General features: G+C 62.5%; 62 protein-coding genes, 4 tRNA genes and 1 rRNA gene. 64 read left to right on the forward strand and 3 right to left on the reverse strand.

What is annotated here, in order from left to right:
* The first annotated feature begins 2 nt into the window (after nt 1–2).
* The 4 genes from rrf (at nt 3) to ACYCTF_RS03125 (ending at nt 2,569) form a co-directional block, all read left to right on the forward strand.
* Nucleotides 3–118, forward strand: a 5S ribosomal RNA gene (gene rrf, locus ACYCTF_RS03110).
* A 77-nt stretch (nt 119–195) separates the two neighbouring features.
* Nucleotides 196–1,143, forward strand: a complete 948-nt coding sequence (locus tag ACYCTF_RS03115; protein WP_461284346.1) for a biotin--[acetyl-CoA-carboxylase] ligase — start codon at nt 196–198, stop codon at nt 1,141–1,143.
* A complete protein-coding gene (locus ACYCTF_RS03120; protein ID WP_461284347.1) occupies nt 1,140–1,868 on the forward strand; it encodes a type III pantothenate kinase in 729 nt (242 codons plus the stop codon). Before ACYCTF_RS03115 ends, ACYCTF_RS03120 begins: the two co-directional genes overlap by 4 nt.
* A complete protein-coding gene (locus ACYCTF_RS03125; RefSeq protein WP_461284348.1) occupies nt 1,865–2,569 on the forward strand; it encodes a hypothetical protein in 705 nt (234 codons plus the stop codon). The genes ACYCTF_RS03120 and ACYCTF_RS03125 overlap by 4 nt, the downstream gene beginning before the upstream one ends.
* Before the next feature lie 182 nt (nt 2,570–2,751).
* Here ACYCTF_RS03125 and ACYCTF_RS03130 read toward each other — a convergent pair whose 3' ends face one another.
* Nucleotides 2,752–3,579, reverse strand: a complete 828-nt coding sequence (locus ACYCTF_RS03130) for a glycosyltransferase family 2 protein (RefSeq protein ID WP_461284349.1) — start codon at nt 3,577–3,579, stop codon at nt 2,752–2,754.
* A gap of 874 nt (nt 3,580–4,453) precedes the next feature.
* On the opposite strand from ACYCTF_RS03130, the gene ACYCTF_RS03135 reads away from it, so the two are divergent.
* From ACYCTF_RS03135 to ACYCTF_RS03365, 47 genes are all read left to right on the forward strand, one after another.
* Nucleotides 4,454–6,724 (forward strand): aconitate hydratase, encoded by a 2,271-nt coding sequence (locus ACYCTF_RS03135; protein WP_461284350.1) that lies wholly within the window; start codon nt 4,454–4,456, stop codon nt 6,722–6,724.
* A 58-nt stretch (nt 6,725–6,782) separates the two neighbouring features.
* Nucleotides 6,783–6,867: transfer RNA gene (locus ACYCTF_RS03140), tRNA-Tyr, on the forward strand.
* Nucleotides 6,868–6,907: 40 nt separating this feature from the next.
* Nucleotides 6,908–6,981, forward strand: a tRNA-Gly gene (locus tag ACYCTF_RS03145).
* Nucleotides 6,982–7,007: 26 nt separating this feature from the next.
* A tRNA-Thr gene (locus ACYCTF_RS03150) sits at nt 7,008–7,083 on the forward strand.
* Nucleotides 7,084–7,149: 66 nt separating this feature from the next.
* The gene (gene tuf / locus ACYCTF_RS03155) at nt 7,150–8,340 is read left to right on the forward strand and encodes an elongation factor Tu (protein ID WP_461284159.1); all 1,191 of its coding nucleotides are present in this window, start codon (nt 7,150–7,152) and stop codon (nt 8,338–8,340) included.
* Between the two features lie 30 nt (nt 8,341–8,370).
* Nucleotides 8,371–8,446 (forward strand) — tRNA-Trp (locus ACYCTF_RS03160).
* A gap of 27 nt (nt 8,447–8,473) precedes the next feature.
* The gene (gene secE, locus ACYCTF_RS03165) at nt 8,474–8,818 is read left to right on the forward strand and encodes a preprotein translocase subunit SecE (RefSeq protein ID WP_461284160.1); all 345 of its coding nucleotides are present in this window, start codon (nt 8,474–8,476) and stop codon (nt 8,816–8,818) included.
* 4 nt (nt 8,819–8,822) lie between these two features.
* Nucleotides 8,823–9,356: a transcription termination/antitermination protein NusG gene (gene nusG / locus ACYCTF_RS03170; RefSeq protein ID WP_461284161.1), complete on the forward strand. Its 534-nt coding sequence runs from the start codon at nt 8,823–8,825 to the stop codon at nt 9,354–9,356.
* Between the two features lie 63 nt (nt 9,357–9,419).
* Nucleotides 9,420–9,851 (forward strand): 50S ribosomal protein L11, encoded by a 432-nt coding sequence (rplK, locus tag ACYCTF_RS03175; protein ID WP_461284162.1) that lies wholly within the window; start codon nt 9,420–9,422, stop codon nt 9,849–9,851.
* An 8-nt stretch (nt 9,852–9,859) separates the two neighbouring features.
* Nucleotides 9,860–10,555, forward strand: a complete 696-nt coding sequence (gene rplA / locus ACYCTF_RS03180) for a 50S ribosomal protein L1 (RefSeq protein ID WP_461284168.1) — start codon at nt 9,860–9,862, stop codon at nt 10,553–10,555.
* 150 nt (nt 10,556–10,705) lie between these two features.
* Nucleotides 10,706–11,224: a 50S ribosomal protein L10 gene (gene rplJ, locus ACYCTF_RS03185; RefSeq protein ID WP_461284163.1), complete on the forward strand. Its 519-nt coding sequence runs from the start codon at nt 10,706–10,708 to the stop codon at nt 11,222–11,224.
* A 52-nt stretch (nt 11,225–11,276) separates the two neighbouring features.
* Complete coding sequence (rplL, locus tag ACYCTF_RS03190) at nt 11,277–11,657, forward strand: 50S ribosomal protein L7/L12 (RefSeq protein ID WP_461284164.1); 381 nt, start codon at nt 11,277–11,279, stop codon at nt 11,655–11,657.
* Nucleotides 11,658–11,784: 127 nt separating this feature from the next.
* On the forward strand, nt 11,785–15,876 hold the full coding sequence (gene rpoB / locus ACYCTF_RS03195; protein WP_461284165.1) for a DNA-directed RNA polymerase subunit beta: 4,092 nt from the start codon (nt 11,785–11,787) through the stop codon (nt 15,874–15,876).
* Between the two features lie 64 nt (nt 15,877–15,940).
* Nucleotides 15,941–20,146, forward strand: coding sequence for a DNA-directed RNA polymerase subunit beta' (rpoC, locus tag ACYCTF_RS03200; RefSeq protein ID WP_461284552.1), 4,206 nt, complete (start codon nt 15,941–15,943; stop codon nt 20,144–20,146).
* Between the two features lie 121 nt (nt 20,147–20,267).
* Complete coding sequence (gene rpsL / locus ACYCTF_RS03205; RefSeq protein ID WP_298134556.1) at nt 20,268–20,642, forward strand: 30S ribosomal protein S12; 375 nt, start codon at nt 20,268–20,270, stop codon at nt 20,640–20,642.
* 75 nt (nt 20,643–20,717) lie between these two features.
* Nucleotides 20,718–21,188, forward strand: coding sequence for a 30S ribosomal protein S7 (gene rpsG / locus ACYCTF_RS03210; RefSeq protein ID WP_461284166.1), 471 nt, complete (start codon nt 20,718–20,720; stop codon nt 21,186–21,188).
* 39 nt (nt 21,189–21,227) lie between these two features.
* Nucleotides 21,228–23,327, forward strand: coding sequence for an elongation factor G (gene fusA / locus ACYCTF_RS03215; RefSeq protein ID WP_461284167.1), 2,100 nt, complete (start codon nt 21,228–21,230; stop codon nt 23,325–23,327).
* A 34-nt stretch (nt 23,328–23,361) separates the two neighbouring features.
* Nucleotides 23,362–24,552 (forward strand): elongation factor Tu, encoded by a 1,191-nt coding sequence (tuf, locus tag ACYCTF_RS03220; protein ID WP_461284159.1) that lies wholly within the window; start codon nt 23,362–23,364, stop codon nt 24,550–24,552.
* Nucleotides 24,553–24,557: 5 nt separating this feature from the next.
* A complete protein-coding gene (gene rpsJ / locus ACYCTF_RS03225) occupies nt 24,558–24,869 on the forward strand; it encodes a 30S ribosomal protein S10 (protein WP_065972132.1) in 312 nt (103 codons plus the stop codon).
* Nucleotides 24,870–24,877: 8 nt separating this feature from the next.
* Nucleotides 24,878–25,540: a 50S ribosomal protein L3 gene (rplC, locus tag ACYCTF_RS03230; protein ID WP_461283369.1), complete on the forward strand. Its 663-nt coding sequence runs from the start codon at nt 24,878–24,880 to the stop codon at nt 25,538–25,540.
* Nucleotides 25,537–26,160, forward strand: coding sequence for a 50S ribosomal protein L4 (gene rplD, locus ACYCTF_RS03235; RefSeq protein ID WP_461283370.1), 624 nt, complete (start codon nt 25,537–25,539; stop codon nt 26,158–26,160). Before rplC ends, rplD begins: the two co-directional genes overlap by 4 nt.
* Nucleotides 26,157–26,447, forward strand: coding sequence for a 50S ribosomal protein L23 (rplW, locus tag ACYCTF_RS03240; protein WP_461283371.1), 291 nt, complete (start codon nt 26,157–26,159; stop codon nt 26,445–26,447). The genes rplD and rplW overlap by 4 nt, the downstream gene beginning before the upstream one ends.
* Nucleotides 26,448–26,455: 8 nt before the next feature.
* Nucleotides 26,456–27,283: a 50S ribosomal protein L2 gene (rplB, locus tag ACYCTF_RS03245; RefSeq protein ID WP_461284553.1), complete on the forward strand. Its 828-nt coding sequence runs from the start codon at nt 26,456–26,458 to the stop codon at nt 27,281–27,283.
* A 23-nt stretch (nt 27,284–27,306) separates the two neighbouring features.
* Nucleotides 27,307–27,585, forward strand: coding sequence for a 30S ribosomal protein S19 (gene rpsS / locus ACYCTF_RS03250; protein ID WP_461283372.1), 279 nt, complete (start codon nt 27,307–27,309; stop codon nt 27,583–27,585).
* A 2-nt stretch (nt 27,586–27,587) separates the two neighbouring features.
* Entirely contained in the window at nt 27,588–27,929 is a 342-nt protein-coding gene (gene rplV, locus ACYCTF_RS03255) for a 50S ribosomal protein L22 (RefSeq protein ID WP_461283430.1), read from the forward strand.
* A gap of 1 nt (nt 27,930) precedes the next feature.
* Entirely contained in the window at nt 27,931–28,608 is a 678-nt protein-coding gene (gene rpsC / locus ACYCTF_RS03260; protein WP_461283373.1) for a 30S ribosomal protein S3, read from the forward strand.
* Nucleotides 28,609–28,621: 13 nt separating this feature from the next.
* Entirely contained in the window at nt 28,622–29,035 is a 414-nt protein-coding gene (gene rplP, locus ACYCTF_RS03265) for a 50S ribosomal protein L16 (RefSeq protein ID WP_461283374.1), read from the forward strand.
* A gap of 11 nt (nt 29,036–29,046) precedes the next feature.
* On the forward strand, nt 29,047–29,244 hold the full coding sequence (gene rpmC, locus ACYCTF_RS03270) for a 50S ribosomal protein L29 (protein ID WP_461283375.1): 198 nt from the start codon (nt 29,047–29,049) through the stop codon (nt 29,242–29,244).
* Complete coding sequence (rpsQ, locus tag ACYCTF_RS03275; protein WP_461283376.1) at nt 29,241–29,513, forward strand: 30S ribosomal protein S17; 273 nt, start codon at nt 29,241–29,243, stop codon at nt 29,511–29,513. The genes rpmC and rpsQ overlap by 4 nt, the downstream gene beginning before the upstream one ends.
* A gap of 72 nt (nt 29,514–29,585) precedes the next feature.
* Nucleotides 29,586–29,954, forward strand: a complete 369-nt coding sequence (gene rplN / locus ACYCTF_RS03280) for a 50S ribosomal protein L14 (RefSeq protein WP_461283377.1) — start codon at nt 29,586–29,588, stop codon at nt 29,952–29,954.
* A 7-nt stretch (nt 29,955–29,961) separates the two neighbouring features.
* A complete protein-coding gene (gene rplX, locus ACYCTF_RS03285) occupies nt 29,962–30,279 on the forward strand; it encodes a 50S ribosomal protein L24 (RefSeq protein ID WP_461283378.1) in 318 nt (105 codons plus the stop codon).
* Between the two features lie 9 nt (nt 30,280–30,288).
* Nucleotides 30,289–30,831, forward strand: coding sequence for a 50S ribosomal protein L5 (gene rplE / locus ACYCTF_RS03290; RefSeq protein ID WP_461283379.1), 543 nt, complete (start codon nt 30,289–30,291; stop codon nt 30,829–30,831).
* A 9-nt stretch (nt 30,832–30,840) separates the two neighbouring features.
* On the forward strand, nt 30,841–31,146 hold the full coding sequence (gene rpsN / locus ACYCTF_RS03295) for a 30S ribosomal protein S14 (RefSeq protein WP_461283380.1): 306 nt from the start codon (nt 30,841–30,843) through the stop codon (nt 31,144–31,146).
* Between the two features lie 9 nt (nt 31,147–31,155).
* Nucleotides 31,156–31,545, forward strand: a complete 390-nt coding sequence (rpsH, locus tag ACYCTF_RS03300; protein WP_461283381.1) for a 30S ribosomal protein S8 — start codon at nt 31,156–31,158, stop codon at nt 31,543–31,545.
* A gap of 10 nt (nt 31,546–31,555) precedes the next feature.
* Nucleotides 31,556–32,089 (forward strand): 50S ribosomal protein L6, encoded by a 534-nt coding sequence (gene rplF, locus ACYCTF_RS03305; RefSeq protein WP_461283382.1) that lies wholly within the window; start codon nt 31,556–31,558, stop codon nt 32,087–32,089.
* Between the two features lie 9 nt (nt 32,090–32,098).
* The gene (rplR, locus tag ACYCTF_RS03310) at nt 32,099–32,452 is read left to right on the forward strand and encodes a 50S ribosomal protein L18 (protein ID WP_461283383.1); all 354 of its coding nucleotides are present in this window, start codon (nt 32,099–32,101) and stop codon (nt 32,450–32,452) included.
* 9 nt (nt 32,453–32,461) lie between these two features.
* Nucleotides 32,462–32,977, forward strand: coding sequence for a 30S ribosomal protein S5 (rpsE, locus tag ACYCTF_RS03315; protein ID WP_461283384.1), 516 nt, complete (start codon nt 32,462–32,464; stop codon nt 32,975–32,977).
* Nucleotides 32,978–32,985: 8 nt separating this feature from the next.
* Entirely contained in the window at nt 32,986–33,174 is a 189-nt protein-coding gene (gene rpmD / locus ACYCTF_RS03320; RefSeq protein ID WP_461283385.1) for a 50S ribosomal protein L30, read from the forward strand.
* Nucleotides 33,174–33,602, forward strand: coding sequence for a 50S ribosomal protein L15 (rplO, locus tag ACYCTF_RS03325; protein ID WP_461283386.1), 429 nt, complete (start codon nt 33,174–33,176; stop codon nt 33,600–33,602). Before rpmD ends, rplO begins: the two co-directional genes overlap by 1 nt.
* Nucleotides 33,602–34,963, forward strand: coding sequence for a preprotein translocase subunit SecY (gene secY, locus ACYCTF_RS03330; RefSeq protein WP_461283387.1), 1,362 nt, complete (start codon nt 33,602–33,604; stop codon nt 34,961–34,963). Before rplO ends, secY begins: the two co-directional genes overlap by 1 nt.
* Before the next feature lie 8 nt (nt 34,964–34,971).
* Nucleotides 34,972–35,085 carry a 50S ribosomal protein L36 gene (rpmJ, locus tag ACYCTF_RS03335; RefSeq protein ID WP_461283388.1) on the forward strand — a complete coding sequence of 38 codons (114 nt, stop codon included), beginning with the start codon at nt 34,972–34,974 and terminating at the stop codon, nt 35,083–35,085.
* Nucleotides 35,086–35,162: 77 nt separating this feature from the next.
* A complete protein-coding gene (gene rpsM, locus ACYCTF_RS03340; protein ID WP_461283389.1) occupies nt 35,163–35,519 on the forward strand; it encodes a 30S ribosomal protein S13 in 357 nt (118 codons plus the stop codon).
* A 16-nt stretch (nt 35,520–35,535) separates the two neighbouring features.
* Nucleotides 35,536–35,934 (forward strand): 30S ribosomal protein S11, encoded by a 399-nt coding sequence (rpsK, locus tag ACYCTF_RS03345; protein WP_461283390.1) that lies wholly within the window; start codon nt 35,536–35,538, stop codon nt 35,932–35,934.
* Nucleotides 35,935–35,953: 19 nt separating this feature from the next.
* Nucleotides 35,954–36,583, forward strand: a complete 630-nt coding sequence (gene rpsD / locus ACYCTF_RS03350) for a 30S ribosomal protein S4 (protein WP_461283391.1) — start codon at nt 35,954–35,956, stop codon at nt 36,581–36,583.
* A gap of 16 nt (nt 36,584–36,599) precedes the next feature.
* Nucleotides 36,600–37,604 carry a DNA-directed RNA polymerase subunit alpha gene (locus tag ACYCTF_RS03355; protein ID WP_461283392.1) on the forward strand — a complete coding sequence of 335 codons (1,005 nt, stop codon included), beginning with the start codon at nt 36,600–36,602 and terminating at the stop codon, nt 37,602–37,604.
* Between the two features lie 13 nt (nt 37,605–37,617).
* Complete coding sequence (rplQ, locus tag ACYCTF_RS03360) at nt 37,618–38,007, forward strand: 50S ribosomal protein L17 (RefSeq protein WP_461283393.1); 390 nt, start codon at nt 37,618–37,620, stop codon at nt 38,005–38,007.
* A gap of 208 nt (nt 38,008–38,215) precedes the next feature.
* Nucleotides 38,216–39,295: a glycosyltransferase family 9 protein gene (locus ACYCTF_RS03365; RefSeq protein ID WP_461283394.1), complete on the forward strand. Its 1,080-nt coding sequence runs from the start codon at nt 38,216–38,218 to the stop codon at nt 39,293–39,295.
* Between the two features lie 156 nt (nt 39,296–39,451).
* Here ACYCTF_RS03365 and ACYCTF_RS03370 read toward each other — a convergent pair whose 3' ends face one another.
* Nucleotides 39,452–39,679, reverse strand: a complete 228-nt coding sequence (locus ACYCTF_RS03370) for a hypothetical protein (protein WP_461283395.1) — start codon at nt 39,677–39,679, stop codon at nt 39,452–39,454.
* 216 nt (nt 39,680–39,895) lie between these two features.
* On the opposite strand from ACYCTF_RS03370, the gene ACYCTF_RS03375 reads away from it, so the two are divergent.
* Nucleotides 39,896–40,609, forward strand: coding sequence for an SAM hydrolase/SAM-dependent halogenase family protein (locus tag ACYCTF_RS03375; protein ID WP_461284554.1), 714 nt, complete (start codon nt 39,896–39,898; stop codon nt 40,607–40,609).
* Here ACYCTF_RS03375 and uvrA read toward each other — a convergent pair.
* The gene (gene uvrA, locus ACYCTF_RS03380) at nt 40,574–43,453 is read right to left on the reverse strand and encodes an excinuclease ABC subunit UvrA (protein ID WP_461283397.1); all 2,880 of its coding nucleotides are present in this window, start codon (nt 43,451–43,453) and stop codon (nt 40,574–40,576) included. The two genes, ACYCTF_RS03375 and uvrA, sit on opposite strands and share 36 nt — an antisense overlap.
* A gap of 325 nt (nt 43,454–43,778) precedes the next feature.
* Between uvrA and ssb the strand changes: the two genes are divergently transcribed.
* From ssb to ACYCTF_RS03440, 12 genes are all read left to right on the forward strand, one after another.
* Nucleotides 43,779–44,255: a single-stranded DNA-binding protein gene (ssb, locus tag ACYCTF_RS03385; RefSeq protein WP_461283398.1), complete on the forward strand. Its 477-nt coding sequence runs from the start codon at nt 43,779–43,781 to the stop codon at nt 44,253–44,255.
* A gap of 382 nt (nt 44,256–44,637) precedes the next feature.
* Nucleotides 44,638–44,874, forward strand: a complete 237-nt coding sequence (gene vapB / locus ACYCTF_RS03390; protein ID WP_461283399.1) for a type II toxin-antitoxin system VapB family antitoxin — start codon at nt 44,638–44,640, stop codon at nt 44,872–44,874.
* Complete coding sequence (locus ACYCTF_RS03395) at nt 44,871–45,281, forward strand: PIN domain-containing protein (RefSeq protein WP_461283400.1); 411 nt, start codon at nt 44,871–44,873, stop codon at nt 45,279–45,281. Before vapB ends, ACYCTF_RS03395 begins: the two co-directional genes overlap by 4 nt.
* A gap of 93 nt (nt 45,282–45,374) precedes the next feature.
* Nucleotides 45,375–45,617 (forward strand): nucleotidyl transferase AbiEii/AbiGii toxin family protein, encoded by a 243-nt coding sequence (locus tag ACYCTF_RS03400; protein ID WP_461283431.1) that lies wholly within the window; start codon nt 45,375–45,377, stop codon nt 45,615–45,617.
* 354 nt (nt 45,618–45,971) lie between these two features.
* On the forward strand, nt 45,972–46,550 hold the full coding sequence (locus ACYCTF_RS03405; RefSeq protein WP_461283401.1) for a cupredoxin domain-containing protein: 579 nt from the start codon (nt 45,972–45,974) through the stop codon (nt 46,548–46,550).
* Between the two features lie 1,236 nt (nt 46,551–47,786).
* Nucleotides 47,787–49,490, forward strand: coding sequence for a 2-isopropylmalate synthase (gene leuA / locus ACYCTF_RS03410; RefSeq protein ID WP_461283402.1), 1,704 nt, complete (start codon nt 47,787–47,789; stop codon nt 49,488–49,490).
* Between the two features lie 73 nt (nt 49,491–49,563).
* Nucleotides 49,564–49,875 carry a hypothetical protein gene (locus tag ACYCTF_RS03415; protein WP_461283403.1) on the forward strand — a complete coding sequence of 104 codons (312 nt, stop codon included), beginning with the start codon at nt 49,564–49,566 and terminating at the stop codon, nt 49,873–49,875.
* 365 nt (nt 49,876–50,240) lie between these two features.
* Entirely contained in the window at nt 50,241–50,870 is a 630-nt protein-coding gene (locus tag ACYCTF_RS03420) for a YIP1 family protein (RefSeq protein WP_461284555.1), read from the forward strand.
* Nucleotides 50,871–51,350: 480 nt separating this feature from the next.
* Nucleotides 51,351–51,491, forward strand: coding sequence for a DUF3096 domain-containing protein (locus ACYCTF_RS03425; RefSeq protein ID WP_461283405.1), 141 nt, complete (start codon nt 51,351–51,353; stop codon nt 51,489–51,491).
* Nucleotides 51,488–52,852 carry a c-type cytochrome gene (locus tag ACYCTF_RS03430; protein ID WP_461283406.1) on the forward strand — a complete coding sequence of 455 codons (1,365 nt, stop codon included), beginning with the start codon at nt 51,488–51,490 and terminating at the stop codon, nt 52,850–52,852. The genes ACYCTF_RS03425 and ACYCTF_RS03430 overlap by 4 nt, the downstream gene beginning before the upstream one ends.
* Before the next feature lie 526 nt (nt 52,853–53,378).
* Complete coding sequence (locus tag ACYCTF_RS03435; RefSeq protein WP_461284556.1) at nt 53,379–53,579, forward strand: DUF2905 family protein; 201 nt, start codon at nt 53,379–53,381, stop codon at nt 53,577–53,579.
* Nucleotides 53,561–54,640: a glycerate kinase family protein gene (locus ACYCTF_RS03440; protein WP_461283408.1), complete on the forward strand. Its 1,080-nt coding sequence runs from the start codon at nt 53,561–53,563 to the stop codon at nt 54,638–54,640. Before ACYCTF_RS03435 ends, ACYCTF_RS03440 begins: the two co-directional genes overlap by 19 nt.
* Nucleotides 54,641–54,773: the final 133 nt, after the last annotated feature.

Here is a 54,773-nt window from a genome sequence, read left to right on the forward strand (position 1 = left end):
TGCCTGGTGGCCATAGCGAGCGGGAACCACCCGATCCCATTCCGAACTCGGAAGTGAAAACGCTTAGCGCCGATGATAGTATGGGGTCTCCCTATGCGAAAGTAGGACACTGCCAGGCTTTTAATGCTAAACCCCGATCAGTTTTCTGGTCGGGGTTTTTTTTCGTCCACGGCCACTCTTTGCTAGACTCCCGCAATGAGCTTGATCCATCAAATCCTCCAGCTGCTGGGCGACGGTGAGCGACACTCGGGCGTGGCGCTCGCGCGCCGTCTCGGCGTAAGTCGCGCGGCGGTATCGAAGGCGGTGGCGCTGTGTCCCGAAGTGCCGATCGAGGTGAGCCGTCAGGGCTATAGCCTGCCGGCTTCCTTTCGCCCGCTGGACGAGGGACGTATCCGCGCCTTGCTGCAAGAGGCAGGCTGCCGCTTGGATGGTTTGGCCATTCACGAGGAGGTGGGGTCCACGAACCAGGTGCTGCTCGCGGCGGCCGGGGACGGGGTATTCGCCTGTCTTGCGGAACGCCAAAGCGCCGGGCGCGGCCGGCGTGGCCGCGTCTGGCAGGCCACTCCGTATGGCAGCCTGCTGTTGTCGGTGGCGTGGACTATCTCCGGCACCGGGAGGCCGCTTGGGGTTTTGAGCCTAGCGGCTGGGGTCGCGGTGCTCAGGGCCTTGGAGCGCGTGGGCGTTCAGGATGCCGCACTTAAGTGGCCGAATGATGTGCTCTGGCAGGCCCGCAAGCTCGCAGGGATTTTGATCGAGATGCGCGGCGAGGCCGATGCCATGCGTGTGGTGATCGGGGTGGGCGTGAATGCCGCGCTTTGCGCAGACACTGCGGCGGCTATCGACCAGGATTGGGTGGATCTCCGGAGCATCATTCCGCTCGTGGACCGTGATCGGGTCGCGGCGCTTTTGATTGCGGAGCTCGACATCGTCATGCGGGATTACCAGGAAGGGCGCGAGGCGGCGCTGCTTGATGCGTGGCGGGCGCGGCATGCCTTCACGGGCATGCGTGTGCGCATCCATGAAGGGCAAGCCGTGTGCGAGGCGCGGGTGATCGATGTCGACGCCGACGGGGCGCTGCTCGTGGAAACGGGCGAGGGGCGCCGACGCGTGCAGTCCGGGGAAGTGAGTATGCGCCCGCTATGAAGCTACTCTGCGACCTCGGCCACACCCGCGTCAAATGGGCGTGGGCCGACGGGCAGGTTTTATCAGGCTGGGGATCGGCCCCTTATGAGGGCGAGGAAGGATATGCCGCGCGGCTTCCTGTCGCCAACGCGCCATCCGCGGTGTTCGCGATCTCGGTGGCGCGTGATCGCAATGCGGCCTTCGCGGGGTTCTGTCAGGGGCGTTGGGGTCTCACGCCGCTGTGGCACGGATCGCGGCGGGAAGGCTTCGGGGTGTCAAGCCGGTATGCGCCCGCCGAGAGTCTCGGCGCGGATCGTTTCGCCGCTCTTGTGGGGGTTCGCGTCCGCCATCCGGGCGCGCCTGCATGCGTGGTGGATTGCGGTACGGCGATCACCGTGGATGCGCTCGACGCCCGGGGCGTCTTTCGTGGGGGCGCCATCCTCCCTGGGCTTACGATCGCTGCGCGGGCCCTGCAGGCGGTAGCACCCGCCCTTGTGGCCCCGGTATGCGAGGGGCGTTTTGGGCCTTGTGGCGGCACGACGGGGGAGGCGGTCGGCGCGGGTCTCGTATTGGGCGCGGTGGGCGCTATTGAACGGATAGTCCATGACCAGGAGGCGATAGTGGGCGCGGGTGCTTTAGTGATATTGACTGGCGGGGATGCGCCGCGCATCAGCTCCTATTTGACTTGCCCCCATGAGCACTGGCCGCATCTCACGCTCGAGGGCCTTGCGGTGATGGCGAGATGAGGATACTGGCGGCGCTCTTGCTGTTTGCGAATCTCGCGCTCGGCCTTTGGAACTACACCCATCGCCCCGTGCCGCCGGCTGTTCCGCGACCCGTCCACCCCGAACGACTGCAGGTGGTGTCGGCGGAATCCTTGCAAGCCACGCCCGCGCCACGACTTATAAAGCCGGTCCCCGAGGCCCCGTCAGCCAAGGTGGCGCCCGCGCCGCCGGCCCCCCAGAAGCCCGCCCCCGCGCCCTTCAAGAAAACCGCATTCACAGCGGCCGTGGCCGCGGCCCCCGGGTCGCGCGGGCAGTGTTGGAATTTGGGACCCATGGGGCGGCAGGCCGCCGCTGCGCTTCTTAAGCGGCTGCATCGGCCGGGGCGCATCGTGCGCCATCCCGGACCGCCCGCCTATCGCCTCTACCTGCCCGCCGGCGCGCCCTGGCCCTCGGCGGCGACCCTGCATAAGCTTGGGATCGTGGGGGCCTATGTTACGCACGGGCCTTCGGGTGGCGCGGTTTTGTCCCTGGGCGTCTTTCTGCGCAAGACGGCTGCTTTGCGCGAGCGCCAGGTCCTGTACGCCCATCATGTGGATGCCCACCTAGGGCCCTTTGGTGCACCTGCCCGCTATGACGTCGAGATGAATCTGTCGTCCGTGTCCCCGGCCTTCTGGAGGCAATTGGGATCTGTTGGGCATACGCCCTGCGGAGCGGGGCATTAGACGGGGCAGTGCTGGAGTTTTGGGTGGCGGCTATTGAATATTCTGTCTGTGGCTCAAGCTGCAGTTCCTGCGGCCAGATCCTCCGGGGGCGCGGGTCTTTCAGTCGTTTCACGTCTTCCGAGACCGCGTCTCGCGCTGCGTCCATAGGAATCGATCCGTCGCGGGCTGTGCGCGGGTTCCCCTCACGCGTGCGTCCTGTGCTGCGTTTCGAAGCCTTGGAAGTCGCCAAGCCCGCTCTCGATGAACGCTCGGTTTGTGTTCCGCCGTTTCTCGAAAATGGCAATCGCCCGCTCGATGAGTTGGGGTGGGAAAAACAGAGAATCTCCCTCACGTAGTCGCGCCAGGATCCACGTATAAGCCTGTTCTGCGCGATCGGCGGAAGCGGCGGAGCGGGACAGGGAGCCCGATCGTATCCAGTATTCATGAAGTGATTGGGCGCATAAGTACGCGCCCTTGTTGCGGGCAATCAAGGAAAGGTTGAAAACCGCCTCTTCGGCGAAGCGCAACGGCTCCTGAAAGCGCGTACCGCCAACGAGATCGCGTCGATAAACGGGCCACAGGCTTTCGCTTACCCGCCCATAGAAATCGAGATCGTGCCAGCCCTCGGCGGGGTCCTTCCAGTAGGTCCCGCAGGGATGCTTTTCGTGGCGATAGCAGAACCGGACGTTATCGAGGGCCATGCCCCGCTCGCGCGCAAGAGGGACAAGCCGAGAGAGCTTGTCCCTATGCCAGGCATCGTCGCTGTCGAGAAAGGTGACGAGCGGCCGGTGCGCGGAGTCGAGTCCCACGTTGCGCGCAACCGAGGGCCCGGCTCCGTGCCTGCCTGTGCGGAGAAAGAGGATGCGGGGGTCGGCCGGGAGGAGGGGGGCGTAGTCGATTCTATCGTCGGCGACCACGAGCAATTCCCACTGCGGGGCGCTTTGCGCTATGACTGAGGCGACTGTCTCGCGAATCGTATCGGCGGCCTCGTAGGCCGGCATGATGACGCTGACGCCTGGTGATTCCTCCATAAACCGGCCGTTCCGCCCCTTTCTTATTGTCGCCATGGTCGCGCCCCGCCATGTCCAGCCTGGTTCGGTCGCGCGAACTGTCCCGAGAGGGCCGATCACCGCGTGCCGGGGCAGTCGATAGATAATCCGCGCGAGGCGTGCCGCGCCCCATTGTAATCCGTTTCTCAGGGCTAGGATCGTTCCCGTTCAAGCGGGAACAAGGCGGCTGTCGGTTCGGGGGCGGGTCGCATGTAGCTCAAGCGACGTGGCGCCAGAACCGCCCTTCTTCAAATCCGTCGAAGGGATAGCCAGGGGCTGCGATGCGGGGGTTCCCCGCTCGGGATGAAGGGTGCGCCCCGCGTTGTGGCCCTGGGCGTGGGCCGAGAGACGTCGAGGCCCCAGGAGATCGCTCAAGTCTGGGGCCCGCATCATCCCGGATGGGGTGGTGTAAGGCGAAATCGTCGAGTGCAAGGGGAATTTTGGTGCAGGCGAGACGGGAGCCTTGCCGCGCCCCGCGCGTTTCCCTAAAATACTACCCCACTTCCAGTGCCCGCATAGCTCAGCTGGTAGAGCATCTGATTTGTAAAATTGCACCTGCGTTCGGAAACGGGCGCAGTGGAGATGGCTAAAACGGGGAAACCTTGGGGCACCAGGCTCGTGGCAATCCCGTGCTAGCCGCGATAAGCGGCGAGTGTAGAGACTTTACACCATCCACCTAAACCACGCTTACGCGCGGCACGGTGAAGAGAAAGTCCAGACCCCAAACCATTCGTGGGCTGCGAAAGCAGTAGTGGGTATGAATCAGAGGGTCGGGGGTTCGAATCCCTCTGCGGGCTTACACCTTTTTTCGGGTCTTTCATCAGAGTAGGGCGGCGGTCGCCCCGAGTATACGTTCATGGAAAAACTTCCCACCGACGCCGAGAACGGCGCGCTTGCCTACTATGCGGATCTCGAGGCGCGGCTTGCCAGAATCCGGGAGCGCGTGCGGCGCCCGCTGAGCCTTGCCGAGAAGATTCTGTTTGCCCATTGGGTGGACCGTGGGGAGCTGCCGGTGCCTGGGTCCAGCACCGAGGCCTTTCATCCCGATCGTGTGGCTATGCAGGATGCCACGGCCCAGATGGCCTTGCTGCAGTTCATGAGCGCGGGGCGCGCGCACGTGGCGGTGCCGACCACGGTCCATTGCGATCACTTGATTCGCGCCAAGGTGGGCGCGCGCGAGGATCTCGCGATCGCCGAGAGCACAAACGAAGAGGTCTATGCCTTTTTGGCCTCGGTATCTGCCAAATACGGTATCGGCTTTTGGGAGCCGGGGTCCGGCATCATTCATCAGGTGGTGTTGGAACACTATGCGTTCCCGGGCGGCCTGATGATAGGCACCGATTCGCATACCCCGAATGCGGGTGGGCTCGGCATGCTCGCCATCGGGGTGGGGGGTGCCGACGCCGTGGATGTGCTGGTGGGCATGCCCTGGGAGTTGCAGTGGCCGAAACGGATCGGTGTGCAGCTGGTCGGCGCCCTCTCGGGCTGGTCGAGCGGCAAGGACGTGATCCTGAAGCTCGCGGGTCTTTTGACCACAAGCGGTGGGACCGGCCATATTATCGAGTACTTTGGGCCGGGCACTGCGTCCTTGAGCGCGACCGCCAAGGCCACGATCACGAACATGGGCGCGGAACTGGGGGCGACGACCTCGGTGTTTCCCTTTGACGAGCGCATGGCGGCCTATCTCGATAAGACCGGCCGCAGCCGGCTTGCGGCCCGCGCCCGCGCCCTCGCGGCTCACCTGACAGCCGACCCCGAGGTGGCGGCCCACCCGGAGGACTCTTTCGACCGGGTGGTGACCATCGATCTGGCCACGCTTGAGCCGCATGTGGTGGGCCCTCACACGCCGGACCTGGCGCGGCCGATCTCGGCCTTGGGCGACGAGGTTCGTTCCCATGGCTATCCGGAGGCCTTGCAGGCCGCCCTTATCGGCAGCTGCACGAACTCGTCCTACGAGGATATCGGGCGGGCGGCCCATGTGGCGCGCCAGGCACGCGCCTTAGGGATCAAGGCCAAGGTCCCGTTTCTCGTGACGCCAGGCTCCGAACAGGTGCGTGCCACGATAGAGCGCGACGGGCTGCTGGCCGATCTCACCGCCATAGGCGCCACCGTGCTTGCCAACGCCTGTGGCCCCTGTATAGGGCAGTGGCAGCGCGAGGACGTGGCGCCAGGCACGCCGAATAGCATATTGACGTCCTACAACCGCAATTTTCCGCGGCGCAACGACGGCAATCCGGGTACCCACGCCTTCATCGCGAGCCCCGAGGTCGTGACCGCCTATGCCTTGACGGGCAGCCTCGCCGCCAATCCGCTCGCCGGGATCGAGGTGGACGGCAAGCGCGTGTCCCTGACCCCGCCTGCCGCCGCAGAGCTCCCGAGCGCGGGTTTCGTGGGCGGGACCGAGGGCTATAGGCCGCCCGAGGAGGGAGGCGCGGGCGTGGCCGTGCGGATCCGTGAGGACAGCGAGCGCCTGAGCCTGCTTGCGCCGTTTCCGGCCCCGCGGCCCGAGGACTTCCTGGGGCTGCCGATCTTGTTGAAGGCAGTCGGCAAGTGCACGACCGACCACATATCGGCCGCCGGGCCCTGGCTCAAGTACCGCGGCCACCTCGATCGCATCAGCGACAACCTGTTCCTGGGGGCCACCAACGCCTTCAGTCCGGTCGTCGGTACGGGTTTCGATGTCATGACAGGCAAGGCCGATGTTCCGCTCGCGGCGCTCGCCCGCTCCTATAAGGCCCAGGGTCTGGGCTGGGTGGCGGTGGGCGACAGTAACTACGGGGAGGGCAGTTCGCGTGAGCATGCGGCCATGTCGCCACGCTATCTGGGCGGACGCGTGATCCTGGTGCGCAGTTTCGCGCGCATTCACGAGACCAATCTGAAGAAGCAGGGCGTTCTGCCGCTCACCTTCGCCGATCCGGCCGATTACGATAGGCTGGCCCGTGAGGACCGCGTGAGCCTGCCTGGCATAGGAGAGATCGAGCCGAATGTGCCCATGCGTCTCGTGATCACGGGCGCGGACGGCCGGACCTGGGAGATGATGGCGCGCCACACCCTCACTGCGGAGCAGATCAACTGGTTCTGGGCGGGCTCTGCCTTGAATCTCATGGGGGCGCGATCACGCGCATAAATCGCGCCAGGTGTTGACAAGGGCTCATCCCTTAATCACAATTCGCGGCTTACTGTTTGGAGGGGTACCCAAGCGGCCAAAGGGATCAGACTGTAAATCTGACGGCTCTGCCTTCGGAGGTTCGAATCCTCCCCCCTCCACCATGGTTATGGCGGGCATAAGCCCATCAAGTGGGCGTGTTAGGCGGGTGTAGTTCAATGGTAGAACTTCAGCCTTCCAAGCTGATAGCGTGGGTTCGATTCCCATCACCCGCTCCAGTTTGAGGCATGTGTGAGAACATTTAGCCCATATAGCTCAGTCGGTAGAGCACTTCCTTGGTAAGGAAGAGGTCATCGGTTCGATTCCGATTATGGGCTCCAGATGCATTAACCGGGTGGCTTTGAGGCGACCCGCGAAGAACGGTTCATAAAACTGAGGTACCCACGGTGTCCAAGGGAAAATTTGAACGCACGAAGCCCCATCTGAATGTGGGCACGATTGGCCACGTCGACCATGGCAAGACCACGCTCACGGCGGCCCTGACCAAGGTCTTGGCGACGAAGTTCGGGGGCGAGTTCAAGGCCTACGACCAGATCGACAACGCCCCCGAGGAGCGCGCCCGTGGTATCACGATCGCGACGGCGCATGTGGAGTATCAGACCACGCAGCGCCATTATGCGCACGTCGACTGCCCCGGGCACGCCGACTACATCAAGAACATGATCACAGGCGCCGCCCAGATGGACGGCGCCATCCTGGTGGTATCGGCCGCCGACGGCCCCATGCCCCAGACCCGCGAGCACATCCTGTTGGCCCGCCAGGTGGGCGTGCCCTACATCGTGGTGTTCCTGAACAAGGCCGACATGGTCGACGACAAGGAGCTCCTGGAACTGGTCGAGATGGAGGTGCGTGAGCTCCTCGACCGCTATGAGTTCCCAGGGGACAAGACCCCGATCATCATAGGCTCGGCCCTGAAGGCCCTCGAGGGCGATAGCTCGGAGATCGGCGAGCCCGCCATCCTGAAACTCGCCGAGGCCCTGGACGCCTATATCCCGCAGCCCGAGCGCGCCATCGACGGCGCCTACCTCATGCCCGTCGAGGACGTGTTCTCGATCTCCGGACGCGGCACCGTGGTCACCGGGCGCGTCGAGCGCGGCATCGTGAAAGTCGGCGATGAAGTCGAGATCGTGGGCCTGCGCGACACCGTGAAGACCATCGTCACCGGCGTCGAGATGTTCCGTAAGCTCCTCGACCAGGGTCAGGCTGGCGACAACATCGGTGTCTTGCTGCGCGGCACCAAGCGCGAAGAAGTCGAGCGCGGCCAGGTGCTCTGCAAGCCCGGCTCCATCAAGCCGCACACCCGTTTCGAGGCCGAGGTCTACGTCCTGAGCAAGGACGAAGGCGGGCGTCACACGGCGTTCTTCCAGGGTTATCGCCCGCAGTTCTATTTCCGTACCACCGACGTCACCGGTTCCTGCGATCTGCCTGCCGGCACCGAGATGGTGATGCCCGGGGATAACGTTAAGCTCACGATCACCCTCATCAATCCGATCGCCATGGAGGAAGGCCTGCGTTTCGCCATCCGCGAAGGCGGCCGGACGGTGGGTGCGGGCGTGGTGTCGAAGATACTTGAGTAGTGATTTCAGGGTCTTCGGCGATCCGAGTTTAGGCCAGTAGCTCAATTGGCAGAGCGTCGGTCTCCAAAACCGAAGGTTGGGGGTTCGATTCCCTCCTGGCCTGCCATCCGTTCTTTAGGGTATATGGGCAGTAATGGTGGATAAGCTAAAACTGACCGCGGCCATGATGTTGTTGGCGTCGGGCGTTGTCGGTTACTACGTTCTATCGAACGAGCCTGAGCTTTGGCGTGTCGTGGCGCTATTGGCGGGGGCCACCCTCGCGGTGGCGACCGTGATGCAGACCCCCACGGGACGGTCAGCCTGGACGTTTGTCAAAGAGGCGCGGGTCGAGTTGAGCAAGGTCATTTGGCCTACTCGCAAGGAGACTGTCCAGACGACGCTTGTGGTGATCGTGCTCGTGGTATTGGTTGCGATGTTCTTGTGGATCGTGGACCTGGGCTTGATCAAGGGCGTCAGTATATTGACCGGGAGGTCGTGATCCGATGGCGATGCGTTGGTACGTGGTGCATGCCTTCTCAGGCTTCGAGAAGAATGTCGAGAAGACGCTGAAGGAGCATATTGCGCGCGCCGGGATGCAGGATCTGTTCGGCGAGGTTCTGGTGCCGACGGAAGAAGTCGTGGAGATGAAGAGCGGGCAGCGCCGCACCAGCGAGCGCAAGTTTTTCCCCGGTTATGTCTTGGTGCGCATGGAGATGACCGACGAGTCCTGGCATCTCGTGAAATCTGTGCCCAAGGTGAGCGGTTTCATCGGCGGCTCGGGCACGAAGCCTACGCCGATCAGCGACAAGGAAGCCGAGACGATCCTGCGCCAGGTGCAAGACGGCGTGGAGAAGCCGAGGCCGAAGTTCTCGTTTACGAGCGGTGAGCAGGTTCGCGTCATTGACGGCCCCTTCCTCGACTTCAACGGTATGGTCGAGGACGTCAACTACGAAAAGAGCAAACTGAAGGTGTCGGTATCCATTTTTGGGCGCCAGACCCCGGTGGAGCTGGATTTTAGTCAAGTAGAGAAGGCGTAGTTCGCCGGATCTCGTCAACACGCGGGGGAGCCGCAAGGCGCTTGCACCCCATAGGAGCCCATAATGGCAAAGAAGATCGACGCCTACATCAAACTGCAGGTGCCGGCGACGAAGGCGACCCCCGGGCCGCCGATCGGACCCGCACTCGGTCAGCGCGGATTGAACATCATGGAGTTCTGCAAAGCCTTCAACGCCCGCACTCAGGGCATGGAGGAGGGCCTGCCGATTCCCGTGGTCATCACCGCCTACAGTGACAAGAGCTTCACGTTCGTCACCAAGACCCCGCCTGCGAGCATTCTCTTGAAGAAGGCGGCGGGCATTACAAGCGGCAGCAAGACCCCGCATACCAACAAGGTGGGTAAAGTCTCGCGTGCGCAGCTCGAAGACATCGCGCGACTGAAGATGCCGGATCTCAACACCACGGACCTGGAGGCGGCGGTGCGCTTGATCGCAGGCAGCGCGCGCAGCATGGGTCTCGAGACGGAGGGCGTCTGATGGCCGAGGTGATGAAGGGCGGCAAGCGGCTGCGTACCTTGCGTCCGAGCGTGGATCGGACGCGGCTGTATGGGATCGACGAGGCCTTCGCGCTCGTCAAGAAGACCGCGAATGCGAAATTCGACGAATCGGTCGAGGTGGCTGTGAACCTTGGCATCGATCCCCGCAAGTCCGAGCAGAATGTGCGTGGCTCCGCGGTGATGCCGCGGGGGACGGGCAAGACGGTACGGGTCGCGGTGTTCGCCGAGGGCGAGGCGGCTGCCGCATCGCGCAAGGCCGGCGCCGACGTGGTGGGTTTTCAGGATTTGGCCGACCAGGTAAAGGCGGGCAACCTCAACTTCGACGTTGTCATTGCGACGCCGGAGGCGATGCGCATTGTAGGTCAATTGGGTCAGATCCTGGGACCGCGCGGCCTTATGCCGAACCCCAAGGTTGGCACTGTGACGCCTAATCCCGCCCGGGCCGTGGAGAATGCCAAGGCAGGCCAGGTGCAGTATCGCGCCGATAAGGCCGGCATCGTGCATTGCGCGATCGGCAAGGTGTCGTTTACGGAAGAGGCGCTGAAGGAGAATTTCCTCGCGTTGGTGGCGGCCTTGCAGAAGGCCAAGCCCAGCGCCGCTAAGGGGATCTACGTCAAGCGCGTCACGATATCCGCGACCATGGGACCAGGCATACGTCTGGACCAGGGGTCGCTACCGCAGTAGCAAGAAGGGCTGGGACTGTCCGTCGTCTGGGCAGATGTCGAAGACCGCCGGCGCGGAAACGCTTAATCTTGCCGGCGTAGATGGTGTCCGGGGCCTTTAAAGCCGCGGATCACCGTCCCCCGTGACGGGGGGAGTGAAGGAGGTGATTCGTTGAGTCTCAATCTAGAGCAGAAGAAGACGGTCGTAGCTGAAGTCTCCGCCGCCATCAAGGGCGCGGAGGCGGCGGCGGTGGCCGAGTACCGGGGGCTCACCGTGGCGCAGATGACGACTTTACGTGCCGAGGCGCGTAAGGCCGGGGTCTACATCAGGGTAGTCAAGAACACGCTGGTACGTCGGGCACTCGCCGATACACCGTTTGCGTGCCTGGATCACCACCTGAAAGGACCGCTCGCGTTTGCGGCGTCGTCGGATCCGGTGGCGGTCGCGAAGGTCTTGAGCGATTTTGCGCGCGCCAATGACAAGCTCGTGATCAAGGTCGGCGCCATGGATGGGGCGCTCATGACGGGTGCGCAGCTGCAGGCGCTCGCCTTGTTGCCGAGTCGTGAGGTTCTCTTGGCGACCTTGATGCGGACCATGCAGGCGCCGGTGGCGCAGTTCGTGCGGACGTTGAACGAGGTGCCCGCGCGTTTCGTGCGGACGCTCGCTGCGATTCGCGACAAGGCTCAGTAAGGGCGTTTTTTAGGCTTTAAAGGTCAAGTCACTTTTTCTAGGAGATAGCACCATGGCGGTATCTAAGGAAGAAATCCTGAACACGATTGCGAACATGTCGGTCCTCGACCTGTCGACGTTGATCAAGGAAATGGAAGAGAAGTTCGGCGTCTCGGCGGCTGCTGCCGCGGTCGCGGTCGCCGCCCCGGGCGCGGCCGCTGGCGCCGCTGCTGCGGTCGAGAAGGATAGCTTCGACGTCGTGTTGGCGGCGATCGGCGACAACAAGGTGGGCGTGATCAAGGCGGTGCGCGCCATCACCAACTTGGGCCTGAAGGAAGCGAAGGACCTGGTTGAGTCGGCCCCGGCCACCGTGAAGGAAGCGGTCGCCAAAGCGGATGCGGAAAGCATGAAGAAGCAGCTTGAAGAGGCCGGCGCCAAGGTCGACCTGAAGTAAGGATAGCTGATTGGCCGTTGAACACGCGGTGACGAGAGGGTGATCGTCGGGACAGGCTGGTGCGAACCGGCCTGTCCGTCGTTGTCTGTCGTTCGGGATCGTCCGGACATCAAGAGCTGAGGAACCTATGAGCTATTCATTCACTGAGAAAAAGCGCATCCGCAAGAGTTTCGGCAAACGGCCGAGCCTTTTGCAAGTTCCGTATCTGCTCGCGACGCAGAAAGAATCCTACCAGAACTTTTTGCAAGCCGATGTCGAGCGCACCCAGCGGGTCGATCAGGGCCTGCAGGCCGCGTTCAAGTCCGTGTTTCCGATCGAGTCCTATAACGGGGCCGCGGCCCTCGAGTTCGTGAGTTATAAGCTCGGGACGCCCTTGTTCGACGTGAAGGAATGCCAACAGCGGGGATTGATCTACGCCGCGCCGCTGCGCGTCTTGTTGCGGCTCGTCGTGTTCTCGAAGGACGAGACCACAGGGGCCAAGTCGGTGCGAGACATCAAGGAGCAGGAGGTCTACTTGGGTGAGATCCCGCTCATGACCGAGAACGGGACCTTCATCATCAACGGGACCGAGCGTGTCATCGTCTCGCAGCTCCATCGGTCGCCCGGCGTGTTTTTCGATCACGACTACGGTAAGACGCACTCGTCCGGGAAGCTTTTGTTCTCGGCGCGCATCATCCCTTACCGCGGCTCGTGGCTCGATTTCGAGTTTGACCCCAAGGATTTCCTGTATGTGCGCATCGACCGGCGCCGGAAGCTGCCGGCGACCACGCTTTTGCGCGCGCTCGGCATGAGCGCTCAGGACATCCTCCAGACATTCTTTGAGATGGACACCTTCCTGCTGTCCGACGGCAATGTGCGCCTGAAGCTGATTCCGCAGCGCTTGCGTGGCGAGCAGGCCGATTTCGACATCGCGTCGCCCGCGGGCGAGGTGATTGTCAAGAAAGACCAGCGTATTACCGCGCGTCATGTCCGCGAGATCGAAAAGGCCAAGATGACCGAGCTTTCGGTGCCCCCGGAGAACGTGGTGGCATTCCTGGCGGGTCGACCCCTGGGTGAGGACGTGATCGACGCTGCGACCGGCGAACTGATCGCGCAGGCCAATGAGGTCGTGACCGCCGACCTGATACAAAAGCTCATGAAGGCTGGGATCGCCGAGATCCGGACGCTCTACACGAACGAGCTGGATCGGGGATCCTATATCTCCGACACCCTGCGCATCGATTCGACGCGCGATGCTATGGAGGCGCAGATCGAGATCTACCGGATGATGCGCCCCGGCGAGCCGCCGACGAAGGAGGCTGCGCAGAATCTCTTCTCGAGTCTGTTCTTCAGCCTCGACCGCTATGATCTGTCGGCCGTCGGGCGGATGAAATTCAACCGTAGGCTTGGACGCAGCACCGACGAGGGCCCGGGCATCCTGAGCCGCGAAGACATCATCGACGTGATGCGGATCCTGATCGGCCTGAAAAATGGTCAGGGCGAGATCGACGATATTGATCACCTGGGCAATCGCCGGGTGCGTTCGGTGGGAGAGCTTGCGGAGAACCAGTTCCGTATCGGGCTTGTGCGCGTCGAGCGCGCGGTCAAGGAGCGGCTGAGTCTCGCCGAGTCCGAGAATCTGATGCCGCAGGAGTTGATCAACGCCAAGCCGGTGTCGGCGGTCATCAAGGAGTTCTTCGGCTCGAGCCAGTTGTCCCAATTCATGGATCAGACCAACCCTCTGTCCGAGGTCACGCATAAGCGCCGCGTCTCCGCGCTTGGGCCGGGCGGGCTCACGCGCGAGCGCGCGGGCTTCGAGGTGCGCGACGTTCATCCGACGCATTACGGCCGGGTGTGCCCGATCGAGACGCCGGAAGGACCGAACATCGGTCTTATCAATTCGCTTGCGGTGTATGCGCGGACCAACGAATACGGTTTCCTCGAGACCCCGTATCGCAAGGTTGTCGATGGCCGGGTGACCGACAAGATCGATTACCTATCGGCCATCGAGGAAGGCAAGTTCATCATCGCCCAGGCCAATGCGGCCGTGGATGAGGGGGGGCGGCTCACCGACGAGATGGTGTCGTGCCGTCATCGCAACGAATTTACCTTGTCGGCGGTCTCCAAGGTCGACTACATCGACGTGGCCCCCGCCCAGATCGTTTCGGTCGCGGCCTCGTTGATACCATTCCTTGAGCACGACGACGCGAACCGCGCGCTCATGGGTTCAAACATGCAGCGCCAGGCGGTACCGACCCTGCGGTCGGAGAAGCCGCTCGTGGGCACCGGCATGGAGCGTACCGTGGCGGTCGACTCGGGCGTGGCAGTCACGGCTCGACGTGGCGGGCGCGTGGACTCAGTGGATGCGAGCCGCATCGTGGTGCGTGTGGATGATGAGGAGACCGAGGCCGACAAGGCCGGTGTCGACATCTACAACCTGATCAAGTACACGCGCTCGAATCAGAACACGAACATCAACCAGAAGCCCTTGGTGCGCGTGGGTGACATCATTGCCAAGGGGGATGTGTTGGCCGATGGGCCGTCGACTGACATGGGCGAGCTCGCGCTTGGACGTAACGTCCTGATCGCCTTCATGCCGTGGAACGGATACAACTTCGAAGACTCGATCCTGATTTCGGAGCGGGTGGTTGAGGACGACACGTTCACCACGATCCACATCGAAGAGCTGTCGACCGTCTCGCGCGATACCAAGCTCGGGCCAGAGGAGATCACGCGTGACATCCCGAACGTGGGCGAGGGCGCGCTGTCCAAGTTGGACGAGTCCGGGATCATCTACATCGGCGCCGAGGTGAACCCAGGCGACATCCTCGTGGGTAAAGTGACGCCCAAGGGCGAGACGCAGCTGACCCCCGAGGAAAAGCTCTTGCGTGCGATCTTCGGTGAGAAGGCCTCGGATGTGAAGGACAGCTCCTTGCGGCTGCCCTCAGGGATGTCGGGGACCGTCATCGATGTGCAGGTATTCACCCGTGATGGCGTGGAAAAGGATGCACGCGCCCGCCAGAACGAGGAGCAGACGCTGATCGGCATCCGTAAGGATCTGAACGATCAGTACCGCATCGTCGAAAACGACGCTTTCGGGCGCATCGCGAACTTGCTCGTGGGTAAAGTCGCGGAAGGTGGTCCGAAAGGCCTGAAGGCTGGCGACAAGGTGACGAAGACCTACCTCGAAGGGCTGAACCACGCGCAGTGGTTCGAAGTCCGGATGCGTGACGAAGAGGTGAGCGAGGCCGTCGAGGCCATACGCGACCACTTGGCACAACAGAAGATCGAGTTCGACGCGCGCCTCGAGGAGAAGCGCCAGAAACTCATCGCAGGGGACGATCTGCCGCCGGGCGTCCTGAAGATGGTGAAGGTCTATGTCGCTGTGAAGCGTAGGTTGCAACCGGGCGACAAGATGGCCGGGCGTCACGGCAACAAGGGTGTCATATCGCGCATCGTGCCGGTGGAGGACATGCCCTACATGGCCAATGGCGACACGGTCGACATCGTCCTAAATCCGCTCGGCGTGCCCTCGCGCATGAACGTAGGTCAGGTGCTGGAGACTCACTTGGGATGGGTCGCGCGTGGGCTTGGCAACAAGATCAACGAGATGTTGAAGCAGCAGGTGGCGGTCGCCAAGCTGCGGGACTTCCTCGACAAGGTCTATAACGGCAGCGGCCAAAAGGAGAACCTTTCCTCCTTAAATGATCAGGAGATCGTGGCGCTTTCGGGCAATCTGGTGAAGGGCGTGCCCATGGCGACCCCGGTGTTCGATGGCGCGACCGAGGAAGAGATCATGGACCTGCTGGAGCTCGCAGGCCTGCCGCGCTCGGGACAGACGACTCTCTACGACGGGCGCACAGGCGAGGCTTTCGATCGCCCCATTACCGTCGGCTACATGTATATGTTGAAACTGAACCATCTCGTCGATGACAAGATGCATGCGCGCTCCACCGGTCCGTACAGCCTCGTCACCCAGCAGCCGCTCGGGGGCAAGGCCCAATCCGGCGGTCAACGTTTCGGCGAAATGGAAGTATGGGCCCTTGAGGCTTACGGGGCCGCCTATACGTTGCAAGAGATGCTTACGGTAAAGTCGGACGACGTGACGGGTCGAACCAAGATGTTCGAGAATATTGTGAAGGGCGACCACAAGATGGAGGCTGGTATGCCCGAGTCGTTCAATGTGCTTATCAAGGAAATCCGTTCGCTCGGTATCGATATCGAGCTCGACCAGGGATAATCCGCTCTGCGATATTTCACCGGAAACGACAGACCGGTATGCCGGCCGCGTTGAGGAGATCGACTTGAAAGACCTATTTAATTTGTTTAAGCAGTCAAGCAAGACCGAGGATTTCGATTCCATCCGGATCGGCCTTGCGTCCCCGGAAAAGATCCGTTCCTGGTCTTACGGTGAGGTCAAGAAGCCCGAGACGATCAACTATCGCACTTTCAAGCCCGAGCGCGACGGACTTTTTTGCGCGAAGATCTTTGGTCCCATCAAGGACTACGAGTGCTTGTGCGGCAAGTACAAGCGTCTGAAGCACCGCGGCGTCATCTGCGAGAAGTGCGGCGTCGAGGTGACCTTGTCCAAGGTCCGTCGGGAGCGCATGGGGCACATCGAGCTTGCAAGCCCGGTAGCCCACATATGGTTCCTGAAGTCCCTACCATCCCGTATGGGGCTCGTCCTCGATATGACTTTGCGCGACATCGAGCGCGTGTTGTACTTCGAGGCCTATGTCGTAGTCGATCCGGGGATGACCCCGCTCGAGCGCAGCCAACTCCTATCGGAGGACTCCTACCTCGAGGCGATCGAACAATATGGGGATGAGTTCGATGCCCGCATGGGCGCCGAGGCCGTGCGTGACCTCTTGCGGGGTATCGACCTCGCGGCGGAGGCGGCCAAGCTGCGTGAGGAGCTGAGCGGGACGACCTCGGAGACCAAGGTCAAGAAGCTGGCCAAGCGCCTCAAGGTCATAGAGGCCTTCCTGCACTCCGGGAATCGGCCGGAGTGGATGGTGATCGAGATCCTGCCGGTGCTGCCGCCCGAACTGCGGCCGCTCGTGCCTCTCGACGGCGGGCGCTTCGCGACCTCGGACCTGAACGACCTCTATCGGCGCGTCATCAATCGCAATAATCGTTTGAAGCGACTGCTCGACTTGAACGCCCCGGATATCATCGTGCGCAACGAAAAGCGCATGCTGCAGGAGGCGGTCGACGCGCTGCTCGATAACGGGCGCCGCGGCAAGGCCATAACCGGGGCCAACAAGCGCCAGCTGAAGTCGCTTGCTGACATGATCAAGGGCAAGCAAGGTCGCTTCCGCCAGAACCTGCTCGGCAAGCGCGTGGATTACTCGGGCCGCTCGGTCATCGTGGTGGGACCGGCCCTGAAGCTGCACCAATGCGGTCTCCCGAAAAAGATGGCGCTCGAGCTCTTCAAGCCCTTTATCTTCAGCAAGCTCGAGATGCGGGGCTTGGCCACGACCATCAAGGCCGCGAAGAAGATGGTCGAGCAGGCAAGCCCCGAGGTCTGGGACATCCTGGAAGAGGTCATCCGCGAGCATCCGGTGCTTTTGAACCGGGCGCCGACGCTGCATCGCCTCGGCATCCAGGCCTTTGAGCCCGTGCTTGTGGAAGGCAAGGCCATCCAGTTGCACCCGCTCGTGTGCGCGCCTTATAACGCGGACTTCGACGGTGACCAGATGGCGGTGCACGTCCCGCTCTCGCTCGAGGCGCAGCTTGAGGCGCGCAGTCTCATGATGTCGTCGAACAACATCCTGTCGCCCGCGAACGGCGAGCCAATCATCGTGCCCTCCCAGGACATCGTGCTTGGGCTCTACTACATGACCCGCTCGCGCGTGAACGCGCTTGGCGAAGGCAAGGTGTTCGCGGACGTAGCAGAGGTCCATCGGGCGTATGAAACCCGGAAGGTGGCGTTGCACGCGAAGTGCCGCGTGCGCATCGCTGACGTTGTGCGGGATGATGCCGGCAATAAGGTCAAAAAGATCAATTTGGTGGAGACGACCGTGGGCCGGGCGTTATTGTCCGACCTTTTGCCCGAGGGGCTGCCGTTTGCGCTGGTCAACCGTGACCTGAAGAAGAAGACGATTTCGGAGCTCATCAACGCCTGTTACCGGCAGGTGGGCCTGAAGGAGACCGTCATCTTCGCCGATCAGCTCATGTACACGGGCTTTGCGTTCGCGGCGCGCGCCGGCATCTCGATCGGTGTGAACGACATGGTCACGCCGGTGGAAAAGGCCAAGATCATCGGCGACGCCGAGGCGGAGGTGCGAGGCATCCAGACGCAGTATGCCTCGGGGCTTTTGACCGACGGCGAGCGTTACAACAAGGTCGTGGACATCTGGACCCACACGAGCGAGCGCGTCGCGAAGTCGATGATGGACAAGCTAGGCGTGGAGGATGTGGTCGACGCCACGGGCAAGACCGTGACCCAGCCCTCGTTCAACTCCATTTACATGATGGCGGACTCAGGGGCTCGCGGTAGCGCCGCCCAGATCCGTCAGCTCGCTGGGATGCGCGGCCTCATGGCCAAGCCCGACGGCTCGATCATCGAGACGCCGATCACGGCCAACTTCCGCGAAGGCCTAAACGTGCTGCAGTACTTCATCTCGACGCACGGCGCGCGCAAGGGCTTGGCGGACACCGCCCTGAAGACGGCAAACTCGGGTTATCTGACCCGCAGGCTGGTCGACGTGTGCCAGGATCTGGTGGTGACCGACACCGACTGCGGCACGCAACACGGGATCCGCAAGAGCGTCATCGTCGAAGGCGGCGAAGTGGTCGTACCCTTGCGCGAGAGCGTGCTTGGGCGTGTCGTGATAGGGGATGTTATAGACCCCGCTGACAACAGCGTGCTCGTTGAGCACAACGCCCTTCTGGACGAGCGCAAGGTGCGCCTGCTTGAGGAGCGCAATATCGATCAGGTGATCGTGCGCTCGCCTGTCACCTGCGAGACGCGCTACGGCATCTGCGCGCTTTGTTATGGCCGCGACCTCGGGCGTGGCCACTTGGTCAACCAGGGCGAGGCGGTGGGTGTCATCGCCGCCCAGAGTATCGGGGAACCAGGGACGCAGCTTACGATGCGCACCTTCCACATCGGTGGCGCCGCGTCGCGGGCCACGGCTGTGAGCGGAATCGAGGTCAAGTCGAACGGTTCGGTGCGCTTCAATAACTTGAAGCTGATCCGGCACTCGAGCGGCAACAATGTGGCCGTGTCGCGCTCGGGCGAGCTCGTGGTGCAGGATGATCACGGACGCGACCGCGAGCGCTACAAGGTGCCCTATGGTGCTATTTTGAACGTGAGCGAGGGTGACAAGGTCAAGGCCGGGCGTACGGTCGCGAACTGGGACCCGCATACCCATCCGATCATCACCGAGGTGGCGGGCACCGTGGCCTTCACTGACTTGATCGACGGCGTGACGGTCAATAAGCAGACCGACGAGATCACAGGGCTTAGCACCTACGTGGTCTTGGATCCCAAGCATCGCTCGGGGGCCAAGGACATACGCCCGATGATCGCGCTTTCGGACGAGAAGGGTAAAGGGCTCTTCATACCGGGCACCGACATCCCCGCGAAATACATGCTGCCGCCTGGCGCCATCATCACGGTCGAGGATGGCCTCAAGGTAGGGGTCGGCGATGTGCTGGCGCGTATCCCGCAGGAGAGTTCCAAGACCCGCGACATCACGGGCGGTCTGCCGCGCGTGGCGGAGCTGTTCGAGGCTCGCAAGGCGAAGGATCATGCCATCCTGGCCGAGACCAGCGGCGTGGTGTCTTTTGGTAAGGACACCAAGGGCAAGCAGCGCTTGCTCATCACCGATAAGGCCGGCGAGGAGCACGAGTATCTGATCCCCAAGGGGCGCCACATTATGGTCTTCGAGGGCGAGACCGTGGAGCAGGGCGAGGCGATCGTCGATGGGCCGCCGGTATCGTCGGATATCCTGAGGCTTTTGGGTGTCGAGGCCATGGCGAACTTCATCGTCGATGAGGTCCAGGACGTCTACCGGCTGCAGGGTGTGAAGATCAACGACAAGCACATCGAGGTGATCGTGCGTCAGATGTTGCGCAAGGTGCGCATTATCGAAGCTGGCGACACCCAATTCCTGCCGGGCGAGCAGGTCGAACGGGCGCGCCTGCTCGACGCTAATGAGGAGGCGCAGGCCGGGGACAAGCGGCCGGCAACGGGCGAGCGCCTGCTGCTCGGCATCACCAAGGCCTCGCTCGCGACCGAGTCGTTCATCTCAGCGGCCTCCTTCCAGGAGACCACGCGCGTGCTCACGGAGGCCGCCATCAGCGGCAAGCGTGATCGGCTGCGGGGCCTGAAGGAAAACGTCATCGTGGGCCGCCTGATACCCGCCGGCAGTGGTCTTGCGCACCATCAGGAGCGCAAGCGCAAGCGGGCGGACGACCGGGACGAGGCGACGGCCTTGCGGGAAGCCTTATTACCTACGCGCGACAAAGGGGACGGCGGCGACAAGGCCGCGTCCGCATAACTGTGAGGCCCCGTCGAGCTCTCTTGACAGGGGCCTCTATAATGCCTAGAATCGCGCACCTTTGGAGCCAGGCCCGTTAGTGCATAGGGGCCTAAGGCCGGTTTTTGCATCGGAGCTATGAATGCCCACGATTAACCAGTTGGTCCGCAAGCCGCGCGTACAGCCGCATAAAAAGACGACTGTGCCGGCGCTGAATGCCTGCCCGCAAAAAAGGGGCGTATGTACGCGCGTCTACACGACAACCCCCAAGAAGCCGAACTCGGCCTTGCGTAAGGTTGCACGCGTGCGCCTCACGAACGGCTATGAGGTCACGAGCTATATCGGCGGTGAGGGCCATAACCTTCAGGAGCACTCCGTGGTGCTCATACGCGGTGGTCGCGTGAAGGACTTGCCAGGTGTGCGTTACCACACGGTACGCGGCTCGCTGGATACGGCGGGCGTGGCGGATCGACGCCAGGGCCGCTCGAAGTACGGAGCCAAGCGCCCGAAGTCGTGAGTTGGTCTTGAAAGCAGGGTACGCCGCACTCCGGTGCGGCGTTTTCTCGTTTCTAATGGTGTGAAGGTTGAGAATATGCCGAGAAGAAGAGAGGTTCCCAAGCGCCCGACGCGCCCCGATCCCAAGTACGGGAGCGAGGTCCTGACGAAATTTATGAGCGTGGTGATGCAAAGCGGCAAGAAGTCGGTGGCCGAGAAGATCATCTACGGCGCGCTTGAGACGATTGCTTCGCGTCATAAGGGCGAGCCGCTGACCGTATTCCAGCAGGCCATAGACAATGCCAAGCCTCTCGTGGAAGTGAAGAGCCGCCGGGTCGGTGGCGCAACCTATCAGGTCCCGGTTGAAGTTCGTCCCGGGCGGCAATTGGCCTTGGCCATGCGCTGGGTCGTCGATGCGGCGCGGGCGCGTGGCGAGAAGTCCATGGGCGCGCGGCTTGCGGGCGAGTTGATCGACGCGGCCGAGCGGCGCGGCAACGCCGTGAAGAAGCGCGAGGAAGTGCATCGCATGGCGGAAGCCAACAAGGCGTTTTCGCATTATCGCTGGTAGAAAAGCGCAAACTCACGAAATTAGCGTAAGGATCTGGCCGTGGCTCGTACGACACCAATCGACCGTTATCGCAACATCGGCATCATGGCGCACATCGATGCGGGTAAGACCACCACCACGGAACGGATCCTGTTCTACACCGGCGTGTCTCACAAGATCGGCGAAGTGCATGAAGGCGCCGCCGTGATGGACTGGATGGAGCAGGAGCAGGAGCGTGGCATCACCATCACCTCCGCGGCTACAACCTGTTTTTGGAAGGGGATGGCCGCAAACTATCCCGAGCACCGCATCAACATCATCGATACCCCGGGCCACGTGGACTTCACCATCGAGGTCGAGCGCTCGCTGCGTGTGCTGGACGGCGCCTGCGCGCTCTTTTGTGCTGTGGGTGGCGTCGAGCCCCAGTCGGAGACGGTGTGGCGGCAGGCGAACAAGTATGGGGTGCCGCGCATCGCCTTCGTGAACAAGATGGACCGCGCTGGCGCGAATTTCCTGCGCGTAGTCGAGCAGGTGCGGGTGCGGCTGGGCGCGACTCCGGTCGCGATCCAGCTGCCGATCGGCGCTGAGGACCGCTTCCAGGGTGTGGTCGACCTCCTGAAGATGAAGGCGATCTTCTGGGACGACGCGACCCAGGGTACGAAGTTTGAGGAGCGGGAGATCCCCGCCGAGATGCGCGAAGAGTGCGAGAAGTGGCGGGAGCGCATGATCGAGGCCGCGGCCGAGGCCAACGAGACCCTCATGGACAAGTATCTGGGCGGCGAGAAGCTCACGAACGAGGAGATCAAGGGCGGTCTGCGCGCGCGCAGCTTGGCTTCGCAGATCGTCGTGACCCTGTGCGGATCGGCGTTCAAGAACAAGGGCGTGCAGTCCATGCTGGACGCCGTCATCGATTATCTGCCGTCGCCCAAGGAAAAGAAGGCGATCATAGGTCATCTCGACGACAAGAACAGCTCCGAGGTCGAGTGTCCGGCGGACGATAACACGCCGTTCGCGGCGCTCGCGTTCAAGATTGCGACCGACCCTTTCGTGGGCCAGCTCGTGTATTTCCGTGTGTATTCCGGGGTCCTGAAGACCGGTGACTCGATTTACAACCCTGTGAAAGGGAAAAAGGAGCGTGCGGGGCGTCTATTGCAGATGCACGCCAATCATCGTGATGAGATCAAGGAAGTACACGCCGGCGACATCGCCGCTGCGGTAGGCCTGAAGAACATCACCACTGGCGACACCCTCTGTGACCCCGAGCGTATCGTGACCTTGGAACGTATGGAGTTTCCGGAGCCGGTTATCTCGCAGGCGGTGGAGCCCAAGACCAAGGTTGACCAGGAAAAGATGGGGCTCGCGCTTGGGCGACTCGCGCAGGAGGACCCGTCGTTTCGCGTACGCACCGACGAGGAGTCCGGGCAGACGATCATATCGGGCATGGGCGAATTGCATCTCGAAATCATCGTCGACCGGATGAAGCGCGAGTTCGGCGTCGAGGCGAGTGTCGGTAAGCCGCAGGTGGCCTATCGCGAGACCATCCGCAAAAAGGTCGAGCAGGAACACAAGTTCGCGAAGCAAAGTGGTGGGCGTGGGCAGTATGGCCATGTCTTCCTGCGCATCGAGCCGCAAGAGGCCGGCAAAGGCTTTGAGTTCGTTGACGAAATCAAAGGCGGCGTGATCCCCCGTGAATACATCCCGGCGGTGGAGAAGGGCGTGCGTGAGGCCTTGGATCGCGGCATCCAGGCGGGATTCCCGGTGGTGGACGTCAAGGTGAGCCTATTCTACGGGTCCTACCACGAGGTGGACTCTTCGGAAAACGCCTTCAAGATGGCGGCGAGCATGGCCTTCCGCGAGGGTTGTCTGAAGGCCGAACCGGCGTTGCTGGAGCCTATTATGGCAGTCGAGGTGGTGACGCCCGAGGACTACATGGGAAGCGTGAACGGCGATCTGAGCTCGCGCCGCGGTGTCATCCAGGCCATGGAAGACGCGCCAGCCGGCAAGGTTGTGCGGGCCGAAGTGCCGCTCGCCGAGATGTTTGGGTATGCGACATCCTTACGCTCGGCCACCCAGGGGCGCGCGACCTATGCGATGGAGTTCAAGCGCTATGCCATAGCGCCTGGCAATATCGCCGAACAGGTCATCAAGAAAGCTAGTTAAGAACGAAAACGATTCAGTCTACGAGGTACCCACGGTGTCCAAGGGAAAATTTGAACGCACGAAGCCCCATCTGAATGTGGGCACGATTGGCCACGTCGACCATGGCAAGACCACGCTCACGGCGGCCCTGACCAAGGTCTTGGCGACGAAGTTCGGGGGCGAGTTCAAGGCCTACGACCAGATCGACAACGCCCCCGAGGAGCGCGCCCGTGGTATCACGATCGCGACGGCGCATGTGGAGTATCAGACCACGCAGCGCCATTATGCGCACGTCGACTGCCCCGGGCACGCCGACTACATCAAGAACATGATCACAGGCGCCGCCCAGATGGACGGCGCCATCCTGGTGGTATCGGCCGCCGACGGCCCCATGCCCCAGACCCGCGAGCACATCCTGTTGGCCCGCCAGGTGGGCGTGCCCTACATCGTGGTGTTCCTGAACAAGGCCGACATGGTCGACGACAAGGAGCTCCTGGAACTGGTCGAGATGGAGGTGCGTGAGCTCCTCGACCGCTATGAGTTCCCAGGGGACAAGACCCCGATCATCATAGGCTCGGCCCTGAAGGCCCTCGAGGGCGATAGCTCGGAGATCGGCGAGCCCGCCATCCTGAAACTCGCCGAGGCCCTGGACGCCTATATCCCGCAGCCCGAGCGCGCCATCGACGGCGCCTACCTCATGCCCGTCGAGGACGTGTTCTCGATCTCCGGACGCGGCACCGTGGTCACCGGGCGCGTCGAGCGCGGCATCGTGAAAGTCGGCGATGAAGTCGAGATCGTGGGCCTGCGCGACACCGTGAAGACCATCGTCACCGGCGTCGAGATGTTCCGTAAGCTCCTCGACCAGGGTCAGGCTGGCGACAACATCGGTGTCTTGCTGCGCGGCACCAAGCGCGAAGAAGTCGAGCGCGGCCAGGTGCTCTGCAAGCCCGGCTCCATCAAGCCGCACACCCGTTTCGAGGCCGAGGTCTACGTCCTGAGCAAGGACGAAGGCGGGCGTCACACGGCGTTCTTCCAGGGTTATCGCCCGCAGTTCTATTTCCGTACCACCGACGTCACCGGTTCCTGCGATCTGCCTGCCGGCACCGAGATGGTGATGCCCGGGGATAACGTTAAGCTCACGATCACCCTCATCAATCCGATCGCCATGGAGGAAGGCCTGCGTTTCGCCATCCGCGAAGGCGGCCGGACGGTGGGTGCGGGCGTGGTGTCGAAGATACTTGAGTAGAAACCATGGCCAACCAAAAGATTAGAATTCGTTTGAAGGCGTTCGATCACAGGCTTATCGACCGGTCGGCATCCGAGATCGTCGATACCGCCAAGCGTACCGGCGCCATCGTCAAGGGGCCGATCCCCTTGCCGACCAAGATCGAGCGGTATACGTTGTTGCGCTCGCCGCACGTTGACAAGAGCTCGCGTGATCAGTTCGAGATCCGCACACACAAGCGCATCATGGATATCATTGAGCCGACTGAAAAGACGGTGGATGCGCTCTTGAAGCTCAATCTTGCGGCCGGTGTGGACGTCGAGATCAAGGTAAGCTAGGAGCGGTCATGGCACTCGGAATCGTGGGAAAGAAGGTCGGAATGAGCCGCGTGTTCGGGCCAGACGGCGTGGTGGCACCCGTGACTGTGGTCGTGGTGGAGCGCAACCACGTGGCACAGATCAAGAACGTGGACACCGATGGCTATCGGGCGGTGCAGATCGCGAGCGGAACGCGGCGCCCGTCACGGGTCACGAAGGCGCTTGCGGGGCACTTCGCGAAGGCGAAGATCGAGCCTGCCGCGAGCCTTTGGGAGTTTCGTCTGACAGCTGATGAAGGGCAGGGGCTGGAAGTCGGTGCCGAGGTCCGCGTCGATATCTTCACGGAAGGGCAGACGGTGGACGTCCAGGGTACGACCATAGGTAAAGGATTTGCGGGCGTCATCAAGCGGCATCATTTCGGCGGCGGCCGCGCGAGCCATGGTAATTCCTTGTCGCACCGGGCACCGGGGTCTATCGGTCAACGCCAAACGCCGGGGCGCGTATTCCCGGGCAAGAAAATGGCTGGCCACTTGGGCGCCAAGATCCGTACGCAGCAAAATCTCGTCGTCGTGCGGGTGGACGCGGAGCGGAATCTGCTCCTGATCCGCGGCGCGGTACCGGGGTCGGCGGGTTCGGACGTCGTTGTGCGGCCGGCCGTGAAGGCCCGTAAGGCGGAGGCCAAGCAATCATGAAGATGACGGTGGTGAAGGCCTCCGGGGGTACCGGCGAGATTGAGATCGCGGATACGACCTTCGGGGTGCCATTTAAAGAGCATCTGGTCCACCAGATCGTTGTCGCCTACCAGGCGGGCGGTCGGGCCGGGACGCGAGCGCAGAAGAACCGCGCGGCCGTGAGCGGGAGCACCAAGAAGCCGTGGGCTCAGAAGGGCGGCGGCCGGGCGCGGGCGGGGAATATCCGCAGTCCCATATGGCGGGGCGGCGGGAAGACCTTCCCGGCGACCACGCAGGATTTCAGTCAGAAAGTAAACAAGAAGATGCGCAGGGTGGCCTTGCGCTCGATCCTGTCGGAGCTCGTGCGCCAGGACCGGATCATCGCGATCGATGAGATGCAGACGGCGTCGAAGACCAAGGACTTGCTGGCGCGCCTTGCCGCCTTCGGGATCACCGGCCGGTCGCCGGACGTGCTGATCGTGGCCGAGGACGCGGATCTCGGTCTTGCGCTTGCGGCACGCAACCTGTACCGGGTGGCGGTGCGCTCGAGCGATCGGATCGACCCCGTGTCGCTGATCGCTCACGAAAAGGTGCTCATGACGGTGGGGGCCCTGAAAAAGCTTGAGGAGATGCTGGCATGAAGGACGATATCTACAGCGTTCTGCTGGCGCCGCATATCTCGGAGAAGGGTACGCGTCTTGCCGAGAAGCATCGGCAGTTCGTGTTTCGGGTCCGTAAGGATGCGACCAAGGCGACTGTGAAGGCGGCGGTCGAGAAGTTCTTCAAGGTCGAAGTGGCAGCTGTGCGCATCGCGGTGTTGAAGGGCAAGACCAAGGGTGGCAAGACCCCGGGACGGCGGTCGGACGTCAAAAAGGCCTATGTGGCCTTGAAGCCCGGTTTCGATATCCAGTTCGGAACGGGGCAATAGGGGGAAGCATGCCAATCGTCAAAGTAAGACCGACGTCGGCCGGACGCCGCGGCCTCGTCAAGGTGGTTCATCCGGGACTGCACAAAGGCGCGCCGTTCGCGGCGCTCGTGGAGAAGAAGGCGAAGATCGACGGGCGCAACAACGCCGGCCGGGTCTCGGTGCGGCATCGTGGCGGTGCGCATAAGCGGCACTACCGCCTGATCGATTTTAAGCGCGATAAAGACGGGATCGTGGCGCGCGTCGAGCGCCTCGAGTACGACCCCAATCGCAGCGCCCACATCGCACTCATGCTCTATGCCGACGGCGAACGCCGCTATGTCATAGCGCCCAAGGGCGTCGAGGTCGGGCAGGAAGTGATGTCGGGGAGCGATGCGCCGATTCGCGCTGGGAACTGTTTGCCTTTGCGGAATATCCCGGTGGGAACAACAGTGCATTGCGTGGAATTAAAGGTGGGTCGAGGGGCGCAGATCGGCCGCTCGGCCGGCGCGGCTCTGCAGTACGTCGCGCGGGAAGGAGAGTATGCGCAGTTGCGGCTGCGGTCGGGTGAGGTGCGGAAAGTGCACGTCGAATGCCGGGCCACGGTGGGCGAAGTCGGCAACGCGGAGCATTCGCTGCGCAAGCTTGGCAAGGCCGGCGCTTCGCGCTGGCGCGGCATACGGCCGACTGTGCGTGGTGTGGCGATGAACCCGGTCGATCACCCGCATGGCGGTGGTGAGGGACGGACGTCCGGCGGGCGCCACCCCGTGAGCCCGTGGGGCACTCCGACCAAGGGTTATAGGACGCGGATGAATAAGCGGACCGACGGCATGATCGTTCGTCGCCGGTACCAGAAGTAACCGAAAAAGTGTGAGGGCGCATCGTGCCACGTTCGATTAAGAAAGGACCGTTTATCGACGGCCATCTGGCCAAGAAAGTCGGTGAGGCGCAGAGGACCGGGAACAAGAAACCCATAAAGACTTGGTCGCGCCGATCGACCATCATGCCAGACTTCATTGGGCTTACGATCGCGGTACATAACGGGCGCCAGCACGTTCCTGTGCTGATCTCGGACAACATGGTCGGGCATAAGCTCGGCGAGTTCGCGGCGACCAGGACCTTTAAGGGCCATACCGCGGACAAGAAGGCTTCGGGAGGTTGATGATGGCGACCAAGGCGGTTTTGAAGAACGTGCATGTGTCGCCCCAAAAAGGGCGGCTGGTGGCGGATTTGGTCCGCGGGATGCCGGTCGGCCGCGCCCTCGAAGTACTGGAGTTTAGCCCGAAGAAGGCGGCCCGTATCCTGAAGAAGGTGCTGGAGTCGGCTATCGCGAACGCGGAGAACAACGACGGCGCGGACGTGGACGAGCTCAAGGTCTCGGAGATCCAGATCAATGGGGCGGCTTCGATGAAACGTTTCCATGCCCGGGCGAAAGGCCGCGGCGCGCGCATTCTGAAGCGGACGAGCCATATCAGCGTCACGGTCGCAGCGGTGGGGGGGAACTAAGATGGGTCAAAAAATCAATCCGATCGGGATGCGGCTTGGGATCGTCAAGGATTGGACGGCCAAGTGGTATGCCCACCGCAGCGCCTATGCCGCCAATGTGCGCGCGGACGTGGATTTGCGCGCCTGGATCAAGGCCAAGCTTTCGCACGCGGCCGTGAGTTCGGTGGTCATCCAGCGCCCGGCGCAAAGCGTGACCATCACGATCCGCACGGCACGGCCGGGCATCGTGATCGGAAAGAAGGGTGAGGATATCGAGCGGATGCGTCACGAGCTCGCCCGGCTCGCCGGCGTGCCCGTGCAGCTGAATGTCGAGGAGATCCGCAAGCCGGAGCTGGATGCGGCGCTGGTCGCGGAAAACATCGCACAGCAGCTCGAGAAGCGCATCATGTTCCGCCGTGCCATGAAGCGTTCGGTGACGAACGCCATGCGCCTGGGTGCGCTCGGCGTGAAGATCATGTGCGCGGGGCGTCTGAACGGTGCGGAGATCGCGCGTACGGAATGGTATCGCGAAGGACGGGTGCCGCTGCACACGCTGCGCGCCGACATCGACTATGGGGTCGCCGAGGCCCATACGACCTACGGCGTCATCGGTATTAAGGTGTGGATCTTCAAGGGCGAGATCTACGGGCAGATGAACCCCGCGGACGCGGAGACGGAGGGGAAGAAGGCTACGGCCTGATTCCGAATGAAGCATGCTGCAGCCAAAGAGAACGAAGTTTCGTAAGCAACACAAGGGTCGCAACCGCGGGCTTGCGTCGCGGGGCAACAAGGTGAGTTTCGGGGAGTTCGGGCTCAAGGCCTTGGGGCGTGGGCGGCTGACCTCGCGGCAGATCGAGGCTGCGCGGCGAGCGCTCACGCGTTCGATCAAGCGTGGCGGGCGCGTGTGGATCCGTGTATTTCCGGATAAGCCGATCTCGAAAAAGCCGCTTGAGGTGCGCATGGGTAAAGGAAAGGGCAACCCCGAATATTGGGTTGCCTTGGTCCAGCCCGGCAAGGTGCTCTACGAGATGGAGGGTGTGACCGAGGCGGTGGCGCGCGATGCCTTCCGCTTGGCGGCCGCGAAATTGCCTGTGCAGACCACGTTCGTCGCGCGACAAGTCGCTTGAGAGAGGCAGTCATGGATCTGAAAGAGATGCGGGCCGCGTCGGCCGAGGAAAAGCGCAAGGAGCTCGAGGCCCTGCGCGAGAAGCAGTTCACGCTGCGGATGCAGAAGGCCACGGGGCAAATCCGCGATACGAGCGAGATTGGGAAGGTGCGCCGGGATATTGCCCGGCTGTTGACGGTGTTGCAGCAGGCGGGGGCCGATAGATCATGACGGAAGCGACTTTGGAAAAGCCGGCCCGCACCGCGACCGGACGGGTGACGAGCAACAAGATGGACAAGACGATCACAGTCCTCATCGAGCGCAAGACGCCGCACCCGGTCTATGGGAAGTATGTACGTCGGAGCACCAAGCTCCATGCGCATGATGAGAACAACGAGGGGCGCGAAGGGGATCTCGTGCTCGTCGAGCAGTGTCGGCCGCTTTCGAAGACCAAGACCTGGCGGCTCGTGCGGGTCTTGGACCGGCCGCCCGTAGTCTAGGGCCCTTTGGGGCCGGGTCAATCGATGTTATGATGGCGGGCTACGCAGGGCGCGCCTAAGGGAAGGAACACCATGATTCAGATGCAAAGCGTGCTGTCGGTCGCGGACAACAGCGGCGCCAAAAAGGTGCAATGCATAAAGGTCCTTGGTGGCTCGAAGCGGCGGTATGCCGGGATCGGGGACATCATTAAGATTAGCATCAAGGAAGCGGTGCCGCGGGGGCGCGTGAAGAAGGGCGATGTGTACGACGCCGTGATCGTGCGGACCAAAGTCGGTGTGCGGCGGGCAGATGGCTCGGTCGTGCGTTTCGACAGCAATGCGGCGGTGCTCTTGAATCCGCAGCATCAGCCGGTGGGTACCCGTATCTTTGGCCCGGTGACCCGCGAGTTGCGCGGCGAGCAGTTCATGAAAATCATCTCGCTTGCTCCCGAAGTGATATAGGTGCGCCATGCAAAAGATCCGAAAAGGCGATGAGGTAGTGGTGCGAGTCGGTAAGGACAAAGGGAAGCGCGGTAGCGTGCTTCGCGTCTTTGCCGATGGCCGCGTGTTGGTGGAGAACGTGAATCGGGTCAAGCATCACACCCGGCCGAACCCCAACAAGAACGTTACGGGTGGCATCATCGAGCGCGAGGCCCCACTGGCCGTGGCGAACGTGGCCTTGTTCAACAAGGCGACAGGCAAGGGCGAGCGCGTTGGGTTTCGCACCTTGGATGACGGCCGCAAGGTGCGCGTGTTCAAGCGCAGCGGCGAAGTCGTGGATGCGTAGGGGAAGGCGATGACCAGCAGGTTTCAGGAGTTGTACGAAAAGACCATTCGGCCGGAGCTCATGGCGCGTTTCGGGTATAAAAACCCGATGCAGGTGCCGCGGCTCGTGAAGGTGACGCTGAATATGGGCGTGGGCGAGGCCCTGGCGGACAAGAAGGTGATCGAGAATGCGGTGGGGGATATGCAGGCGATCGGCGGACAAAAGCCTGTCGTGACGCGTGCCCGCAAGTCGGTCGCGGCCTTCAAGGTGCGGGAGGACTGGCCGATCGGTTGCAAGGTGACGCTGCGACGCACCCGTATGTATGACTTCATGGATCGTCTTGTAAGCGTAGCACTGCCGCGCGTGCGCGACTTCCGCGGCTTGCCGAACCGTTCGTTCGACGGCCAGGGTAACTATTCGCTCGGGATCAAGGAGCAGATTATCTTTCCTGAGATCGAGTACGACAAGATCGATGCCGTGCGCGGCATGGACATCACCATAACGACGACGGCCAAGACCGACGAAGAGGCGCGAGCCCTGCTGTTGGCCTTCAAGTTGCCGATTCGGGTTTAAGGGGCGGATATGGCGAAGAAGTCAAAGATATTACGCAATCGGCAACGCGAGGCGCTGGTGGCGAAGTACGCGCAGCGACGCGCCGAACTGAAGGCGGCGTCGGTGAACATGCGGCTTCCCGAAGAGGAACGCCAGCAGGCGTTCGCGGCGCTTGCGAAGCAGCCGCGCAATGCTTGCCCCGTGCGTGTCCGTAACCGCTGCTATATGACCGGGCGGTCGCGGGGCTACTACCGGAAATTTGGTCTGGGCCGGAACAAGCTGCGCGAGATGATGATGCGCGGCGAGATCCCGGGTATCGTGAAGGCGAGCTGGTAGGTAACGACCATGATGAATGATCCCATTGCGGACATGTTGACCCGCATTCGTAACGCCCAGCGCGCCGAGAAAATCAGCGTTCGCATGGGGGCTTCCAAGCCCAAGTGCGCCCTGGCCAAGATTTTGAAGGATGAGGGCTATGTCGGTGACTTTCGGGTCATCGAAGGGGTGAAGCCCGAGCTCGAGATCGAGCTCAAATATTATGCGGGGCGGCCGGTCATCGCGCGCATCGATCGCGTGAGCCGTGGCGGTCGACGCGTTTATCGGTCGCACGACGAGCTGCCGACCGTGGATGGGGGCCTGGGGATCGCCGTCGTGTCGACGTCCAAAGGCATGATGACCGACCGGGCGGCGCGCACTGCGGGCCTGGGCGGCGAGATCGTGTGCGTGGTGGTTTAAGGAGCGAGGCATGTCTCGAGTTGCGAAAAATCCGGTGAGCCTGCCTTCGGGCGTGTCTTTAGCCCGGAACGGCGCGGATATCACGATTAAGGGGCCGAAGGGCGAGCTGGCCCACCGCATCCATGCGCTTGTGGCCGTGGAGCAGGACGGTGATGTCATGCGCTTTACGGCCGCAGACGCGTCATCGGCTGCGAACGCCTTGTCGGGAACGACGCGCGCCCTCGTTCAGAATATGGTGAACGGCGTGACGAAGGGTTTTGAGCGCAAGCTTTCGATCGTAGGCGTTGGTTACCGCGCCGCGGTACAGGGGCGCAAACTGAACCTGACGCTGGGCTTCTCGCACCCGGTGGTTTATGACATTCCGCAGGGGATCACGATCGAGACCCCGAGCCAAACGGAGATCGTGATCAAGGGGGCCGACAAGCAGCGCGTGGGCCAGGTTGCCGCCGAGGTTCGCAGCTACAGGCCACCGGAGCCCTATAAGGGCAAGGGTGTGCGCTATAGCGACGAAGTGGTGGTGAAGAAAGAAGCGAAGAAGAAGTAAGGCGACCTTATGAAAGAAAAGGTGACAGCACGCAAGCGGCGGGCGTTCCGGACCCGGAGGCGTATTGCGGTTCTGGGGGAGCAGAGGTTGTGCATCCATCGCACGCCGCGGCATATGTACGCGCAGGTTATAGGGCCGGACAGCCGGGTCCTGGCCAGCGCCTCGACCGTCGAAGTGGAGGTCCGCAAGGACCTGAAGACCGGCGGGAACGTCGATGCCGCGCGGCTCGTGGGTCGCAGGATCGCCGAGAAGGCGAAGGCGGCAGGGGTGGTCAAGGTCGCGTTCGACCGGTCCGGGTTCCGTTATCATGGCCGCGTGAAGGCCTTGGCGGATGCGGCGCGCGAAGGCGGACTCGAGTTTTAAGGAGGCATTGTGGCGGCAGGCGGGTCGGATTCGGACGGTTACAGCGATAACCTCCAAGAAAAGCTCATCAGCATCAATCGCGTGGCCAAGGTGGTCAAGGGCGGCCGGCAGTTCGGCTTTGCGGCGCTCACGGTCGTGGGTGATGGCGATGGGCGTGTCGGGATAGGGCAGGGCAAGGCTCGCGAGGTGCCGGTCGCCGTGCAAAAGGCGATGGATGATGCGCGGCGCAACATGGTCCGCGTGCACCTGAAAAACGGGACCCTGCACTACGGCGTGACGGCAAATCATGGCGCATCCAAAGTGGTGATGCGGCCGGCGTCGGAAGGAACCGGGATTATAGCGGGGGGCGCGATGCGCGCTTTGTTCGAGGTGGCGGGGGTGCGGAACGTGCTGGCCAAGGCCTTGGGCTCGACGAACCCCATCAATGTCGTACGCGCTACGTTGAAAGCCTTGCTCGATGTGAGCAATCCGGCGGAGGTTGCCGCCAAGCGTGGCAAGACCGTCGAAGAGATCACGGGCGGCTAGGAGCGGTCATGGCAAAGAAGCAGATGAAGGTCACCTTGGTGCGCAGCATGTTCGGAACAGGCGCGCGGCACCAGGCGTGCGTGCGGGGGCTTGGGCTTCGGCGGATGCACCATAGCGTATTGGTCGAGGATAGCGCGGCCACGCGCGGCATGGTTCGCAAGGTGGCGTATATGGTGAAGTGCGAGGAGGTGGCCTGATGCGTCTCAACACGATCAAGCCCGATCCTCATCGGACCGCCGCCAAGCGCGTCGGCCGCGGGGGTGGTTCGGGGCTCGGCAAGACCTGCGGTCGCGGGCATAAGGGTCAGAAGGCGCGGGCCGGCGGCTATCATAAAGTGGGATTCGAGGGCGGGCAAATGCCCTTGCAGCGGCGCCTGCCTAAGTTCGGTTTCCGTTCGGCGATGGCCGCCGAGACAGCATCGGTGCGGCTCTCGGAGCTGCACGGATTGGATGGGACGGTCGATCTGGCGGCGCTGAAAGCCGCAAATGTGATCGATGCTACGGCCACCCGCGCGCGGGTGTTCCTGTCGGGATCCATCGAGAAGGCGCTGGTGCTGAAAGGGGTCGCCGCCACCAAAGGTGCGCGGGCGGCGATTGAGGCGGCGGGCGGCAGAGTCGAGGACTGATGGCCGCGAAGGACGCGAAACGCCAGGGGTCGCTCACGCCCGGCATGCTCGGCCGGTTGAGCGACCTAAAGCAGCGGATCTTCTTTCTGCTAGGGGCCTTGGTGGTGTTTCGTATCGGCACGCATATCCCGGTGCCGGGGATCAATGGCGCGGCGCTCGCGTCCTTGTTCCAGCGTGAGAGTGGCTCGATCATTGGCATGTTCAACATGTTCTCGGGCGGCGCGCTTCAGCGTTTGTCGGTGTTCGCGCTCGGGATCATGCCGTATATTTCGGCCTCGATCGTGATTCAGCTGTTGACGCCCGTGATCCCGAAGCTCGATGAGCTGCGTAAGGACGGGGGCGAGGCGGGAAGGCGCAAGCTGACGCAGTATACGCGGTATGGGACCTCGGTCCTGGCAGCCTTTCAGGGGCTTGGGATATCGATTGCTCTCGAGCACCAGACCGCAGGTGGCGTGGCGATCGTGAGAGATCCTGGCCTGGGCTTTGAGCTTTTTACGATGGTCACCCTGGTTGCCGGCACGATGTTTCTGATGTGGCTGGGCGAACAGATCACGGAGCGCGGCATCGGCAACGGGATCTCCATGATCATCTTCGCGGGCATCGTGGCGGGATTGCCGCAGGCCATCGGAGGGACCCTGGAGCTTGCGAGTAATGGGTCTTTTCAGCCCTTGTTCGTGCTGCTGCTGTTTGGGGTGGCCTTGGCGGTGACGGCCTTTGTCGTGTTCGTCGAGCGCGGCCAGCGCCGGATCACGGTGACCTATGCCAAGCGTCAGCAAGGGCGTAAAATTTTTGGCGGCCAGACGACCCATCTGCCGCTCAAGGTGAACACGGCGGGGGTGATCCCACCGATATTCGCGTCGAGCATGATCTTGTTTCCGACCATGGCGGCAAATTGGTTTGGTCATGCTAAGGGCATGGGGTGGCTGCAGAATGTGGCCAACGCCTTGGCGCCAGGGCAACCGGTGTACTTGATCGTGTTTTCGGTCGCGGTGATGTTTTTTTCGTTTTTCTACACCGCGATGATCATGGACCCCAAGGATACGGCCGAAAACCTGAAGAAGTCAGGTGCCTTCATACCCGGGATACGACCTGGGGAGCAGACGCGGCGCTACATTGATGACGTGATGTCGCGGTTGACTCTGTCGGGCGGGATCTACATTACGCTGGTGTCCTTGTTGCCGGAGTTTTTGATCTTGAAGTGGAATGTGCCGTTTTATTTTGGGGGCACGTCGCTGCTTATCATCGTCGTGGTGAGCATGGACTTTATGGCGCAGGTGCAGGCGCACCTGATGTCGCATCAGTATGAGAGTTTATTGAAGAAGGCGAACCTCACGGGCGGGGTAAGCGGGCTACCTAAGTAGAGGGAACCATGAAAGTCAGGGCGTCGGTGAAGAAGTTGTGCCGTAACTGTAAGATCGTTCGGCGAAAAGGGGTTGTCCGGATTGTGTGTAGCGAGGCGCGTCATAAGCAGCGCCAGGGCTAGACTTGCTATTCCGGTATTTCTAAGCTAGGCTTGCGCGCTTTTCGTTGGCGAAGGGCGCGTTTAGGAGAGAAGACACGATGGCCCGTATTGCAGGCATCAATATCCCGAATCATAAGCATGTCGAGATCGGACTCACATCCATCTTCGGCATAGGCCGGCAGCGGTCTCGGCAGATCTGCGATGCAGCGGGGATTGCGACCACAGTGAAGGTGAAGGATTTAACCGACGCCGAGGTCGACAAGATTCGTGCCGAGGTCGGCAAGCTCGTGGTGGAAGGGGATCTGCGCCGTACCGTCTCCATGAACATCAAGCGCCTCATGGACATCGGTAGCTATCGTGGCATGCGCCACAGGCGGGGCCTGCCGGTGCGTGGGCAGCGCACGAAGACCAACGCGCGCACGCGCAAGGGCCCCCGCAAGGGCATTCGGAAGTAAGGGGTAAAGGATAGACATGGCGACTAACACACCGGCAGCGGGCAAAGCCAAAAAGCGCGTCAAGAAGAACGTCGCCGAGGGCGTTGCGCATATCCAGGCATCTTTCAATAACACGATGATCACGATCACCGACCGGCAGGGGAACGTGTTGTCGTGGGCGACGGCGGGCGGCGCGGGTTTCAGGGGTTCGCGCAAGAGCACGCCGTTTGCAGCCCAGGTGGCGTCCGATAAGGCGGGGCGGGCGGCGCAGGAGTTTGGTGTAAAGGCGCTCGAGATCCGGGTGAAAGGCCCGGGCCCTGGGCGCGATTCCGCCGTGCGAGCTCTGCATTCGGCGGGTTTTGAGATCAGCAACATCATTGATGTAACCCCGATCCCCCATAATGGTTGTCGGCCGGCTAAGCGTCGGCGCGTCTAGTTGACGGAGAGAGAGAAGAATGGCCCGTGAGAACGCGGATGCAAAATGCCGTAAATGTCGGCGCGAGGGCGGTAAGCTCTTTCTAAAAGGGGAAAAGTGCTTTACGGACAAGTGTCCGGTGTCGAAGCGAGCCTATCCCCCCGGACAGCATGGTCAGAGACGAAGCCGCTTGTCGGATTACGGCACGCAGTTGCGTGAGAAGCAGAAGCTTCGGCGCATCTACGGGGTGCTGGAGGCGCAGTTCGCAAATTACTACGTGGAGGCCGACAGGCGGCGTGGCAATACGGGTGAAAACCTGTTGAAGCTGCTCGAGTGTCGACTCGATAACGTTGTTCATCGGATGGGATTTGGCGCGTCGCGTTCGGAAGCGCGCCAACTCGTGCGCCATAACGGCGTCCTGGTGAACGGCAAGCGGGTCAACATTCCGGCTTATCAGCTTTCGGCTCAGGACGTGATCGAGCTGAGCGGCGGCGCCAAGGAACAGTTGCGGGTGAAAGCGGCCTTGGAGGCCGCCGAGCAGCGCGGCTTCCCGGAATGGCTCGATGTCGATATCAAGGCCATGAAGGGTACCTTCAAGGCCGTGCCGGAGCGTCGCGAGGTGCCGGGCGAAATCAACGAGCAGCTCGTCGTCGCCCTGTACTCGAAGTAAGTCTCGGAGGAACCATATGCAGAGTTCGGCAGCGGAATTTCTAAAGCCTCGCAACGTTGGGGTGCAGGCGCTTGGTCCGATGCACGCCCGCATCACCCTTGAACCACTCGAGCGGGGATTCGGGCACACCTTGGGGAACGCGCTCCGTCGGATATTGCTGTCGTCCATGCCGGGCTGCGCGGTGACCGAGGCGCGCATCGAAGGGGTGTTGCACGAGTACTCGACCATCGAAGGCGTTCAAGAGGACGTCATCGACATCCTGCTGAACCTGAAGGGCCTGGCCATGCGCATGGAAGGCCGTGGCGAGGCGCGCCTGACGGTCGACAAGATGGGGCCTGGGGTGGTGACGGCCGCGGACGTGCAAACGGACCAGAGCGTGGAGATCGTAAACCCCGATCACGTGATCGCGACACTGACCAAGGCGGTCGCCTTGAAGATGGAGCTCACGGTGGTGGCGGGGCGTGGCTACGAGCCAGTTCCGGCCCGGGCGATCAACGAGGAGCGGATATTGGGCGGCATGCAGATCGATGCCTCCTTCAGCCCGATCCGTCGAGTGTCCTACACCGTGGAAAACGCGCGCGTCGAGCAGCGCACGGATTTGGACAAGCTGGTTCTCGATATCGAGACCAATGGGGCGATAGACCCGGAGGCCGCGGTGCGTCGCGCAGCCAATATCCTGCGCGACCAGATGGCGGTGTTCGTGGACCTCGAGAGTAAGGGCACCGAGGTGCGGGTCGAGGAGGAGCCGGATATCAACCCGGTGCTGATGCGGCCGGTCGATGATCTGGAGCTCACGGTGCGCTCAGCGAACTGTCTCAAGGCAGAGAATATTTTCTTTATCGGCGATCTTGTGCAGAAGAGCGAGATGGAGCTTCTGAAGACGCCGAACCTCGGAAAGAAATCGCTGACCGAGATCAAGGATGTCCTGGCGTCGCATGAGCTGACGCTGGACATGAAGTTGGAGAATTGGCCGCCGGCGTCGCTTCGGAACAAAGTTCCGGGCGAAGGCTTGGATCGGTAACGGAGGGGGATCCATGCGGCACGGCAATAGCGGGCGGAAGTTCAACGTCACGAGTGCGCATCGCAAGGCGATGTTCAAGAACATGACGGTGTCCTTGTTGCGGCACGAGCAAATCATGACGACCTTGCCGAAGGCCAAGGAGTTGCGGCGGATCGCGGAGCCCTTGATCACCATGGGCAAGACTGCGACTGTGGCAAACCGGCGTCTGGCCTTCGCGCGATTGGGCGACCGTGAGATCGTCGGCAAGCTGTTCGACGAACTCGGCGCGCGGTATCAGAATCGGCCGGGCGGCTATCTGCGTATCCTGAAGATGGGCTTGCGGGCGGGCGATACTGCCCCCATGGCGCTTGTCCAGTTGATGGATCGGCCGGTAGAAGGTGACGAGAAGGAAGAAGCCGCATAAGGCGCGCGTGCGTGCAGAAAACGCGGGAGACCGCGAGAACGGCCGGCATATCGCCGGCCGTTTTGTTTTTGGGGCTGGGAATGACCTCTTAGCGTTACGAGGGGCGCGTTTGCGGCTTTATGGCCGCCTCCCGTGCCTTTCGGCTGATGGGCGCGGGCGGCTGGGGAGGCTGTAATGAACCCCCGTAGAGACGAGGGGTGTAGTGGGCATGGACGCCTTCAAAGATGCGGCGCGGATACTGCTGGTGAGGTTGGGCAACATCGGGGACGTGGTGATGTTGTCGCCGGCGGTGCGCGCGCTGAGACGGGCGGCCCCCAGGGCGCGGCTTACGCTTCTGGCCTCGCCTGCGGGTGCGACCGTGGCGGGCCTGCTGCCGGGACTGGACGAGGTGCTAGTGCACCGCGCGCTGTGGCAGGACGCGCGTGGGGACATAGCCTTCGACTCGAAACGTGAGCAGGAGTGGGTGCGCGACCTGGCCGTGCACGGCTTTGACGCGGTGTTTATCTTCACAAGTTTTTCGCAAAGCCCCTTTCCGGCGGCCTATGCTTGTTATCTTGCGGGTATCCCGGTCCGCATCGGCCAGTCGCGGGAATTCGGGGGCGGGGTCCTGACGCGTTGGGTGCGCCCGCTCGCGGATAGCGCGCACCAGGTCGACCGCAACTTGCATCTGTTGAAGGAGGCAGGGATCCCCGTAGGCAGGCCGCAGGCAAGCGCGCTTAGGCTCGCGGTGCCCGCCGGGGCGCGCGCACGGGTCGAGGCGAAGCTGCGCGAGCGCGGGGTACGCGGCGACTTCGTGGTGATCGCGCCAGGAGCCACTTGTGCGGCGCGGCGTTACCCCGCCGAGCGCTACGGCGTGGTCGCGGCTGGACTCGAGGCCTTGGACCGACAAGTCGTGGTGGTCGGAGGCCCCAAGGATCAGGCGATCGGTGAGGTAGTCGTGGCGGCCGCGCGCGGCACCGTGTCGCTCTGCGGCCAGACGGACCTCGCTGAGCTTGCGGCGCTGCTGCAGCGGGCACGGCTCCTCATCGCCAATGACTCGGGCCCGATGCATATCGCCGATGCGGTGGGCTGCCCCATGGTGGTGCTCTACTCGGGCACGGAGCTCGAGGAGCAGTGGCGACCCCGCACTGCACCCGCCCGTATTCTCCGCCGGCCCACCGCCTGCTCCCCCTGTTACCGGTTCGAGTGCCCCTACGGTCTCGAATGCCTGCGGATCGCACCGGGAGAGGTGGTGGCGCAGGCCCGCGCCCTGCTGGGTGAGACCCTACGGGAGGTCGCCGATGGTTGACGTGCGGCGGTAAAGCCCCTGGCCGAGGTGGATCTGGTGGAGGCGCTGGGCGGGCGCGTGCGGCTCCTTGAGTATGTGGACAACGATTCCACAAGCCGCTTCAGAGAGCGATCCGCCGGGACGTGAAGACCGGTTAGTGGACGTCCTGATCCCCAGCTACAACCGCCCGGCGGCTCTGGTCGCGACCTGCCCGCTTGCCCAAGAACTGCCCTCAGGGTCGTGATTTCCGAACAGGGTGAGGCAGGGCGCGCCCCACCCGAGGCGCAGGCAGTCGCTCGGGTGCTCGAAGCGCACGGTCACGCTCTCGTCTGGCATCGCCATCTGCCGCGCCGGCGGCTTGCCGGACAGCGGGATTTTCTGTTCAGCAAGACGCGCAGTCCTCATGCCCTCTTTTGGACGATGACGCCATCCTGGGCCCTGATGCCTTGACGTCGCTTCTCGATACCTTGAACGCCGAGGGCTGCGGCCTCCTCCGTCGCGCGCTTATCATCGGGAGCTCGCGACTACGATCGTCGAGGGGTAGGTGGACGTGCCCCGTGTGTTGGCCATCTAGCGGCTGGGGAGTTCGCTCGCGGGCCGCTTGTGGTTAGACTGCGCCTTATGATCGTGCTCTTAACGGATTTTGGGGTGGCGGACCCCTATGTGGGTCAGGTGCATCTACGCTTGGCCGAGGCCGCGCCCGCGGTGCGGGTGGTGGACCTTTTTCATGGGCTGCCGAGTTTTGCGGTACAGGCCTCGGCCTATCTCGTGGACGCCTATTGCCAGAGGCTCCCGCCACGCGCGGTGGTCATGGCGGTGGTAGACCCGGGGGTGGGAGGTCTCCGCCAGGCCATCGCCTGGCGCGCCGGCGGGCGCTGCTATGTCGGTCCCGACAACGGTCTGTTCGAGATGGTGGCGCGCCGCGAGGGGGTGGAGTCCTGTCAGGCGCTCGCGGTCCCCGAGCACGCCGCGCCGAGCTTCCATGGCCGCGACGTGTTTGCGCCGGCCGCCGCCGCCCTCGCGCGGGGATTGGCTTTGAATGCGCAGGAGGCCCCCTTGACGCGCTTTCCCGACTGGCCCGACGAGTGGGCGCGCGTGCTTTTCATTGACCATTATGGGAATGCCGTGACGGGGCTCAAGGCCCATCCAAGCCGGCATGAGATCGAGGTCGCGGACCGTCGTCTGAGGCGCGCACGCACCTTTTCGGAAGGACCGCGCGGCGAACCGTTTTTTTACGAAAATGCCAACGGGCTCATAGAGATCGCCGCCTACGAGGCGTCCGCCGCCGGTATCCTCGGATTACGCCTTGCCGACCCGCTTCGGGTTTTGGGGTGAGGCGACCGATCGCAGCTGCGCGTGACGTTCGAGGACCTTTTTCAGATAGCGCCCCGTGTGTGACGAGGGGTGCGCCGCAATCTCGTCGGGTGTCCCTGTGGCGACCACGCGTCCGCCCCCATTTCCCCCTTCGGGGCCGAGATCCACGACATAGTCGGCGGTCTTTATGACATCGAGATTGTGTTCGATGACGACGACCGTGTTGCCGCGCTCTGCCAATGTCTGCAGTACACCGACCAGTTGTCGGATGTCGTGGAAGTGGAGACCCGTCGTCGGTTCGTCGAGGATGTAGAGGGTCCGACCCGTGTCCCGTTTCGAGAGCTCGCGGGCAAGCTTGATGCGCTGCGCCTCGCCACCCGAGAGCGTCGTGGCCGACTGGCCCAGCGTCAGATAGGACAGACCCACATCGGCTAGGGTCTCGAGTTTGCGGCGGATCGTCGGGACCGCATCGAAAAAGCCGAGCGCGTCTTCCACGGTCATTTGCAGGACCTCGTGGATGGTGCGGCCCTTGTAGCGCACCTCCAGCGTCTCGCGGTTGTAGCGCATGCCCTTGCAGACGTCGCAGGGGACGTACATGTCGGGCAGAAAGTGCATCTCCACCTTGACGAGACCGTCGCCCTCACAGGCCTCGCAGCGGCCTCCCCGCACGTTGAATGAAAAGCGCCCGGGACCGAAACCGCGTTCGCGCGCCTCGGCGGTGGCGGCAAAGAGGTCGCGTAGGGGCGTAAAGAGGCCCGTGTAGGTGGCGGGATTGGAGCGCGGCGTACGCCCGATCGGACTCTGATCGATGTCGACGACCTTGTCGAACGATTCCAGGCCGTCTATGCCGGCGTGAGGACTCACTTCCAAGCGGGACTTGTTGAGCTGGTTTGCGGCGGCCGCGTAGAGCGTGTCGTTGATCAAGGTGGATTTGCCGGATCCCGAGACCCCCGTGACGCAGGTGAGGACGGCGATCGGGATACCGACGTCGATCCCGCGCAGATTGTTGCCGCGCGCCCCGCGGATCACGATCGACCCGGTCCCCGACCGGCGCTTCGTCGGTACCCCGATCTCTTCGAGGCCCTTCAGGTATTTTCCGGTGAGCGAGTCCGGATTCTCCATGATCTGCGCAGGCGTTCCTTGCGCCACGATGCGGCCTCCGTGAACACCGGCCCCGGGGCCTACGTCCACGACATGGTCGGCGGCCAGGATCGCCTCCTCGTCATGCTCGACGACGATGACGGTGTTACCCATGTCACGCAAGGCTTCAAGGGTCGAGAGCAGGCGGCCGTTGTCGCGTTGATGGAGGCCGATGGAGGGTTCATCTAGAACGTACATGACACCGACGAGTCCCGCGCCGATCTGCGAGGCGAGCCGGATGCGTTGGGCCTCGCCGCCCGAGAGCGTCTCGGCGGATCGCGCGAGCGTCAGATAATCGAGGCCCACGTTCACGAGAAACTTCAGGCGTTCGGTGATCTCGTGGATGATTTTGGCGGCGATGGCCCCGCGTTGGCCGGGAAGCAGCAGGTGCTGGAAGAAGCCATGCGTCTCCTCGATGGAAAGGCCAGTCACTTCATGGATCGGCCGCGAGTCTATGAAGACGTTGCGCGCCTCTTCGCGCAGCCGACTCCCTGCGCAGTCCTCGCAGACCTGGTTGCCGATGAAGCGCGCCAATTCGTCACGCACGCCGGCCGATTCGGTCTCCCGATAGCGCCGTTCCATATTGGGGATGACGCCCTCGAAAGGGTGTTTGCGTCGGTGACGTCGACCGCGATCCAGGTACGTGAAGTTGATCGTTTCTTCGCCACTGCCGTAGAGGATCACCTGCCGCACTTTCTTGGGAAGATCCTCGAAGGGTTTCTCGATATCGACGTCGTAATGGCGCGCGATCGACTCCAGGAGTTGAAAATAGAAAGGATTTCGACGATCCCATCCGCGTATGGCACCGGCCGGTAAGCTCAAGCTCGGGTCTTGTACGAGGCGTTCCGGGTCGAAGAATTGCCGTACCCCAAGGCCGTCGCACGTCGGACAGGCGCCGGCCGGGTTATTGAAGGAGAAGATCCTGGGCTCGAGCTCGGCGAGGCTGAAGCCGCAGTGGGGGCAGGCGTACCGCGCTGAGAATAGAAACTCCTGCGCCGTCTCGCCTTCGCCGGGTAGGGTCACGAGGCGCACAAGCCCCTCGGAGAGCGAAAGCGCGTTTTCGAAGGATTCGGCGAGGCGGGATTCCTGGCCGACCCTCAGGACGAGACGATCGACCACCGCTTCGATGGTGTGCTTCTGGGTTTTGGCCAGGGATGGTGCTTCGCCGAGTTCGACGACTTGGCCGTCGATGCGTGCGCGCACATAGCCGCGCGCCTTCAGCTCCTCGAGCTTGTTCAAGGCCTCGCCTTTGCGCCCCGATATGACGGGGGCCAGGATCATCGCCTTCGTGCCATGGGGGAGGGCCAGGGCCTCATCAACCATCTGCGTCACGGTCTTGGCGTCCAAGGCCACGCCGTGGCGTGGGCAGCGCGGTTCCCCTACCCGCGCATAGAGGAGGCGCAAGTAGTCGTAGATCTCCGTCACCGTGCCGACCGTCGAGCGCGGGTTGTGGGAGGTGCTTTTTTGCTCGATGGAGATTGCGGGTGAAAGGCCTTCGATCAGGTCGACATCGGGTTTAGCCATGAGCGACAGGAACTGCCGGGCGTAGGCCGATAGGGACTCGACGTATCGGCGTTGCCCCTCTGCGTACAGGGTGTCAAAGGCAAGCGAAGATTTTCCGGAGCCCGATAGTCCCGTTATGACCACCAAGCGGTCGCGTGGCAGATCCAGGTCGAGGTTCTTCAGGTTGTGCGTCCGCACCCCCCGCAAACGGATGAGGTCCATAGGTTTTTTCGAGTCGGAGTAAATCGGGTACTATACGGCCCTCGGGCAGGCGAAGGCAAAGAGCGAGTGGTGCGCGCTTTTGCGGCCGGCCGTCCAGGCGTCTTTTCCATCCACTTCTGGGCCGATCGGAATGCACGTCGGGCGGAGACCGGTGTTAAGGGGTCCCGTGATGAGACGGGGAGGGATTCCCGGGGTCTCGCCCTATCCAAAGCCGAGCGGCGTGACATAAACTAGGGCCTTGCAAAGGCGCGGGGTCACGGAACGACGGTTTCGCGCCTATCCGGCGGAGCCTTTTCGGGCCCGTTTCCATCCTGAGGGGGACGTTATGGCGCGTGGTATCAACAAGGTCATCTTGGTGGGCAACCTAGGCAGGGACCCGGAGATCCGCTACGTGCCCAATGGTGGCGCGGTAGCGAATCTGAATATTGCCACGTCGGAATCCTGGCGGGACAAGGGAACCGGCGAGAAGCAGGAGCGAACCGAGTGGCACCGTGTGGTGTTTTTCGGGAAACTTGCGGAGGTCGCAGGCGAATACCTGAAGAAGGGCGCGCAGATCTACGTCGAAGGGCGTCTGCAGACCCGCAAGTGGCAGGATAAATCGGGCCAGGACCGCTATACGACTGAGATCGTGGGGAACGATCTCCAGATGCTTGGCGGTCGTGGCGGGGCGGGTGCTGGCGATGGGCCCCCTATGGATATGCCCTATGAGTCGTCAGCATCGGGTTCGGGGGCGCCGCAGGGCCAGCCCTCTCCATCGTCTTCGGGGGCCAAGGACGACTTCGACGACGACATCCCGTTTTAGCGGGCACTAAGACACAGAAGGTAAATAAGATCCCTGCAGACCTTGTGTTTGCAGGGATTTTTTATTGGTGTGGGTTTAAGCGGGCACCCCCGTCCATCTTGGGGTCCCCCGGGCTGCCTAGCGCGCCATGTGCCCTGGGTGTAGACGATCACGAAGGTCCGCGTTTTCTGGCACATAGACGCGGATTCGCAGGGTCGCTAACACAATGGGGGCGGTTTTTAACGGAACCGTGATTTAGATGCGGGAATATCGCCAGCCACCATAGCCTCGGCATGATGACAAGCAGCGATAACGTTGTGTGAGCGACTCATTCAGCGTACATCCATGTAGTTACTTTGACTAGGATTCTGCTAGGATGTACACGTACATACAGGAGATTCTCATGACGACGACAAAGATTTTCAAGAACGGCAACTCGCAAGCGGTGCGCATCCCCGCCGAGCTAGCCTATGATCGTGTCGATCTGGATCTGGAGATCGAACGCATTGGCGACGAGATCCGTATCCGGCCGGCACGCCGACGACTAAATGATCTGCTCGACAAATTCAGCCGGTTCTCCGCCGATTTCATGGCTGAAGGCCGTGGCGACAGTCAGGAAGCCGATCGGGACGCGTTATGACCCCGAAATATATGCTCGACACTAATATGTGTGTCTATCTGATGAAACACCATCCACCCGAGGTGGCAGCGCGTTTTACGCAGTGCTATGTGGGCGAGGTGGTAATTTCCTCGATCACGCTAGCCGAACTCGAGTACGGCGTCACATGCTCCGGCGATGCGCAGCCCGGCAACCGTGCTGCCTTGTCCTTATTGCTGGCCGACCTCGCGGTTGCTCCTTTTGATGCGGCGGCCGCCACCGCCTATGGCCCGGTGCGCCTGGCAACCCGGGAAGGCAGGCGCGATGCGCTTGACAAACTGATCGCCGTCCATGCCATCGCGTTGGATGTTATTCTCGTCACCAATAATGTGACAGATTTTGCCGGTTATCCCGGTCTGCATATGGAAAACTGGGTCGGCGATCACTGAGCTGATGGCTCATGTTATACCGCGGATCACGCCTTTTGTTCAGCCTCAGGTAGCATCAGCACGCGCAAGCTATCGGGCACCGGTGGTTTGATCGTGCAGGCCGAAAGTCGCGAGGAGATATTCGCTGACAAAATCGTGGCGCTTGCGCTTCGCCCTAATCGCATCAAAAATCGTGACCTCTGGGATATGGCTTGGCTTTATCAGCAAGGTGTCAAGGCCGCGATGGATTTGTTGGCGTTCAAGCTTAAAGACCACCGGAGCGACCCGCAGGAGTTTTTGCGGGTGCTGGATACTCGCGCCAACTTGTTAGTTGCGACAGATCCGCGTTCTCTTTGAGTATGTGAAGGCACGAGTAGACAAGAAGGGCTCGCGGGGGGCGGTCGGGCGCTTTAGGAATGGCGGGGATGGCCCTTCGCATAGGGCGCGGGCATGCGTCACGGCCGGAGGTGTACGCAGTCAGGGCCGGCATCGCACACCCATGCTTCTTGGTCTACTATGCCTAAAGAGATATCGTCTCCCGGTATCGATATAAGTTTTCTCTAATAATTGTGGCCCTCGAGTCGGTCGGGCGAGCCGCTATGGAAGGAAGGCGGAAGTGGAGTCCGAGTTGTGGTTCAAGGCTGCGATGGGGCTCTAGTTCGGCCATCGATCCGTGTTTAGATGTATTTCAAAACACCTCAGGAGGGGGATATGGGAGTGGATCCTAGAGAACAACGCAGCGCACGCCGCGTGCGGGCCTTGATGGTCGCGGGGATGGGGTTGGGGACGCTTTTGCAAGCCGGTTTGGTCTGGGCCGGGCCGCTTGTGGGTACCGGCGGCTTCAAGTGGGCCAGCTCATCGCAAGTTCGTGCGATGATCGCCAAGGACAACGGGACGGCTCAGGGGACGAGGGTTACCTACAGCGGCCCGGTTGCCCGCGTGGTGATCGTGGTCCCGCAGCCCGAGTTCCCGTTCCCAAAATTTAAGATCGACCACCTGCGCAATCCCACGCTCGTGCTTCCGGCAGGGGCGACCATCAAATTCACGTTTATAAACCGGATCAAGAATTTCAGCCACAGCCTCCAAATAACTCGGGCGAAGCCACCGTTCTCTATGTTCCCCAAGATCGAACCCGTTTTGGCGGGTACCGAGCTTTCGCCTGCGGCGAGGACCGGGAAGGACGCTTACGCTAACTTTACCTGGCATCCTTCCGCCGGCCATTATTACTATCTGTGCGTGATACCCGGACACGCCAAGATGGGGATGTTCGGGAGCATCGTCGTCCAGTGAAGCCCGCGCCCCGCGTAAGCGGGGTGGGCTGTCAGGTGATCGGCGTCCGTGCAGGAAACGCCCGAAGTGTCGCTCGGATCTCGTGCCTATAGCGAGATCGAGCGGCACTTAGGGCGCTCCGCAAACCTTTGGGGGAAGAGAAGGCGGGGTGTGCGGGGTTGATACGATAGCTATGCTGTCGACGACCACGTACAGGCCTGCCTGCGACGGGTTCGGTCTTGACTGGCCGTGTGAGGGTGTCGCTGCGCTCTGTTCTTTCCCATCCCCTGGCGCCGCGCATGGCTCCGGCCTGGCCTCCCGTTAGCCCGCCGTGGGAGGCATGCACCGCGATGGATGCCATCGATATCACTAATCCATAATCTTCCCAAATACATATATAGAAATTCGTTTGGCTCTATAAAAAAACACGACGGGACAATTCGGGCGGCGCGTGGATAAACTCGTCCTGCTCAGTTCGGGTCGATCGGATAGTTCGGCGAGAGCGGGGGCGGCCTGAGAGGTAGCTCGGTCGTGTGGCGTGTCGGGTCAAAAAGGATCGCGCGACCCGAGTTGGTCGGCAGAGCTGGCGGGCCTGTGCGCACGCGATGATGCACCCGGCGTCGCGGGTGCTTTGGGTCTCCGCGCAGCTTCAGGGGCGCGCTGGGCTGGTTGGCGCTTTGGTGAAAGCAAGGGGGCATGATGACGCCATGGACTTCGATCGAGATTGCTGTTGCCGGTTGGGCGATCGCGGTAGCGCTGTGGCTTGCGGATTAGGGTGGGCGGCCAGGGCCGCCGGGAAAAGTAAGGGGGAAGTAGTCCAGGCTTTGGGACGGGCTACGTGAAGCGCTTGTAAGGAAAAACGAAGGGCGACGGGAGGTATTGGCCCGCGGTTGGCAGTGTGCCGGCCGCGGGTTTTGTTTTTGCTCGACCCCACGCCGCCTGTCATGGCCGTTAGGCCCGTATCTTGACAGAGGGCTTATACGAACGTCATGATGACGCTATGATCCAAGTGTCCTTCAATTCTCTGCCCCTCCATCGCCCGCTCGGGCGACTGCGTAGTCTATCGCTCTCGTAATAGCCGGATCGTCGGCGGTTGTCCGTTTCGTCTTGCCATCTTTTCTCCGGAGTAGTGCGTGTATAGCGTCGATTTCCTTAAGGGTCTGCGACTGCGTCGTTCCTGTCGGGCCGTGAGCAACGGTTGCCCGGCAGTCGCCGCTGACCACGGCAAGTTCAGCGCCAACCTGGGGAGACGCCACGATGTTGAAAGCACCGCAACACAAATACCGGCCCTTCGCGCCGGTGGAATTAGCCGATAGGACCTGGCCCGGCCGCACCTTGCAGGCGCCGCCTGTGTGGTTGAGCACCGATCTGCGTGATGGAAATCAAGCCCTCTTCGAACCCATGGGGGTCGACGCCAAGAGGGAACTGTTCGAGCTACTTTGCGCTGTGGGCTTCAAGGAGATCGAGGTGGGTTTTCCGTCGGCGTCGCGCACGGAATTCGATTTTGTGCGGCAGCTGATAGAAGCGCGGGCCATTCCCGACGACGTCACCGTGGGCGTCCTCACGCCAGCCCGCCCTGACCTGATTGCCCGATCGGTCGAAGCGCTGGTCGGCGCGCGGCGCGCCATCGTGCATGTCTACAATGCGGTGGCGCCTGCGTTCCGCGACATCGTTTTTCGCAAAACCCAGGCGGAGATCATGGCCCTGGCCGTCGATGCTGTCCGGCATGTGCGAGAGTTGACAGAGCGGTGGCCGCAGACCCAATGGGTCCTGCAGTATAGCCCTGAGGCGTTCAGTGCCACGGAGCTAGACTTTTCGAAGGCCGTATGCGACGCAGTGGTCGAAGCTTTTGGGGCGACTAAGCATGAGCCCATCATTATCAATCTGCCCGCCACCGTGGAGTGTGCCACCCCCAACGTTTTTGCAGACCAAGTGGAATGGATGCATCGGCATATCGCGCGGCGGGACGCCGTTATCTTGAGCGTGCATCCGCATAACGACAGGGGTACGGCGGTGGCCGCGGCCGAGCTTGCGATGATGGCGGGCGCCGAACGCGTGGAGGGCTGCCTTTTTGGCAACGGCGAGCGCACGGGTAACGTCGATCTCGTGACACTGGCCTTGAATCTCTATACGCAGGGCGTGGCGCCTGGGCTCGATTTCTCGAGGATCGATGAGGTCGCGCGCGCCGCAACGCGACTCACGCGCCTACCTGTGCATCCGCGCCACCCCTATGCGGGCGAGCTCGTCTACACGGCGTTTTCGGGAACTCATCAGGACGCCATCAATAAGGGGCTCGCGGCCCAGCGGTCGGATGCGGTGTGGAACGTACCCTATCTGCCGCTCGATCCGTGCGACGTGGGCCGCGATTACCAAGCGGTGATCCGCGTGAACAGTCAGTCGGGCAAGGGCGGGATTGCCTACCTCCTGGAACAGCATTATGGCGTGGTTTTGCCCCGGCGCATGTTAATTGGACTGAGCGAGGCGGTGCAGAGGCGCGCCGAGGGGGGCGGGGGTGAGGTCACGCCCGCACAGGTATGGGAGGTCTTTTGCGATCACTACCTCAAGGATCGTGAGACAGTGACGTACCAGGGTCACGAATCCGCGGTGGATGGGAGCGGCGAGCGGATTCGGCTGTCGCTTGAGGTCGATGGACGGCTCGCCCACTATGAGGGGTGTGGCAACGGGCCTCTCGATGCTGCCTGCCGGGCGCTGCCCGGTCCGGTTCATCTCTGCCATTACGAAGAGCGTGCGATTAGTGCGGGCTCCGATGCGCGTGCCCTCGCGATCGTGGAGGTCGCCACCCCTGGGGTTGAACGTACGGTCGTGGCCGCTGCTGTCCATGAGAGTCTTGTGACGGCATCGATTACGGCCTTGGTAAGGGCCTGGGCGGGTCTGCGTGTAACGGCTGCCCAAGCGCCCGTCTTAGGCCGGCCGCCACGCGCGGCCGGAGGACTCCCTTAGGTCTCATGCAGGCTCTGAAATAGGATGCTATGGTCGGCGCCTGACAACATGCAGTATGTAAGGAGGAGTGCTCATGAGGAAACAGCTAGCGGCGATAGGCAGTTCCCTGCTTTTGATGACCGCGTTGACTGCCTGTCACCATAAGCCCAGTGGCGGCGCGACCGGGGGTTCGGGTGGGGGCGCGCAGAGTTCTTCCACGGGGACTGCGGGCACGGGAGCCTCGGGTGCGGCGCCCTCGGGTGCGGCACCCTCGGGCGGTGCCGGCAGTGGTGGTGGCGGCAGTGGTGGTGGCGGCAGTGGTGGTGGCGGCAGTGGTGGTGGCGGGAGCGCGGGCCAGGGCACGGGCGGTGCTGGTGGTGGGACCGGGTCCGCAGGCGGAACCTGATTGGTGCGAGACTAGCCGGGGCGCGCCGGGTCCCTGGAGGCGCGCCTTGAGTTGTTCCGGCGTCCTCTGCGGCGTGGGAGTTTGTGGCGGCGGCCTAGCGCAGGCGGTCACGGCGACAGAGCGGTAACAACTCCGGGCTGAGCCTGGTTGGTCGGCCAGCGCGGACCTTAAAGCTTGGCGAACAGGCTTAAACGGGGCCTTTGGAGGCGGCGTGAGCGCCCTCGTCGCATAGCGCTCGATAGATCCAAATGCATCCAACAGGTCGGTCACGCATCGCGTTTCGGTTCGTTGGAGAATCCAGTCCCTGGAGGCCTAGTCGCAACGTGGTGGCCGCTGGTATGCTGGCCCTCGGGAGAGGGGCGACGATGCGGTCAGGGGATACGGCAGCTGGGGTTCTCAAGGTCATCCGCGACACGGCCTTGAACGTCATAGTGAGGCCTGTGACGTTTTTTCAGGCCATGCCCAGACGCGGGGGCTATCGGACTCCGTACGTCTTCTTGTTGGTCGTCGGGCTGTTCGACGCGCTGCTTTTGTCGGCACTGAAAGTGCTCGTCGCCGGTCCGGCGGCCGCGCTTACCTTCGCGATGCATGTGTTTCTGGTTGTGCCGGTGGCGCTGACCTTGTTCAGTTTCGCGCTTACGGCGGTGCTGTTCGCGTTCTGGAGGCTCATGGATTCGTCGCAATCCTATGAGACCGCCTATCGCACGTTTGCCTATAGTTTTGCCATTTCGCCTATCGCCTTGCTGATGTTGTTGGTCCCCTATCTGACGTTCGTGGCTTTTTTCTGGTGGTTTGCCTTGCTCGTTATCGGAAGCGTCCACGTTCATGGTGTCGGTCGTCTCAAGGCCACCGCCGTCTTCGCCGCGCTGGGATTGGCTGTGGTTGTGTTCCTTACGCGCGCCGAGCATTACATGGTGCGCCACGGTGTGGCTCATCCTGTGCCCCAGGCTAGTTCGACGATCGACAAGCCGGCCGCGCATCCCGCCCCTGTGTAGGAGTGCCTGCCCCGGCGCGCTCTGGATGCATTTCAGTCTCCGTGAAAACCGGCCCTCAGGCTTTGTCACTACCCACATCTCAGCGACCTAGCCGTGGTGGTTGGATTCGCATGGCACAACAGGGAGGCTCAACACGGGGTGCTTGTTTGGGTGAATGGTGCCGAAAACGGACGTAAAGGTGGGTAACGACAAATTCTTAAGGGCGCGGAACAGTTACCAGTTCTTATCGCCGGTCGCCGTCATGGCGCTTTGCGCGCTGATGACCGTTACGATCTCCCGGAGCTTCCTGGCCTGATTGCTTGGGCACCTGGGCCGTCGACCGCTCTTGCGAGGGGCAGGACGGGGCCCTTCGTGGGGCGCACAACGATTCCCGGTCGGTGTGGGCATGGATATCGTCGCCACCGACATGATGGGGGTGGGACGACGGCAACGTTGCAAATGGGGTAAGCTTGATCGTGTCCTACTCCACGAGGGTTTCCGATGTATCTGCATATCGCGCTTGAGCCGCTTATCTCTCTGATCGCTGGTGTTCTGATCCTGGTCGTTCCACGCCTCTTGAACTACATCGTGGCCATCTATCTCATCGTCATGGGCATCCTGGGGATGGTTCACGGGGGATGAGGCGTGTCCTCGGGCTGCTCTTCCTGGGGGTGGCGACGGCGCACGCGGCGATGCGCTTCCCAACCCTTGGAGCGCAGCTTGCGCTCAATGGCCATAGCTCCATTCGTGCGTGTGCCGACTGCCATGGATCGCAAGGGCAAGGCCTGCCCCATTTCGCATATCCAAAGCTCGCGGGACTCGGCTTCAGCTACCTTTTTGGCGCGCTTCAGTCCTTTGCCGATGGGAGGCGATTAAACGGGATCATGACCCCCGTCGCGCGCGCCCTGACCGTGCAAGAGATGCGGGCCGTGGCGGCCTATTACGCCAGCTTTCGGCCGCGCCCCCCGCGCGCCGTGCCGTCTGTGGATCGCTTTCGGCTTGCTCGCGGTCGTCGCTATTACCAGCATGGCGATATGAATGACCGCTTGATGGCCTGTGCGCGGTGTCATGGGCGGCGCGGGCACGGTATGGGTGCGCGTTTCCCTTGGGTCGCGGGCCAGACTGAGGCCTACGTGAAAGAACAGCTGCGCTCCTTTCGGGCCGGGGCGCGACGGGGCCCGGGCCTCGGTCTTATGCGCGACGCGGCGCGGCCCCTGGATGCGCGACAGATCGATGATATCGCCTTATATGTAAGCGTTCTCGGTGTTCGGCCGCCCCTGTCGATCCCCGTTGAAAGCGTCACTGTACCGCCGATCGTTCCGCGGCGTAGCTTTGTGCCGCCACGCCGCAATGCGATCCCGCGCAGCGTTTTTGGGGCAGCCGTGCGGCGCGGCCGGGCAATCTTCGATCACACTGCCCGCTACGCGCAGCCTTATGTCGGTAACGCCCTTTCTTGCAGTGACTGTCATTTGGGGGAAGGTCGGGAGGCCGAGGCGGGCCCCATGTGGGCCGCTGCCGGCCTGTTTCCACGGTCCTACCAGGGACACGTGACGACCCTCGCCGCGCGCATCCAGGCGGCCTTCATCCACAGCGAGAATGGCCGCGCGCCACCCTTGAACGGCCCTGTCCTAACCGATCTGCTGGCCTATGTGCACTGGATGAGCCGCGGGGAGGTAATAGGCGCGCACGCGCCGGGGCGCGGCTACCCGCCGATCGCGGAACCCAAGCATGGCGCCGATGCCGCGCGCGGGGCCAGTCTTTACGTCCAACGGTGTGCCGTGTGCCACGGTGCTCGAGGCGAGGGGGCGCGCTATCATGGCCGCGTCGTGTTTCCGCCTGTTTGGGGGTCGCTCAGCTTCGGGCGACGCGCAAGTCTTGCACGGACGAGTGTCATGGCCGCGTTTCTGAAGAGCACGATGCCTTATACCGATCCCGGCACGCTGACCTCTGGCGCCGCGTATGACCTCGCCGCGTTTCTGGAGGGCCGACCAAGACCACCTTGACCGCGCGGTCTCGTTGTTTGTACCCCTAGGAGGGCTGTGCTGTGAAAATGGTGCCGATCCGAGAGCGTTTTTCCCGTCCGGTAATGTCCAGCACGCACATTGTGGGCCGCATGGCCCATGACCGCGTTGTGCGGGCTTCACCTTCCGCGTCGGCGTTTCCTCATACCAAGGACCCATCCTCTTCCGCTTTGGTCCTGATCATTGCGAGAAACGCTGCCGGGGAGGCTGCGTGAATCTCGCGGTTCAGCCCTTTTTGCGAGCACCACCGCTGTGTATCCTATCCGCCACGTCCAACATTTCCATGGCTAAAGCCCGAAATCGCGCAATCAAATGCACCCATTTCGGTACCGCGCTTTCTCTGTGTCGAGCGGTTGTTGCAACGACCCGGTGATGGCCAATTCTCGCGATTGTGGGTTTGTCGCCGTCATCGCCAAGCCCTATGATGTGCGGGAGCTTGCCACGAGTCAGGCGCAGGTGACGCGCGTGCCACATGCTAAAGGCTCGGGGCGCGGCGCAAGGGGGTAGCGTGGGACGGTTGCTTCTGGTATCTGGGATCGTTCTGATCGTCGCAGGCTTGGCGTGGGAGATGCTCGACCGTCTCCCGGGGCGACGCTTGTCTGGGGATTTCGTTTTTCGCGTAGGCGATGTTCGCATCCATGTCCTGTGGGCCGCATCCCTCCTGTTGAGCTTGGTCTTGACGCTGCTTTTGTGGATCACGCGCCGGTAGTTGCCGCACCCAACGCCTTCAAGGGGACCTTGTCCCCATTGGAGGCGGCGCAGGCCATGGCGCGCGGCGTGGCGGAGGCCTGTCCGGGCCGCGCCGTGATCCTGAGGCCCCTGCCGGACGGTGGGGACGGCACGCTCGATGTGCTTACACGGGCCTTGCGGGCCGAGACGCATTTTTTCGAGACCCAAGACAGCTGTGGTCGCCTGATACGCGCACCCTTCGGGCTTGTTCGCAGTCGGCGCGGAGCGATTGCCCTGATCGAAAGCGCGCGGATTATAGGTCTCGCCCAAGACCCCCATTGCCCCCTGTCGTCGCGATCCACTGAAGGACTGGGCCGGCTCCTGGGCCATGTCCTCGATCGCGGGGTGCGCACCGTCTATCTGGGCCTTGGCGGTAGCGCCACCTGTGACGCCGGAGCAGGGCTTTTGGCCGGGCTCGGTGTGCGGTTTGCGGGAATACTGCGGGCCGATCTGGAGGCTCTGGAACGGATCCATACGGTGGATTTGGCGGGTCTCGATCCGAGGATCGCGCGTACCCAGCTTTTCGTTTTGGTCGATGTTCTGAACCCCCTTGTCGGTCCATCCGGCGCAATCGCTTTCGCCGCGCAGAAAGGCGCCGATCCCGCGGATCTTGGCGATATCAACCGGCGTTTGCGCTGGGCCGCGGATCACCTAGAGGTCGCTTTCGGGGCTTCTGTGCGCACCCGTCCCGGGGCGGGTGCTGCAGGCGGGCTGGGCTTCGCCTGCGCCCTGCTGGGGGCGCGTCTCGTCCCAGGCGCCGCAGCTGTTGCGCGTTTGACGGGTCTTTCGCTGGCGATTCGACAGGCAAGCCTAGTGCTCACCGGTGAGGGCGCCTGCGACGCCCAGACGGGCTATGGCAAGGGGCCGCAACTTGTGGCGGCCCGGGCGCGCCGTCTGGGGCGGCCCGTGTACTTGGTCTGCGGGCGCATCGATCGCTCTTTCGCCGCGCTTTCTGAACACTACGCGCGCTGTGCGGCTCTGCCGCCCGGCCTGCCCGCGGCCGACGCCCTGAGCGCCGCGGTCGCGGGCCTGCTCGCCTAAGCCCTCTTAAGGGGAGTGGCCGTTGATCATGTTCTCTGGGCGTTCTATGACGCGCGGCCGTTGAGGCTTCGACCCCCGGGTTCGCGCGGGCCTCTTGGAGTGCCGTAAGGCCCCCATCGGACCGATGGGCTGG

The sequence above is a fragment of the Acidiferrobacter sp. genome, from assembly GCF_054609335.1.

Excerpts from the sequence above, each read along its gene's own strand:
- ACYCTF_RS03115 (WP_461284346.1), top strand. The coding sequence starts at position 196 with ATGAGCTTGATCCATCAAATCCTCCAGCTGCTGGGCGACGGTGAGCGA.
- ACYCTF_RS03120 (WP_461284347.1), top strand. The coding sequence starts at position 1,140 with ATGAAGCTACTCTGCGACCTCGGCCACACCCGCGTCAAATGGGCGTGG.
- ACYCTF_RS03125 (WP_461284348.1), top strand. The coding sequence starts at position 1,865 with ATGAGGATACTGGCGGCGCTCTTGCTGTTTGCGAATCTCGCGCTCGGC.
- ACYCTF_RS03130 (WP_461284349.1), bottom strand. The coding sequence starts at position 3,579 with ATGGAGGAATCACCAGGCGTCAGCGTCATCATGCCGGCCTACGAGGCC.
- ACYCTF_RS03135 (WP_461284350.1), top strand. The coding sequence starts at position 4,454 with ATGGAAAAACTTCCCACCGACGCCGAGAACGGCGCGCTTGCCTACTAT.
- secE (WP_461284160.1), top strand. The coding sequence starts at position 8,474 with ATGGTGGATAAGCTAAAACTGACCGCGGCCATGATGTTGTTGGCGTCG.
- nusG (WP_461284161.1), top strand. The coding sequence starts at position 8,823 with ATGGCGATGCGTTGGTACGTGGTGCATGCCTTCTCAGGCTTCGAGAAG.
- rplK (WP_461284162.1), top strand. The coding sequence starts at position 9,420 with ATGGCAAAGAAGATCGACGCCTACATCAAACTGCAGGTGCCGGCGACG.
- rplL (WP_461284164.1), top strand. The coding sequence starts at position 11,277 with ATGGCGGTATCTAAGGAAGAAATCCTGAACACGATTGCGAACATGTCG.
- rpoB (WP_461284165.1), top strand. The coding sequence starts at position 11,785 with ATGAGCTATTCATTCACTGAGAAAAAGCGCATCCGCAAGAGTTTCGGC.
- rpsL (WP_298134556.1), top strand. The coding sequence starts at position 20,268 with ATGCCCACGATTAACCAGTTGGTCCGCAAGCCGCGCGTACAGCCGCAT.
- rpsG (WP_461284166.1), top strand. The coding sequence starts at position 20,718 with ATGCCGAGAAGAAGAGAGGTTCCCAAGCGCCCGACGCGCCCCGATCCC.
- rpsJ (WP_065972132.1), top strand. The coding sequence starts at position 24,558 with ATGGCCAACCAAAAGATTAGAATTCGTTTGAAGGCGTTCGATCACAGG.
- rplC (WP_461283369.1), top strand. The coding sequence starts at position 24,878 with ATGGCACTCGGAATCGTGGGAAAGAAGGTCGGAATGAGCCGCGTGTTC.
- rplD (WP_461283370.1), top strand. The coding sequence starts at position 25,537 with ATGAAGATGACGGTGGTGAAGGCCTCCGGGGGTACCGGCGAGATTGAG.
- rplW (WP_461283371.1), top strand. The coding sequence starts at position 26,157 with ATGAAGGACGATATCTACAGCGTTCTGCTGGCGCCGCATATCTCGGAG.
- rplB (WP_461284553.1), top strand. The coding sequence starts at position 26,456 with ATGCCAATCGTCAAAGTAAGACCGACGTCGGCCGGACGCCGCGGCCTC.
- rplV (WP_461283430.1), top strand. The coding sequence starts at position 27,588 with ATGGCGACCAAGGCGGTTTTGAAGAACGTGCATGTGTCGCCCCAAAAA.
- rpsC (WP_461283373.1), top strand. The coding sequence starts at position 27,931 with ATGGGTCAAAAAATCAATCCGATCGGGATGCGGCTTGGGATCGTCAAG.
- rplP (WP_461283374.1), top strand. The coding sequence starts at position 28,622 with ATGCTGCAGCCAAAGAGAACGAAGTTTCGTAAGCAACACAAGGGTCGC.
- rpmC (WP_461283375.1), top strand. The coding sequence starts at position 29,047 with ATGGATCTGAAAGAGATGCGGGCCGCGTCGGCCGAGGAAAAGCGCAAG.
- rpsQ (WP_461283376.1), top strand. The coding sequence starts at position 29,241 with ATGACGGAAGCGACTTTGGAAAAGCCGGCCCGCACCGCGACCGGACGG.
- rplN (WP_461283377.1), top strand. The coding sequence starts at position 29,586 with ATGATTCAGATGCAAAGCGTGCTGTCGGTCGCGGACAACAGCGGCGCC.
- rplX (WP_461283378.1), top strand. The coding sequence starts at position 29,962 with ATGCAAAAGATCCGAAAAGGCGATGAGGTAGTGGTGCGAGTCGGTAAG.
- rplE (WP_461283379.1), top strand. The coding sequence starts at position 30,289 with ATGACCAGCAGGTTTCAGGAGTTGTACGAAAAGACCATTCGGCCGGAG.
- rpsN (WP_461283380.1), top strand. The coding sequence starts at position 30,841 with ATGGCGAAGAAGTCAAAGATATTACGCAATCGGCAACGCGAGGCGCTG.
- rpsH (WP_461283381.1), top strand. The coding sequence starts at position 31,156 with ATGATGAATGATCCCATTGCGGACATGTTGACCCGCATTCGTAACGCC.
- rplF (WP_461283382.1), top strand. The coding sequence starts at position 31,556 with ATGTCTCGAGTTGCGAAAAATCCGGTGAGCCTGCCTTCGGGCGTGTCT.
- rplR (WP_461283383.1), top strand. The coding sequence starts at position 32,099 with ATGAAAGAAAAGGTGACAGCACGCAAGCGGCGGGCGTTCCGGACCCGG.
- rpmD (WP_461283385.1), top strand. The coding sequence starts at position 32,986 with ATGGCAAAGAAGCAGATGAAGGTCACCTTGGTGCGCAGCATGTTCGGA.
- rplO (WP_461283386.1), top strand. The coding sequence starts at position 33,174 with ATGCGTCTCAACACGATCAAGCCCGATCCTCATCGGACCGCCGCCAAG.
- secY (WP_461283387.1), top strand. The coding sequence starts at position 33,602 with ATGGCCGCGAAGGACGCGAAACGCCAGGGGTCGCTCACGCCCGGCATG.
- rpmJ (WP_461283388.1), top strand. The coding sequence starts at position 34,972 with ATGAAAGTCAGGGCGTCGGTGAAGAAGTTGTGCCGTAACTGTAAGATC.
- rpsM (WP_461283389.1), top strand. The coding sequence starts at position 35,163 with ATGGCCCGTATTGCAGGCATCAATATCCCGAATCATAAGCATGTCGAG.
- rpsK (WP_461283390.1), top strand. The coding sequence starts at position 35,536 with ATGGCGACTAACACACCGGCAGCGGGCAAAGCCAAAAAGCGCGTCAAG.
- rpsD (WP_461283391.1), top strand. The coding sequence starts at position 35,954 with ATGGCCCGTGAGAACGCGGATGCAAAATGCCGTAAATGTCGGCGCGAG.
- ACYCTF_RS03355 (WP_461283392.1), top strand. The coding sequence starts at position 36,600 with ATGCAGAGTTCGGCAGCGGAATTTCTAAAGCCTCGCAACGTTGGGGTG.
- rplQ (WP_461283393.1), top strand. The coding sequence starts at position 37,618 with ATGCGGCACGGCAATAGCGGGCGGAAGTTCAACGTCACGAGTGCGCAT.
- ACYCTF_RS03365 (WP_461283394.1), top strand. The coding sequence starts at position 38,216 with ATGGACGCCTTCAAAGATGCGGCGCGGATACTGCTGGTGAGGTTGGGC.
- ACYCTF_RS03370 (WP_461283395.1), bottom strand. The coding sequence starts at position 39,679 with ATGAGGACTGCGCGTCTTGCTGAACAGAAAATCCCGCTGTCCGGCAAG.
- ACYCTF_RS03375 (WP_461284554.1), top strand. The coding sequence starts at position 39,896 with ATGATCGTGCTCTTAACGGATTTTGGGGTGGCGGACCCCTATGTGGGT.
- uvrA (WP_461283397.1), bottom strand. The coding sequence starts at position 43,453 with ATGGACCTCATCCGTTTGCGGGGGGTGCGGACGCACAACCTGAAGAAC.
- ssb (WP_461283398.1), top strand. The coding sequence starts at position 43,779 with ATGGCGCGTGGTATCAACAAGGTCATCTTGGTGGGCAACCTAGGCAGG.
- vapB (WP_461283399.1), top strand. The coding sequence starts at position 44,638 with ATGACGACGACAAAGATTTTCAAGAACGGCAACTCGCAAGCGGTGCGC.
- ACYCTF_RS03395 (WP_461283400.1), top strand. The coding sequence starts at position 44,871 with ATGACCCCGAAATATATGCTCGACACTAATATGTGTGTCTATCTGATG.
- ACYCTF_RS03405 (WP_461283401.1), top strand. The coding sequence starts at position 45,972 with ATGGGAGTGGATCCTAGAGAACAACGCAGCGCACGCCGCGTGCGGGCC.
- leuA (WP_461283402.1), top strand. The coding sequence starts at position 47,787 with ATGTTGAAAGCACCGCAACACAAATACCGGCCCTTCGCGCCGGTGGAA.
- ACYCTF_RS03415 (WP_461283403.1), top strand. The coding sequence starts at position 49,564 with ATGAGGAAACAGCTAGCGGCGATAGGCAGTTCCCTGCTTTTGATGACC.
- ACYCTF_RS03420 (WP_461284555.1), top strand. The coding sequence starts at position 50,241 with ATGCGGTCAGGGGATACGGCAGCTGGGGTTCTCAAGGTCATCCGCGAC.
- ACYCTF_RS03425 (WP_461283405.1), top strand. The coding sequence starts at position 51,351 with ATGTATCTGCATATCGCGCTTGAGCCGCTTATCTCTCTGATCGCTGGT.
- ACYCTF_RS03430 (WP_461283406.1), top strand. The coding sequence starts at position 51,488 with ATGAGGCGTGTCCTCGGGCTGCTCTTCCTGGGGGTGGCGACGGCGCAC.